This window comes from Devosia sp. CN2-171 (genome assembly GCF_049354815.1).
Classification (GTDB): domain Bacteria; phylum Pseudomonadota; class Alphaproteobacteria; order Rhizobiales; family Devosiaceae; genus Devosia_A.
In genome coordinates this window covers 2474567-2530880 of record NZ_CP186479.1, presented here as the reverse complement: position 1 = coordinate 2530880, position 56314 = coordinate 2474567, and the positions used below count along the sequence as shown (strand labels likewise).

The following is a 56314-nucleotide window of genomic DNA, read 5'->3' as shown; positions in this document are numbered from 1 at the left end:
CGCCGCCGCGGGGCAGGGCGAGAATTAAGGGATGCTGGAGATGCAGATGTTGAAGTTCGCGCGCCAGTGCCTGTCCGGCGTCGCGGCGATCGAGGAAGCTTGGCGTCTGCTGCGGGGAGGACATGGTTTCGCTCCGGGACCCATTGGCCCGCAGCTACAACGCCGAGATGCCCCGGCAGGTTTCGCGAAGGCAAAGAAGAAGGGCCGCTGGTTGCGGCCCTTCGACAGTCGGCGGTCTTATTCGACCTGGCCGATATTGGCCGGGGTCTCGCCGGGTGACAGCACGTATTTCCAGATCGCAGCGCCGATCGCAGCGCCGATCAGCGGCGCGACGATGAACAGCCAGACCTGGCCGAGCGCGCCGTTCTGCGCAAAGACCGCCGCCGCGATCGAGCGGGCGGGATTGACCGAGGTATTGGTCACCGGGATCGAGATCAGGTGGATCAGCGTCAGTGCAAGGCCGATGGCGATCGGTGCGAAGCCGGCCGGCGCGGCCTTGCTGGTCGATCCGAGGATCACGATCAGGAAGAAGGCGGTCAGCACGATTTCGGCGACGAGCGCTGCCGTGAGGCCGTAGCCGCCCGGCGACAGCGCATCATAGCCATTGGAGGCGAAGCCGCCGGCGCTGAAGCCCGCGGTGCCCGAGGCAATCACATAGAGCACCGCTGCGCCGAGCACGCCGCCCACCAGTTGCGCCACCCAGTACGGGACGAGGTCCTTGTAGGCGAAGCGCCCGGAAATCGCGAGGCCGAGCGACACCGCGGGGTTGAAGTGGCCGCCCGAGATGCCGCCCACGGCATAGGCCATGGTGAGCACGGTGAGCCCGAAGGCTATCGAGACGCCGACAAAGCCGATGCCGACATCCGGGAAGCCGGCAGCAAGTACAGCGCTGCCGCAGCCGCCGAATACAAGCCAGAAAGTGCCGAAAGCTTCGGCAGAAAGTCGTCTGAACATAACGCTAGCCCTTTGCAAAGGATGTTCCCACCCTTCGACTGTTAGGCTGCGTCGCGTCGGCCCGGAACTCACGTGCCATGGTTATGCACCGCTTGTCCGCCCGGCAAGGTGCGGCACGGACGCATGTCCTGCGAAAGCTTTGATGCCAGCAAGTATCGGACAGTAGACCTTACGTTGTTCATACTTGATCGGTTGGATCAGATTTAGTCGTCAGTACGCTCGACCTATTGAGGGCAATTTTAGTAAAAATAGGAAAATCTGATGACTATCGTTACCACCTTATCAAGTTCGCGTGTTTCCCTGCCTGTCCGCGTAACTTTTCACTTACCTTGCATTGTCAGGCAGCTGTCAGTCGTGATCTTATACTTATGTGGACGCGATTCGAGGGTACGGGGATGAGCCCCGCTACCTACTGATGCTGGGAAAACCCAGTTTCAGCTTTGGCCCAACCATCAGGTGGCAAAGTGGACAGACTTGCGGACTCAATCCCCTACCGCCCCTACCTCAATAGGGATCGGCTTATTTATCTGACGCATCCGGACCCCAAGGTGGCTAAGGGTCTGTGCGACGAATTCATTGCCCAGGGCTTCCAGGTATCAATGGTGCCCGACGCCTCCGGGCTGACGCGGCTGATGACGCTCCGCCGCCCCGATCTGGTGCTTCTGCCGCTCTGCGGCGAGGACCGCGATCTCACTCCCACGCTGGAAGCGCTGGACGCGATCCGGGCTCAGCACCTGGGCATCCACGCTTTCCTTCTCGCCCCGCCCGATGTCCGGGCCGAAATGGTTGTCATAGCCATGAAGCGCGGCGCAACCTCGGTCTTCTCCCCGCCCTACGGGCCGGTTGAACTGGCGGTTGCTGCGCAGGAGGTCTTCCGCGGCGATATCCATGTCGAGGAAAGCAAGGAAGGGGCGGCCACCGTCACGGTCAAGGGCTTCGGCACGCTCACCTATCGCGAGCGACAGATCCTGCAATACGTGGTGGATGGGCGGACCAACAAGGAAATCGCCGTCGATCTCGGGCTCTCCTACCGCACCGTGGAAGTGCATCGCCGTCACATCATGGAAAAGATCGGCGCCCGCAATACCGCCGAACTGGTCCGCCTGGCGATCGAGAGCTGAAGCGAAACAGCCCCGAGGGTTGCATGACACGGGGCCTCTGCGGTGCCCAGCGGCACCGCCTCAACACCACCGGCTCGCGCCGCGCGGCAACTGGGTTTGGCTGGCTCCGCCGGACCCCGAGCGATCCTCCGCGCCCGCGATGCCGGTGGCGCTGCTTTTCTGGCCGATCAAAATAAAGGGGTTAGCGCAGGCCGGCTTCTTCGAGGAGGCCGAGGCGCTTGGCGTCGTAATAGTAGCCGCGGGCATAATAGCGCACCGCGCCATCCGAGTTGTAGCCGGCAACGACATAGGCGCCGCGCAGATATTTGACCGCATACTTGAGGTTGGTCTCGGCATCGAGGAGGCCCGAGGCCTCGCCGCGATAGCCCATCGACCGTGCCGTATCGTGCCGGATCTGCATCAGCCCGTAATACGGCCCGTGCCGTGCCGCCGGATTGAAGCCGCTCTCGCGCTGCACCACGCGTCGGATCAGCGACACCGGCACGTCGTAGACCATGGCATATTTCGAGATCAGCCCATCGACCGGCGTCGGACCGGGGATCGCCGCCGGCGCCTCGGCGAAGGCCATCGGCACGAAAGGCTCGTCCGTCAGCTTGGGTCGATCCTCCGGGATTGGTGCGACCGCCGCGACCGCTGCCGGCGCCGGCTTGAAGGTCGGCAGGCCCGCCATCGAGCAGCCGGCAACAAGCCAGGCGAGCGCCGGAACGGCGATCGCAAGGCGTGCAGTACTCGTAAGGGTGGGGGCCCTGAACATTTCCGTCTCTTAACAGAAGCTTTCAGCGGGGGAAACCCGGCCGCGATCACGCCGTTACTGCCGCCGCGGTGCGGGTTCCTATCCCCGCCTGCGGCTGCTATTGAGCCCGCACCATGCTCAACCCCATGCCAGCCACTTTCGATTATCGCCCGCCCACCGAGCCGTGGCTGACCGTGGTCCACGCCGATGACGATATCGTCGTGCTCGACAAGCCCTCGGGCCTGCTGTCGGTCGCCGGCAAGGATCCGGCGCTCGCCGACTGCCTCGAGGCGCGGGTCAAGGGGCGCTGGCCGACCGCCGCCATGGCGCACCGGCTCGACAAGGACACTTCGGGCGTCCTCGTCATGTGCCTCAACAAGAAGGCGCTCGGCCATGTCGGCCAGGAGTTCGAGCAGCGGCGAGCCAAGAAGTCCTACGTGGCGCGTGTCTGGGGCGAGATCGCCGAGAGCGAGGGCCGGATCGACCTGCCGCTCGCCACCGACTGGGAGCACAAGCCGCGCCAGCGCGTCGACTACGAACGCGGCCGCCCCAGCGTCACCAACTGGGTGGTGGAAGGCCGCGAGGACGGTATCAGCCGGGTCCGGCTCTATCCGCTCACCGGCCGCACGCACCAGCTGCGCGTGCACATGCTGGAGCTCGGCCACCCCATCCTCGGCGACCCCTTCTACGCCACCGGCGCGGCGCTCGCGGCGGCCGATCGGCTGCAGCTCCACGCCGAGGAACTGGCCTTCAACCACCCGGCCGGCCACTGGGTCAGCTATCGCGTCCCGGCCCCGTTCTAGGCCGCCACGCGTCCCATCGTCACGAAATCGTCATTGGAGCGCCAAGATCTGGTCCGAAACGGGCCAAATCGGCTGTCTAGCGTCAACTCCGCGTTACCGGCAGCGCGGCTGCCCGGCGCGACCCGATGCATGACCCGGAGAGACCGATGAGCGAGTTCGAGGACCGGCAGGACGCCACCCCCGCTATCGACACCCCCGCCACCAGCGCTGCGGCGCCGCTCCCGGCTGGCGCTGCCAGTCCGGACACGGCACCGGACAGTGTGGACATCGCGGCCCTGGTAGAGGCCAGCATGTCCGACGAGGACGACCTCGAGGCCGTCGCGGCGGTCGAGGGCAGCGGCGACTTCTCGCGCGATGACGCGAGTGCCGCCGACGAGGAGCCGGTATCCGTCGCTGAGGCGAGTGCCCCGCGCGAACTGCCGCCCGCCTATCCCGAGGTCAGCGATGCCGTTGCCGCGCCGGGCGATGATGTTCCGCTGCTCGACGATGCGCTCGAGGACGGCATAGCGTCGGTATTCGCGGCTCTCCACGCGGCCGCCCGCGACGGCGAGATCGGCGAATCCGACGAGCCGGCTGGCCCCTTGAGCGACGATGAAGCCACCGACGGCATTACCTTCCGCCTGCTCGGCGAACTCGACCGCCTCTGGCACCGCGCCGCCTGATCCGGCCCGGGGTCGCCTCGGCCGCCCCGGCCCCAACCAGCACAAACCGCCCGTCTTGCGCTCGTCGCACCAATCGCCTATTGCCTAATCCGCTGCACCCGTAGCTCAGCTGGATAGAGCGCTGCCCTCCGAAGGCAGAGGTCATGAGTTCGAATCTCGTCGGGTGCGCCAATCATTTCAAAGACTTAGCTAGGCCGCCGATGTCCCGATCAAGCCTCCGGTCACAATCCGGTCACAGGCAGTTCGAGAAATGGCATCGTTTCGGAAGCGCAATGGCAAATGGCAGGTCCAAGTTAGAAGGACCGGCTCTGAGCCAATTTCACGTACTTTCACAAAGAAGCCCGACGCAACGGCATGGGCTATCGAGCAGGAGCACTCGATTGAGATAGCGGACCTCACGGCCCCCGATAGGAAACAGCAACATACTCTCGGTGACCTGCTAGTCCGCTATGAAAAGGAAGTCCTCCCCCTAAAGCGAGCACCTGAACCCGAGCGATATGTGGTTCATGCAATGCTGAGGCACCCCCTTTCGAGAAAACCGGTGCGGCAGATCAGATCAGAGGATTTTGCCAAATACCGGGATGAACGCTTGATGACGATCAAGCCGTCCACTCTTAGGAGGCAGTTGAACGTTCTACGTCACGCTTTGAGGACTGCTGGGAAGGAATGGGGATGGTCTGTTCCCCAACTGGCCTTGGCACAGGTGCAAATTCCTCCTGTTGCTCATTTCTATGTGGGTAGGATTACGGATGACGTTGTAGCCAAGCTGTTGGCCGCTGCGGAATGCCAGTCTAATCCTTGCATCGCCTTCTCCATCCGGTTGGCCCTTCAGACCGGAATGCGAAGAGGGGAACTGTTGGGTTTGGATTGGGGCGATGTCGATCTAGACAAAAAGCAGTTGCTCATCCGGACCAGCAAGAACGGAAGGCCAAGGATGATACCGCTTTCGCCGCTTGCCGTGGTGCTATTCAAGGGCAAGATTTCAGCGAACGCGAAGGGATCGGTGCTGCCCATTACAGTAAACGGCCTAAGATTAGGTTTTGAACGAGCTAGAGCCTTGGCCCGCGTCGAATTGCGGTTTCATGACCTTCGGCACGAGGCCATTAGCCGGTTATTCGATATCGGACTTACGATTCCGGAGGTGCAGTTGATTAGTGGCCACCGAACATTGAGCCAACTGTCGCGGTATTCTCACCCTGACATCAAGAGATTGGTCGGGAAACTTGCGGTGCAATGCGAAGAATGACACAGTAGTGATATACTCAGGAGAGCGTTTTGGTGATGGACAGGTCAAGGAGTGAGATTTGGCAAGTAGTGGACGAAAGGCTTTACGCCGATGTGACTAATGCATCGTACTTTGGCAATCCTCCTCTTTTGGCTCACTACACGTCCATTGCAACTCTTGACGCGATAGTCAGCAACAACGAACTTTGGTTTTCTAACCCATTGTTTATGAACGACATCGAAGAGGTCAGAGGGGGAATTCGGGAAGGGCTGGAGGCATACTACTATCATGAAGAAATTAATTCAGCGCTGGTCACTGAGGTAACCCAACAGCAGTTTCGGGGTCTACTTGAAGATTGCGTTAGAAATTTCGAAGTAAATCACCTCTTTGACACCTATATCTTTTGCCTCTCGGAGCACGATCCTGCAGACGAGGATGGCCTCCTTTCTATGTGGCGTGGGTACGGCGACGGCGGCAAAGGTGTAGCGCTGGTCCTGGATGGAAGCCCAATGAAGGAGGTGCCAGGAAGCCCGCTCATCGTTGACCGCGTTCACTACCTGAGCGCGTCGGAGCGAAGGGCGTGGTTCAATGCTCAGGCCAATCTCTTTGCAAATGTCGTTTTGGACAAGCAAGTGAAGGGAGAGGAGCTTCGATACGCGGTGGAGGCGCTGTTTGGGCGGCTGAGGTTGGCGTCACTCTTCTCAAAACACGCGGGTTTTCATGAGGAGAAGGAGTGGCGCATCGCGTACTTGCCTGAGCGCGACCATGGCGGACTGTTGAAGAAGTATCGCGGTTATCTGGTCACAAACCGAGGCGTGGAGCCCAAGCTGAAGCTGAAGATTGCACCCATCGTTGGCGCTGTCGACAATGCCGTCTCGCTTGAGGCATTGGTTCAAACCATACTGCTCGGACCAAGCCTGCAGGCGCCGCTTTTGCATCAATCCGTGCGACGCATGCTGGAGTTGAAGAACCGCCAGGACCTTGCGGAGCGCGTTAAAGCCTCGCGCATCCCCTTTCGCCCTGCCGGGCTGCAATTCTAGGTTGGTCTCGGAGCAACACAGCAATGCTTTCAAAAGTTGCAGCAACCTCCTTGTGGCTCCTCTCGATGGCATGCGCTAGCGGCCAGGAAGTTCTAAAAATCGGTAGTTGTCCGTCACCAGTGACAATTGAGCGATCTGGGTTGTGGCGCAATGCGGAGAGAAGCCATGAAGCCCAGGATCTTATGTTGGCTGCCCCCTCGGGCGGTGGGAAGGTCTCCGCTGTGTTTGTGGATTTCAAATCGCAGGCGTCTTTCTCAATATCAAGTCTGGCGTCGGTTGATGCCGATCAAGGCAGTATCGATCCGAAGCTATTTCATACGTTAGCAGCTGCAGCAAAGGACACGGTATCGTCCAGCATACGAAGCGGAAAAACGCAGAGCTACCTGGATCTTCTTAATGGAGAAAGTGCTGCGCCATACTCAATGGAGGATCTGGTACTTGATGCTCTGTACGAAGAGAACGATAAGACGTTCTTCTGGATTGGTGTGGCTCCGAGTGCACAGCCTGATGTTATGCCGGGCCCGCAATATATGGTCTATAGGTTTGATTTGGTAAGCGGGTGCTTAATATTTGTGCAGCTAATTTTTCCAGTCAGGCGATTTGACCTGCATGATCTACCGTTGTTTGTGTCAGATTTGAAAGTGGAATAGAACGTGAATTAACAGCCAAAAATGGCCTATTGATGCGCCCGTCACTGGCGCCTAGGCGAGTTCTTCCTAAGCACTGGCACAGGTATATCTGCAGCGCATCGATACAAATGCAATGAACTGGATCCGTCGTAGTAGATAAGTTCATCGCCTTGCGCAATGGACAGTGCTACACTTCGTTCTTTCCATATTTCGCCTTCCCCGCCACATTCGAGATCAAATATCCATCCAGGAAGGTCGACGATATTTGTAATCTTCTGAATGAAACAGATAGGTGGCTCTTCTCCATGTGGAAAACTTATCTCTCCGAATTTTCCGGTCAACGTACTTTTCTGTTCGCCATTGATTTGCCAATAGCTCATGGTGACTTCTGAAGAGAGTGTGACGTAGCGAATCTTGCTAATTGGCTCATCACATGACCGACTGCTGTCAGAAGTCCACTCCCCCTCCCATAAAGCGTTGGCCGCCATCACCGGATCGATCACAGCAAACTGGCTGAGAAGCATGACAAGAAACATGGCTGACGGTCGGCGCGCCCGTCTCCTTATTGATGCCATTTCTCGAACTGCCTGTGACCGGATTGTGACCGGAGGCTTGATCGGGACATCGGCGGCCTAGCTAAGTCTTTGAAATGATTGGCGCACCCGACGAGATTCGAACTCATGACCTCTGCCTTCGGAGGGCGAAGAGGGCGCTTTTCAAGAGGATTGCTAGGTTCGCTTACGTCTCTGATCTACCTCAATGTTCAGGATTCTAGCAGCCTATTTCCCGGCCAGCAATTCATCGACAGCGGCACCATCGTTGTGACCGGTTTGTGACCGGCGGCCCTAGGGGCAAGTGCCATGGGGTGGGGGTCGGGATCTCGTATATGGCTCCGCCGTATTTTTTGATTTTCCGCTGTAAAGTTGTGCCCAGGCTTGTAGGTGGCAGCTCTGCTTGACGGACGGCTTTCAAGGCATGCCTTAAGGCCATCGCTAGAAGGCCTCTAGAAGCCCCTGGGAGTGCCATATGAGGCGGTTTGACGAGGCGCCCAGGGAAATGGCGCCAAGGCTCACGTACCACGCTCTACGAGTCTCCAAATGAACTAGCGCTGTAAATCCTAGAGATCCCGCACCAGTTGCCTTGAGGGGCCGGAACCATTCAGCGGCGAATTAGGAGGTTCCATATATGGGAGGGTTGGTGGTGGTGATTGACTAGACGACAATATTCGTGAGCCGCTCTTGAAGCATCCAACCGCCTTTCCCACCTAATGTCTGCATCGGATAAGGATGCGCCATAATAACATCTGAGATTAGGGAATAACGTTAGAATGTTCTATGATTTTAGCAAGATACAAAAGACGATAGTTGTGGAAATTGGATTTACAAAAACTAATGGATATCCCGTTAGGAAATTTGGTCAGTTTGCCATAAAGCAAGGCCTAACGAAGGAAATGAAAAATGCTCCTCTATATATGGCACAGATGTCACATGATAGGATGGTAGAATTTCTTTTGAAGTTATCGTCCTACGTTGATCATATGTACCTTCGTGATCATATCACAGAGTGCAGAGTCTGGTATGATGGCGTATTGGTATATGACTACAACTTATCAAATGCAGCGCCTGAAAAGATCGCCGCTTGATGAGGGGGCACGTGGATGCTCGTACCATTCCGTCCGGACATTACGGGCACGGTCCGAATGGAGCCGGTGTTAGGGGCTCTGCTAGCGGACTTTGAGACGTGGTACCAGCCATTGCGTCGCCCTCAACCTCACTTCAAAGCTGCCCTTGCACATAGCCTGAAGGTCATAGCTTTGAACGTAGTTGGGGCGACGCTCGCCTCCGACAGTGCATGGGTGGCACTTCCGGGTCGCAAGGCTTGGTATCAAGAGAATCAACTGCTCCTCGGCCCTCTTATCACCCATGCTTCGGTTGAGACGGTAGTGCGGTTTCTACGCGAGGAAGGGTACGTGAGGTTCCGAAGTGGAAGGGCCTCAAAGTCCAAGGCCTTTAGACGGCCGAACCTTGTCCAGCCGAGCCGCAAGCTCAGGACCCTTGCTCAATCGTTTGGTGCTGAAGTCGCTGATATCCACTCGGACCCGAAGGCGTTTCCGCTTCGCCTCAGAGCCAAAAGGGACGAAACAGGGTCGAGACGCTACATCCCGCTGTCGATTACCGGCGAAACGCTGATCATGGAAGATCGGGTAGCAACCATAAATCGAGTGCTGTTGCACCACTGGCCCGACTTGGAGGTGACGGATCAGCAAATGGAGGAAATGCTAGGCTATATGGCCAAGCGTGACGGTTCAGAGCGAACGATCGATTTCGGTAAGAGAACCCTCTACCGGGTGTTTAACAACGGCACCCTTGAGGATGGAGGTCGCTTCTACGGAGGTTGGTGGCAAGAGATTCCGAAGGCGTATCGACCCTACATCACCATCAACGGAAAGCGAACCGTGGAGGTCGACTACTCGGCCATCCACCCTACCTTCCTCTATCACGAAGTGGGACTTCCGAAACCCGAAGATCCCTACGCAATTGGACTTGGGAGCAGGGAGGTGGTGAAGCGCACATTCAACGCTCTGATCAACGCGAAAGGCATCTCAATCAAACCGGTTGAGGGTTTTGACCCGGAAGCTGTCGGTATGACTTGGAATGAATTCCTCAGGCGGGTTAAGGACCGCTTTTTGCCCTTCAAGCCGTACTTTGGCACCGGCTATGGACTGAAGCTGCAGAGATTAGATTCTGACATCGCTGAAGCTGTGATGCTCCATTTTGCGAAACGCGACATCCCTGTCTTGCCAGTCCATGACAGCTTCATCGTGCATCACGGCTACGAAGCGGAGTTGGCGATGGTAATGGAAGATAAATTCCGGGAAGTCACCGGTGCCAGCATCAACCTGAAGCCGAGCGCTCTCAGCACTGAGCAGGTCGTCGCCATGTCGGATTTATCTGAAGCCGAACACCAGCGGCTGTTATCCCAGGGCATGTCAGAAATTGACGCCCTCCTATCGCGGGATCATGCGTTCGGACAATATGAGGCTCGGCTAAGTGACTGGTTCAGCAGAAAGACAAGCTGACGAGTACCGGGCTAGTCCTCGAAACGAGCCCGCCGCGAAGTTGCGATGTCATCAACGAACTCGTCCCATCGAAGCCTACTACCCGCAGGCGGCAACGTGGGATGGATGGTCGCGGTATCCGGGTCGTACACTAGCACCGCGATGCCTTCGAGAAGATGCGTGGATTCCGCTTCACTCTTGCGGCCCCCGGCACGAACAAGGCGATCAATCGCACGTTCGATAAGGTGCGTCGTCGGGCGCTTTACCCCGCTGGTTGGGGCCGCCGCAACAGCAGCAATCGCTACCGGTAGCGCCTCTTCCAATTCGACGATCTCCAAAGCCTGTTCAGTATCTACGTCCTCTTCCTCTTGGATCTCCTCAATCTCTGCTTCCTTCGCCGCTTTCGTCCCAGTGATTTCATAAGTCGGTATCACGAGGACGCCGCCAACTACCGCGAACGGGAATTTCAGGTGGATATTCACGGCGAACGTACGGATATCTCCGAAGCGATTCCAGATAGCACGCCCCACAGCCAGATTGATGGGCTTGAGCTCAACAGCCAGTCGCAAGCCGTCGAGCTCGTGACTCTCTGAGACGTCGGCGTTCACTGTACGCAGACCGCCTGCGACCTTCTTCTCTTGGGTTACAAGCCGGTCTTTGAGAGCGGGAAGCTTCGCGACTAGCTCATTTGCAAGGGCTCGTGATAAGCCATTTGATAGCCGGATCTGTCCAGCCTTCTTTGGACCCGCTGCGAGCGTTGATTGCGTCCGAACGTAGGCACTGACGGCGTTGATGTAGTCCTGGATCGTGGGTTGGATAGCGGCAAGCAGATCAACCTCGGGCACCCCAGTTGGTGCCACCGGCTTTGGTACCTTCTTCTTTTTGCTCACGACGCGACGGACGCAACGTTGACAACCTCAGCAGGCGCTTTCCGATGCACCTCCACGTTCGCGTCGATCCCGCCGAGCGTGGTCAGGCGCTCTTCCATCATCGAGACGTACTTTGGTTCAATGTCGACGCTGATGCTGTTCCGGCCGGTTTCAAGCGCTGCCATCGCTGTTGAACCAGTGCCGCCGAAAGTGTCGACCACGGTATCACCGGCAAAGCTGAACATTCGGATGAGGCGGCGAGGCACCTCGATCGGATAGGGGGCGGGATGCTCCTTGCGCATCTGGCCCTTCACATCGGTCCATATTGGTGAAAACCACTTCACGTAATCGTCGGTAGTGATCTTAGACAGACGTTCCATCTCAGGCGTCGGGCTGCGATAGCCGCCGGGCTTACGGAAGAATAGTATGTTCTCGATGTCGTTCTTCACGATGCCGTTTGGCAGATTTGGCTTCCCGAGGAACCGGCCCGACCGAGATGCCTCTAGCTTCATGTTGGCGATTTTCTGCCAGCGAATGGGCGTCAAGTTATCAAAGCCAAGTTTGCGAGTTCGGGATTGGAAGTCGCCGGAGAGCGGCAGCACATAGTGCCGGCCACCTTGGCGCCTCGATATGCACACATCGCCGACAATGCAGGCTACCCGTCCGCCCGGGACGAGGATGCGAAGACACTCAGCCCACACCTTGTCCATCTCCTCAAGAAAGATCTCGTAAGAGGCAATATTGCCAAGCTGCCCCGAATGATCGGGGTATTGGATCAGCGATGCGTACGGAGGCGATGTGCAAACGAAGTGCACACTCTCGGTTGCTATGAAGGACAAGTCGCGCGCGTCAGCCTCAATGATCTTATGCTTGGTGAGCCATGAGGCTCGTTCGACGCCAGTCTTGGTGATCATAGCCATTCCTTCTGGCGCCTTGTGATTCGTCACGCGAGCATAACTGAACGGGGCGCCTTCCCTGAGATTGCACGCAGAGTTAGCCACCGCTTTGGAAGCGAGACAGCGGCCAAGCTCGTTCTCTATACGTTCATGGCGCTAAAAGAGTGTCAACGACGGAACGAAGGCCTGAAGCAGTACCGACCCTGCCATTGGTCAGCAGGCTATAAACCACCACCAACCCTCCCATATATGGAACCTCCTAATTCGCCGCTGAATGGTTCCGGCCCCTCAAGGCAACTGGTGCGGGATCTCTAGGATTTACAGCGCTAGTTCATTTGGAGACTCGTAGAGCGTGGTACGTGAGCCTTGGCGCCATTTCCCTGGGCGCCTCGTCAAACCGCCTCATATGGCACTCCCAGGGGCTTCTAGAGGCCTTCTAGCGATGGCCTTAAGGCATGCCTTGAAAGCCGTCCGTCAAGCAGAGCTGCCACCTACAAGCCTGGGCACAACTTTACAGCGGAAAATCAAAAAATACGGCGGAGCCATATACGAGATCCCGACCCCCACCCCATGGCACTTGCCCCTAGGGCCGCCGGTCACAAACCGGTCACAACGATGGTGCCGCTGTCGATGAATTGCTGGCCGGGAAATAGGCTGCTAGAATCCTGAACATTGAGGTAGATCAGAGACGTAAGCGAACCTAGCAATCCTCTTGAAAAGCGCCCTCTTCGCCCTCCGAAGGCAGAGGTCATGAGTTCGAATCTCGTCGGGTGCGCCAATAACCCATTGATATCCTTAAGTGAATCTGAGGCGGCGGGCGAGCTGGAAGTTGACGCTCGGCCGTGGTAGCCACGGGATAGCCACCCGAGAGCGATCATGGGCTATCTCGGCCAGAGTCCGCTTAGCGCCAAAAGCGGCCACTGGTGCACGCCATCGAAGCATCCGCCACGATGAAGGGCCTGACTAGAATTCACAGACGTCGCGTGGGGGCAACCTCAGGCTCGCTCGACCATTGTGATAGTCATGCAGGGGTAAGCCATGCCGAGTTTGCGTCTTTCCGATCGGCCACCTCTGACGCGCCGTGGAATCTTCGAGACGGTAGCAACCTTCGCCCTGGTGGTGGCCATGCTGTATCTGGGCGCCGGGATTCTGGTGCCGTTGGTGCTGGCGATCCTGCTCGCCTTCGCCCTCAGCCCGATGGTCGACCTGTTGAGCCGAAAGTTCCATCTGCCCGATGCGGTAGCAGTGATCGCCAGCGTCCTAACCGCGTTTCTTATGCTGGGCTTGTTCGCATACGTAGCCGGAACGCAACTGATCCAAATCGGCGCTGAACTGCCAGCATATCAGACGACGATCGCTAACAAGCTGCGCGAGCTGCAGCAACAGCTCGAGGGTGGCGGGTTTCTCGATGGACTGACCGCCGCGGTGGGGTCACTTACCGAGCAACTCTCTTCAGCGTCGGACGGCGGTGGTCTTCAGGAAAGACCAGGATCGCCCGTTCCGGTGACGATCGCCAACGAGGTCGGCAATCCGCTCGGTGTTGTAAGCACTCTACTGGGCACGCTGGCCGGGCCTCTGGCGACCGCAGCGATCGTAGTCATCTTCCTGATCTTCCTGCTTCTAGGGCGAGGTGAGCTGCAAGAGCGGTTCATCCGTCTCGTTAGCCGCGGCGGCTATAGCACCACCAACTTGGCGATGAGTGACGCTAGTCAGCGTGTTGGTCGCTATCTGCAGCTGCAGCTCTTCATCAACGTCGGCTACGGAATGCTTTTCGGTCTCGGGCTGCTGATCATCGGGGTGCCGGGGGCAATCTTGTGGGGCCTGATGATCATGCTGTTCCGATACATTCCTTTCGTGGGCGGTCTGCTGGTCGCGTGCATTCCCATCCTCCTCGCTTTCGCGGTGGATTCGGGCTGGAGCATGCTGCTTGCGACAGTCGGGCTGTTTGTGGTGATCGATCTCACGACCGCCAACGTCGTAGAGCCGCGCATCTACGGCTCCAGCACAGGGGTCTCGCCGATCGCAATCCTGCTCTCTGCCATGTTCTGGGCCACCCTGTGGGGACCGGTAGGGCTCATACTGGCGACCCCCATGACGGTCTGTCTTGTGGTTATCGGCCGCTACATTCCACAGTTCCAGGTGCTCGAAACACTCCTGGGCAGTGAGCCGGTACTGGAACCACCCGAGCGGCTCTATCAGCGCATGTTGAAAGGCAGCGTTGAGGAGGCAATTGAGATTGCAGAGGAGATCGTCGAGGAAAGTGGGCTCGAGACCTTTCAAGAGAACACTTTGCTACCCGCGCTCCGACTTGCCAGCAACGAGCTGGCGGACACGCCGGAGGCGCTGGCACAGCGGCGGGTTCTAGCCACCAGCATCGACGCGGTCATCGATGAACTGGGACATGTGGAACAGCTCGATGGGAAGGCGGTAGTCCTCATTGGCGGGCGCACTGAAATCGACGAGAGTGCGGCGAGGGTGGTGGCGCAACGGTTGGCAGGGCAGCAGGTGGCATCGCGGGTGCTGCCACCGATGGCAGTCCGCCAGGAGAGCATCGGCCGCATCGACATCGACGGCGCTGAGGTGGTTTGCCTGTTCTATTTCGGTGCCGACTTCAAGGCACACACGCGTTATGTCACGCGCCGGCTCAAGTTCATCAGGCCGGGGTTAAAGGTCATCGTCAGTCAGCTCAGCGGGGATGGATCGTTAGCGTCCCCCGAAGCCCTTCGCGTGGACAGCGTCACGCATGGATTCCAGGATACCCTGGCCGAGATCGATAGCTATCTCGACGTGGTAACGGCAACCGCCAAACTGGCCGGCCATCAGCCCTTCCGTGGTGCCGGCCGCGGCGATGACGAGCTGGGGCGAGCTCTGCAGGCAGTTGCTGACGCGATGGGGGTGCCGTTGGCGACCATCAATCTGCTCGATGATGAGCGGCACCGGGATGAAGAAGGAGCCTACAAACTGACAGAGATGATCGCAGAACGTGGAACGCCACTGCTGATCCCTCCCGGTATCGAGGGCGAGGAACTTGCCGACAACCCGTACTTGCAGGGCAATGGAGTCGACTTCTACGCCGGCGTGCCCCTGACGCTGGACAATGGCCTAACGGTGGGTTCGCTGGTCATCCTTGACTATGAGGAACATCCGTTCGGCGACGAGGATCTCGGCAAATTGCAGCAGTTGGCGGCCGATCTTGTCGTGCGGTTCGGCAACGCACCAAGTACGCAAACAACGGCCTCGAAAGTAGCTTAGCCACGTTTGAAGGATGTTGTGTCGGGGATGGCAACCTAGCGCTCCTTTGGGCCAGAAACCGGCCTTTGAGCTATTTTGATCTGCTCGCGGGAGCGAAGCGGTGGGCGGGATGGCGAGGAAGTCGCCATGGACACTGCCGTTCAGGTTCGCCGGCCTTGGAACAAGGGACTAACAATCGGCCAGAAACGCCCATTGTTGCCAAGGCAGGTCTGGTCGATCCGAGTTCGCCTCGAGATGTCTGGCTCTCCACGGGACCTGGCGCTCTTCAACCTGGCTATCGACAGCAAGCTGAGGGCGTCAGACCTGGTCCGTCTCAAGACGGAGGACATCTGCTCCGGCGCTCTCGTCCGCGATCGTGGGGTTGTTGTGCAACAAAAGACCGGTCGGCCTGTGCAATTCGAAGTCACGGAGGTGACGCGGCAGTCTGTCGAACGCTTGCTGGCTAGCCAGCCATCCGATGAAGGCGGTCACCTGTTTCGGAGCCGGTCTCATCGGCGCCCACACATTTCTTCCCGACAGTACGCACGCATCGTCCATCGCTGGATCAGCAACATCGGGCTCGATGACCGCGGCTTCGGCACCCATTCGCTGCGACGAACCAAGGTCGCCCAGCTCTATCGGAAGACAGGGAACCTGAGAGCCGTCCAGTTGCTGCTCGGTCACGCGAAGATCGAGACCACGGTTCGCTACCTCGGCGTAGAGGTTGACGATGCGCTTCGGCTCGCAGAGCAGATCGAACTCTGAAAGTTGGCGCGAAACCAAGGGTCGGTTTCGCGCCAGAAGCGGTCATTTCGCGGGCATCATGCCCGTCGGCAGCATCTGCTCGACGACATGCTCAATTGTCCAGCTGGCGGACGCTAAAGCCCAATCAGTCAGTGCAACGTCACCCCGTGCTCGGCCCGCCACTGACAGTGCGAATTGACGGGCAACACAAAAGGTAGCGAGGACAGGGACGGAGTAGTCAGGGCACGCATATCCCTCAAGGAAAACCTTAAGCCGGCGAATTTGCTGCTGGCCCGTGTAGTGGGCATAGCCGAGGTCGAGCCAGCTCAATCGTTGTGACACATCACTTCCGCCGCCGCAGCTGCTACGGCTGGGAAGTCCGTGGTTGCGTCGTGGAATTGTCGTAGCAAAGCGGCGGCATCAAAGAGTGTCGCATCGTCGTAGTGCCCGAGGTCGCGGGGAACAGTCCCCGGAAGGAAGCTCAGGATTTCACGCCCTCGATCATCTACCCCGAGAAAGCGAGGGGTTGAAGTCAGCGCCGCCGCCTCTAGGTGTTGGAGTAATGCGTGGACTTGCTGCCGATCAGCGGAAATCGGGCGCCGCACGGTTTCACCCACACGAACGACTCCCGCTGTAACACGTCCACCCGTCAGTTCGATCTCTTCGGTGAGACTACGCACATCCACGAGAAAAGAAAGCATCGCAGCGACGGCTTCGGGCCAGAAGCGGGCCTTGCTCGAGGTCCGCTTTGCGCCACAAGCGGACATCGGAGTGGTCGGTCAGTTGCCTCCTGCAGGAGAGATCGCGGCCATTAGGGCGGTGACGTCCGCCACCGCCCAATGTTCGACGATCTTGCCGTCGCGAAAGCGGACGAACACCGCTTCCGTGTAGGAGATCGGGTTTCCGGTCGCCGCTTGCCCCATGAACTCCCCTTTGTGGGTTCCGGTCACGAGGAAACGGGCAGCTACCAGGTCATCGCCGGCTACGACGATCTGCTCTTCCGCGTGCAGATCGGGAAACGCCCGGTGAAACATTGAAAACGTCTGTTTCAGTCCTTCCGGGCCTGCTGGCTGACCCGGAAACGCGTCGTGAGAAATCACGTCCTGCGACACCGTTTCGTCAACTAGGGCATAGTTCCGGTCGTTGATGGCGCCCTTGTAGAACTGCACATATCGCTGCTTGTTTGTCTCGTTGATGTCCATGGCCTGCTCCTTTGCAGTCGGGCTCGGCGCGCGTGCGGCGGAGATCCTGGGTCTACGCCAGGAAAAACCGCTCCAGTTCTGGGGCGAGGATCTCCGGCGCTGCGTCATGCATCTGCCCATCGAGGCTGCGATGCTCCGCGTTGGACAGGACATCGGCGAGCGTGCGAGCGGTATTGCGGATCCAGTCGGGGCTGGCGCCGCCATCCATCACCAGCACTGTCGGGGTAACGCTGACCCACCGTTCGGCGGGCAGCGGATTGCCGGCCATGTTGCCGCCGAGGATCGCAATGTCATAGGGCAGAGTATGGGCCACGGCCTCCAGCGCCGGCCAGGCTGGCGAGGCCTTCATCTCGGCCACGACCTCGGCTGGCGCCCCGACGACGTCAGCCATCCAGTATTCGATGGCCTCGCCTCGCTGATTTGATGCGAGCAGTTGATCGATGTGCTCGGCAAAGTCCGCGGGCGGCGGCGGTCGACTGTCGTCGATGATGAAGGGCGGCTCATAGAGGGAGAGCTTCTGCACTTTGTCGGGATATTTGGCCGTGGCCTCGAGCGAGAGAACAGCGCCGGAGGATTGCCCGTGGATGAAGGCTGTGCCGCCCGCTTCGTCGATTAGAGCCTCGATATCTTCGATCTCGCGCTCGACGGCATAGGGCGGCGTGTCGCCACTGTCGCCCCTGCCGCGGCGGTCCAGGGCGAAGACGGTGAAGCGCGGGGCCAGGAGCTTGGCCATCGGGGTCCAGGCGGATCGTTCGCTCAAGGCTCCGCCGATTAAGAGGAGGGCCGGTCCCTCGCCGTACCGATCGAATGCAATGCGCGTGCCGTCTTTCGAGTTGACCGTCTGCGGCAATTGCGCCTCCTGTGCTAGAGATGGACGTCCAAGCGTAGCGGCCATGGTGGCACTTGCCAGCGCTGTGCCGACGAAGGTCCGCCGACTCAGCTGATATCCAGATCCGATATTCGAGGTGTCGACGGTTGGCTTGGTGATGAGTTTCATTCCCATTCTCCTTTCGAACCGTTGATCGATAGGAGGCGACGCTAGTCGCTGCTTGTACAAATTTGACCCGCGGGGAGCACCCAGGGGATGGTCGCGTGATCCGGGCTCTCCGCAAAAACGGCCAGACGCTTCCTGAGGTAGGCCGACGGCGAGAGGCCGGCAAAGGCCTGGAAGTCACGAGTGAAATGCGCCTGATCGAAATAATCGCTGTCATGGGCAACCGACGTCCACCGGATCCGATTGCTCAAATCGATGTTCCTCAGCGTGTGCCCGAACCGGCAGAGCCGCGCGAGTTGCTTGGGCGTGCAGCCGACCATGCGATCGAATAGCGTGATGAGATGCTTGTGCGTGATGCCGACCTCATCGCAGAGGTCGCTGATCTTTATCGTGCCGTGCCGGCCGACGATCTGTCCCGCAACATGCTCAACTAGCCGCGCTGCTCCGGAATTGTCTGCGAGCCGAGCCAGGAGCAGGTCTTCCAGCAAGGCAAACCGGCGTTCGGGCGTTGCGGCGTCATACAGCCGGTCGCGGATCTCGGCGGCGTCGCCCCAGAGCGCCTCGAGCGGCACTACGCGATTGCGCAGTTCGGACAGCGGCACACCAAGGAACGCATGGGCTCCGCCGGGCTTGAAACTCACGCCTATGAAGTCGGTGTTCTCTGGCCATTCGACGAAATGACGCTGGTTCCAGAGGCCGAGGCACCAGCTTTGGTTGCATGAGGCGGCCCCCGGACTCTCCAGGCGTTTACTCACCCGCCAAGGTTCGCCGAAGTTGAATTTCAGATCGGCAGCGGGCGTCGGAAAGATGCCGTCGCGCGAATAGGGCATGGCGCCCTGTGCTGCGTAGAGAAAGTTGACGTAGCGGGTGAGCGGCGGGGCAACCCCATGCCAGAGAAATGTCATCCGATCACCTTCGGTTTGCCGCAGCGATTTCGGTTACCGGCCTCGAGCGGCTGAAGGCGACCCCTTCGCCTCCAACACAAGCCATCCTCCCGCGTCGCCGAAGTAACGGCGCACGCCACGGATCGATCCAAACGCCAATGTCGGCTCATGTTGAAGCGATCCGGTCTGTGAAGCACGCGATACGCCACTGATGTCCGCCAAGGGCCAGCAGCGGATATTTGGCGCGCAGAAATGGGAGTGGTTATGTGCACCGGAGTGAATGATCCGATCCCGTGAGGCCCGGAACTGCCGGGTCGCGCAATTCAAGCGGGCAACGGTCATGCTCAGTTGTCGCAGACCTTTACTTGCGGTGACCTTGCGGCTGCCTCGACAGGGGCAGAGGCCCTTTGCGCCGAAGCGGCAGTGACAGCCGTACCTAGTACGCCGCACGGGGCGACAGAATGGGCAATGACAGCAGGCTCACAAACTCTTAAACCCGCGCTCACGCGCTTCGGTTGGCTACTTACCGTCCAAAGTGCGCGTCCCTCTCCGTCCGCGACAGCCGCTAATCGGCCCAAAGGACGGTCTCTGCCCACCGTCGACAGATGCCTTATTCAGTTCTGACATTGGCTCGCGGTCGCAGGTCGATGCCGGGTCTAAGCGCACTTGCCGCCGTAGTCAGGTCGCGTTCTCCAAATGACTAGGAGCGCAGCAAATCCGTTCAATCTTCGGATAGGCAGATAGACGACTATTTCGATAGAGATAGTTGAGTGCCGGCCATTTAGCGCTACCCTTTTGGCACGTTCGGTGTCGGCCGGACGGTGCAATTCAAGGAGGCAGCGTTGGTTCGCTCCATTCTCTCACTCGATCGCCGCACGGCGCTCAAGGCCCTGGCTGGAGCGCTGCTGGCCGGCATGGTCATGTCTCCGGCGCTTGCCCAGGACGCACCGATAACTGGCGGCACGCTGATCTATCTGGAGCAGCAGGCCCACACGAACCTCTATCCCCCGGCGGGCGGCTTCTACCCGAACGGTGGGGTGCTCAACCAGATCACCGACAAGCTGACCTACCAGAACCCGCAGACGCTCGAGATCGAGCCGTGGCTGGCCGAAAGCTGGGAAGTCAATGACACTGCGACCGAGTACACGTTCAAGCTCCGTCCCGGAATCACCTTCTCGGATGGCACCCCGCTCGACGCCAAGACCGTCGCGCTCAACTACGACACGTTCGGCCTCGGCAATAAGGACCTGAAGTACCCGGTCTCCGAGGTCATCAACAACTACGACCACGCCGAGGTCATCGACGACCTCACCATCAAGTTCCACTTCAAGAAGCCCTCGCCGGGCTTCCTGCAGGGCACTGCCGTGATCGGCTCGGGCATCGTGGCCGCCTCAACGCTGGCACTGCCGTATGACGAGCTCGGCGATGCCACCAAGATCATCGGTACCGGCCCGTTCGTTGTCGAAAGCGAGACGCTCGGCAAGGAACTGAACCTCAAGGTCCGCGAAGACTACAACTGGGCTCCGGTGAAGTTTGCCCACCAGGGTCGCGCCTACCTCGATGGCATCAAGTACATCATCACCCCCGAGGACAGCGTGCGCATTGGCGCCCTGCTCTCCGGCCAGGCCGACGCCATCCGCCAGATCCAGGCCTATGACGAGCCGCAGGTGATCGACGCCGGCTTCCCGATCTACGCGCCGGGCACCCGCGGCCTCAACAACGCCATCAGCTTCCGCCCGGACAATCCGCTGGTCGCTGACCTCAAGGTCCGTCAGGCCCTGCTGCTCGCGACCAACCGCAAGGAAATTGTCGAAACCCTGTTCTCGGCCAACTACCCGCTCGCGACCTCGGTCTTGTCCTCGCAGGCCGCCGGTTACGTCGATCTGAGTGACAAGCTGGTCTACGATCAGCACAAGGCCAAGGCCCTGCTCGCCGAAGCCGGCTGGACCCCGGGCGCCGACGGCATCCTCGAAAAGGACGGCAAGAAGCTCGACCTCACCGTTTACGTGTCGCTGCCCCAGCCGCAGAACGAAGGCGTGCTGCAGTTGCTCGCCCAGCAGTGGGCCCAGGTAGGCGTCAAGCTCAACGTTCTCGCCGGTGATGCCGGCAGCCGTACCCTCGACCTGCTCGATCCGCTCAAAACCCCGGTCAACGTCACCATGGTCGGCCGCGCTGATCCGGACGTGATCAAGTCGGCCTACTACCCCAAGAACCGCGACTGGCTACTGCAGAAGGGCGGTTCGTCTGACAAAACCAACTTTGTCGACGACAAGCTCAACGCCCTTCTCGAAGGCCTCGCCGCCGAGACAGATCGCGAGAAGCGCCTCGCCATCGCCGGCGACATCCAGCGCCACGTCCTCGACCAAGCCTACACGATCCCGTTCTTCGAGGAACCGCAGGCGTTCGCCACGGCGCCCTACGTCAACGGCCTCGAGTTCGAGGCAGTCGGCCGCCCCAGCTTCTACAACACATGGGTCGCTGCCCACTGACGCATCTCCGGCCCGGGCAATAGCCCGGGCCTCCCCCGCTATTTCCGCGGAGCTCAGGTCATGTCGCGCTATATTCTGGGCCGCATCGGTCAGGCCCTGCTCGTCCTCTGGATCGCCTTCACCGTCTCGTTCCTGCTGCTGCAGGCGCTGCCCGGTGATGCGATCCTGATCAAGTTTCAGAGCCCCGAGCTTGGCCTCAGCCCAGAGCAGATCGCCGACATGCGCGAAGCCTACGGCGTCGATAGCCCGCTCTGGGCCCAGTACCTGCAGGCGCTCGGTAACTTCCTCACCGGCCAGTTCGGCTACTCTGTCGTCGGCTCGATCCCGGTTGCCCATGAATTGCTGGCCAACCTGCCAGCAACCGCGCGCCTCGCCAGCTTCGGTTTCGCCCTCGCGGTGCTGCTTGCCTTCACCCTCGCCTTCCTCGCAAGCCTCGCGCCCTTCGCCTGGCTGCGGAACGCCATCCAGTCGATCCCCTCGCTCTTCGTCTCCGTCCCGGTCTTCTGGCTCGGCATCATGCTGATCCAGATTTTCTCGTTCCGCCTCAAGTGGATCTCGGTGATCAACCCGGGCGAATGGGAAGGCCTGATCCTCCCCGTCCTTACCCTTGCCGTGCCGATCTCCGCGCCGCTGGCGCAGATCCTGATGCGCAACATCGACGAGGTCTCTACCCAGCCATTCGTCGCCGTCGCCCGCGCCAAAGGTGCCACGCTGAGCTGGGTGCTTTGGAAGCACGTGGCCAAGAACGCCCTGCTCCCCACGCTCACGATCGCCGGCATCCTGTTCGGCGAATTGCTCGCCGGGGCGGTGATCACGGAGACCGTGTTCGGCCTCAACGGCATCGGCGGACTCACCGAGCGCTCGGTCCGCTTCCAGGACACCTCCGTCATTCAGGCCGTGGTCGTGTTCTCGGCCGCCGCCTTCGTCCTCGTGAACCTCGCGGTGGACCTCCTCTATCCAGTCTTCGACCCGCGCCTGCGCAAATCCATCGGAGCGAAAGCATGAGCAGCATCGGCACCGCCCAAACCCTGGTTCCATCCAAGGGCAGCCAGCTTTTTGCCAGCTTCGCCAACCGCGTGCGCAAGCTCGATCTGGGGCTGGTCCTCGCCTGGGCCGCCATCGCGGTTGTGATCCTGTTCGCGACCTTCCCGTGGCTGTTCACCACCTACAACCCGGTCCAAGGCGTGCCGGTTGAAAAGCTGAAGGCGCCCTCGGCGCTGCACATCCTCGGCACCGACGCGCTGGGCCGAGATACCTTTGCCCGCATCGTCTACGGCGCGGTCCATTCGCTGACCGGCGCGTTTGTTGCGGTTTCGGTCGGCCTGACCGTCGGCACTGCACTCGGCGTCATCGCCGGTTCCACCGGCGGCATAATCGAGGAAGCAATCATGCGCCTTGTCGACGTGCTGCTGTCGATCCCCGGCCTGCTGCTGATGCTCTCGATCATTATCCTGCTCGGCTTTGGTACTGTGAACGCCGCCATCGCGGTAGGTATCACCTCCATCGCCGCATTCGCCCGCCTCGCGCGTTCCGAAGTCGTACGGGTCCGGCGCTCGGACTATGTTGAGGCCGCATTCGGCTCGGGCGGCACCTTCTTTGCCGTGCTTTGGCGGCACGTGCTGCCCAACTCACTGGTCTCGGTGTTGGCCTTTGCCGCCCTGCAGTTCGGTGGCGCGATCCTCGCCATCTCCACTCTCGGCTTTCTCGGCTACGGCGCGCCGCCGCCGACCCCGGAATGGGGCCTGCTAATCGCCGAGGGCCGCAACTACATCTCCACCGCCTGGTGGCTCACCACCGCGCCGGGCATCATCGTGGTCATCGTGGTGCTCGCCGCCAACCGCATCAGCCGCTCGCTCGGCAACGGGCGCTAAGATGACCGACATCCCCCTTCTCTCCATCGAGAACCTCTCCGTCGCGTATCGCGAAGGTGACGAGATCACACGGGTGACCCACGAGGTAAGCTTTACCATCGCCCACGGCGAAGTGGTGGCGCTCGTCGGTGAATCCGGCTCGGGCAAGAGCACCACCGCCCAATCGGTGATCGGGCTGTTGCCCGAGAACGGCCGCATCGAGACCGGCAGCATCCGGCTCAACGGCGAAGACATCGCTCATTGGAGCGGCAAGCGCTTTGACGTCATCCGTGGCAAGCACATTAGTCTTATCCCCCAGGATCCGACGTCGTCGCTGAACCCGGTGAAGACCGTCGGCGCCCAAGTCGGCGAGATCCTCCGCATCCATGGCGAACGCGATCGCAAGGCCATCGAGACCCGTGTCATCGAATTGCTCGCACGCGTCGGCCTGACGAACCCCGAGTTGCGCGCAAAACAGTATCCGCACGAACTGTCTGGCGGCATGAAGCAGCGCGTGCTGATCGCCATCGCCATCGCGCTGAAGCCGCAACTGATCATCGCCGACGAGCCCACCAGCGCCCTCGACGTCACCGTGCAGCGCCGCATTCTCGACCTCATCGACGAATTGCGCCGCGAGAGCGGCACCGCCGTGCTGCTGGTCACGCACGACCTTGGCGTCGCGGCCGACCGGGCGGACCGTATCGTTGTGCTTCAGGGCGGCCGCATCCAGGAGACCGGCGACACCGAGCAACTCCTCGCCGCGCCGCGCAGCGCCTATGCCCAGCGCCTGCTCGCCGATGCCCCTTCGCTCGCCACCAACACCTTCCGAGCCCCACCGCCCGCCGGCGAGGACGCGATCATCGTTGACAGCCTCGTCCACGATTTCACCACCGAGGGCCGCAAGAACTTCCGCGCCGTCGACGGCGTGTCCTTCACCGTCCGCCGCGGCACCACTCACGCCATCGTCGGCGAAAGCGGCTCGGGCAAGACCACTACAGTCCGCGACGTCGTCGGCTTCGGCGAGCCCACCGCCGGCGCCATCCACATCGAAGGCACCAACATCGGCGCGCTGAAGGGTGAGGCGCTGCGCAAGTTCCGCCAGACCATCCAGCTCGTCTACCAGAACCCCTTCTCCTCGCTCGACCCGCGCCAGACCGTGTTCGGCATCGTCGAGGAACCGCTGATCAACTTCGGCGAGCGCGACGCTGCAGTCCGAGCCGAGAAGGTCAACGCCCTGCTCGAGCGTGTCAGTCTGCCCGAAGCACTACGCAAACGCCGCCCGCGGGCCCTGTCGGGCGGCCAGCGCCAGCGCGTCGCCATCGCCCGCGCGCTGATTCTCGATCCCAAGGTGCTCGTCCTCGATGAGGCGGTCTCCGCCCTCGACGTCACCGTCCAGGCCCAGATCCTGAAGCTCCTTGACGAGCTGCAGAAGGAGCGCAGCCTCACCTACCTCTTCGTCTCGCACGACCTCGCCGTGGTGCGGCAGATCTCTGATACCGTTTCCGTCCTCCACAACGGCAAGCAGGTCGAGTCCGGCCGGGTAGAGGACGTTTTCCTCCGCCCGCAGAGCGACTACACGCGCGAACTCATCGATGCCATTCCCGGAAAAAGGAGCCACGCTCTTGCCTAGTTCTCACCTTCACAAGCGCCTCGGCTTCTTCACCCGCTTGCTCGAAGACGCCTCGCCCGGCGACCGCTACCGCTTCGCCGTCGAGCAGATCGTCCATGCCGAACAGCACGGCTTCGACAGCGCCTGGGTCGCCCAACACCACTTCCACCGCGACGAAGGCGGCCTGCCCTCCCCACTGGTGCTGCTCTCGCATGTTGCGGCGCTGACCTCGCGCATTCGCCTCGGCACCGGCGTAATCACCCTGCCGCTGGAGAACCCGATCCGCGTCGCTGAAGATGCTGCGGTGCTCGATCTGCTCTCGGGTGGCCGGCTCGAACTCGGCCTCGGTGCTGGTGGCACGCCAGCCTCGTTCACCGCCTTCGGCTACGACGTCGCCGAGCGCAACGACATCTACGCCAAGCACCTCGATATCTTCCGCACCGCCCTCTCGGGCTCGCCCATCGTCGGCGACACAAAGCAGTATCCGCCCGCGCCGCACCTGCTCGAGCGCTTCTGGCAGGCGACCTTCTCGGTCTCGGGCGGCACCCGTGCCGGCAAGGCCGGTGACGGCCTGATGCTATCCCGCACCCAGCCGCGCCCGGCCGATCGGCCCCAGGCCAGTCTGCCGGACATCCAGCATCCGATCATCGACGCCTACTTCGAGCATCTGCCGCGCGAGATCGCACCGCGCATCGTCGCGTCGCGCACCCTGTTCGTCGCCGACAACCGCGAAGAAGCTCGCCGCTACGCCGCCGTCGGCCTGAAGAGGGCCGCGATTGGCCTCGCCAAGGGCGGCCATCGCTTCGACAGCGACGATCTCGACCATCTCATCGGGGCCACCGACACGCATGTCGGTACGGTCGAGGATGTGCTCGACAGCCTCAGCCGCGACACCACTCTGCCGCGCGTCACCGACATCGTCTTCCAGGTCCACTCGGCCGATCCGCCGCATGAGCTCACACTGCGCTCGATCGAGCTGATCGCCAGTGAGGTCGCCCCGCATCTGGGCTGGACCCCATCCGAAAAGCCCGCCCCACGCCTCAGCCTTGTGCGCTGAACGAAGAAGGAGCCAACCACTATGACCATGAAGATCGACGTCATCGACAAGCTCGTCGGCATCGTCCCAGGATCGAGCCTCGACCGCGTCCGCTCCAATCGCCAGCAGGCGCGCGACAACGCCCAGCTCAGCTATGAGGCCCTGTTCGAGCCCAAGTCGCCCGGCACCGTGCTGATCGAAGAGCGCTACGCCATCGCCTACTTCGTTGCCGGCCTCCATCGTGACGAAGCCATCGCTGCATTCTACCGCGAGAGCCTCGGCCACCACGATCGCCCCGGCCTCGTCGGCGCCATCAGCGCGGAAATCCGCCGCGGCGAGACCTCTGGACCCTACGGCAGCTACCCTGCCGGTCCGCTGAGCAGAGAAGACAAGGCTGGCCTCGACTATGTAGCCGATGTCGCCAATCGCGCCGTACTCGGCCGTCTCGCCTCCGCCCTGGCACATGCCCATCTGCTTGTCTTCCGCCCGCGCGATGCGAGCTCGGCCGCGCTGCAGGCCCTGCTGAACGCTGGCTGGTCGACCGACGATATCGTCACCCTCAGCCAGCTCGTCGCCTTCCTCTCCTTCCAGATTCGCGTCGTCACCGGCCTCCGCGCGCTCGCCCAGAGCGAGCAGCAGTCCGTCGCCGCCGAGTAAGGTTCAGAACCATGACCGAAACTGCCATCTCCTATTCTGATCCCAACCGCCCGGTCGCCTTCACCCAGGCCAATATCGGTTGGGCCCCCTGGCTCGAACCGCTGAAGGAAGCGGACCTGACCCCGCGTCACTGGGACGGGCTCACTGAAGCGAGCCGCGCCAAGTCGCCCTATTTCATGCTGCTGGCCCGCGATCCGGACACGCTCCGCGCCCGCACACTTACCGACAAGGACATCTTCTACAACCCCGACGCGGGCCTGCCCCGGGCCGAGCGTGAACTCGCCGCCGCGGCCACCTCGCGCTACAACGGCTGCATCTTCTGCGCCTCCGTCCATGCGCGCTTCGCCTCCACCTATTCCAAGCGCGGCGACGATGTGGACAGGCTCCTCACCGATGGCGTCGAAACCGATCTCGGTCCGCGCTGGAATGCGCTGGTCGAAGCGTCGGTGAAGCTCACCGCCACCCCGTCCGAGTTCGGCCCATCCGAAATCGCCGCGCTCCGCGAGCAAGGTCTCGACGACCTCGCCATCGCCGACCTGGTCCAGGCCGCCGCCTTCTTCAACTGGGCCAACCGTCTGATGCTGTCGATCGGCGAGCCAACGGCAGTCGCGGCCTGAGACGATGTCCGTCGCCGAAGCCATCCCTGCATGCGTCACCTCGCGGCGGCAGTCAGCGTGGTGACCACCGGTCGCGGCGAGCAGCGAACCGGTTTCACCGCGACCTCGGTGACGTCGCTGTCGAGGGAGCCTCCGGCGCTTCTGGTCTGCCTCACCGCCAGTCGTCGGTATCGTCTGTCCTGCTGGACCACGGCGCCTTCTGCCTTAACGTGCTGGCGAGCGACCAGGTGCGTATAGCTGAGCGCTTCACCGGTCGCGACGGCAGTCGCGGCGCGGCGCGCTACCGCGATGCCACATGGGAGGCGATGCCATTGGGGCACTTGGCAACTCAGACTCGCTGGCTTTGATCGATTGCAATCTTGAGGAGGTGATAGAGCGCTACTCTCACACGATCCTGATTGCTCACCCAACCCACGTTCGCATTCGCGAACGGTCGGAGCCGCTGGTCTACTGGCATGGCGCTTATCGTTTGCTTTCAAGCCTCGACGGCGTCCTCAGGCGGGCTTGAACAAGTCCGCATTGGGCCATAAGCGGTCCATTGGGACAGTCTGCTTTGCGCCAAGAGCGGACGTTCGATGTCGCGATGGAGGCACCCTAAGAGAAGGGCCGGTCGATGCCGGCCCTTCATGCATCAGAAATCCATTCCACCCGGCGCGGCCGGCAGCGGAGCTTCCTTCTTTGGCTTTTCCGCGATCATCGCTTCAGTGGTGATCAGCAGGCCCGCGACTGATGCGGCGTCCTCGATGGCGGTGCGCACGACCTTGGCCGGGTCGATGATGCCCCACCTGTAGAGGTCACCATACTCGCCGGTCTGGGCATTCCAGCCGTGGGCGTAGTCCGGTTTCTCCAGCAGCTTGCCCACGATCACCGAGCCGTCTTCGCCGGCATTGAGCGCAATCTGCTTGGCCGGCCACTGGATCGCGCGCCGGACGATATCGACGCCGGTCCGCTGATCGGCGTTGTCAGGCTTGAGCGCTTCGAGCGCCTTTGCCGCACGCAGGAGGGCAACGCCGCCGCCCGGCAGCACGCCTTCTTCCACGGCGGCGCGGGTCGCATGCATCGCATCGTCGACGCGATCCTTCTTCTCCTTGACCTCAACCTCGGTCGAGCCGCCGACGCGGATCACCGCGACGCCGCCGGCCAGCTTGGCCAGCCGCTCTTGCAGCTTCTCGCGGTCATAGTCTGACGTCGTTTCCTCGATTTGCGCCTTGATCTGGGCGACGCGGCCCTGGATGTCGGTCTTGGAGCCGGCGCCATCGACGATGGTGGTGTTCTCCTTCTCGATGGTCACCTTGCGGGCCGTACCGAGCATTTCGAGCGTCACGTTCTCGAGCTTGATGCCCAGGTCCTCGGAGATCACATTGCCCCCGGTCAGGATGGCGATATCCTCGAGCATGGCCTTGCGGCGATCACCGAAGCCCGGCGCCTTCACTGCTGCGATCTTGAGGCCGCCGCGCAGCTTGTTGACGACGAGGGTCGCGAGTGCCTCGCCCTCTACATCCTCAGCGATGATGAGTAGCGGCTTGCCGGTCTGCACGATTGCTTCCAACACCGGCAGCATCGGCTGCAGGTTCGACAGCTTCTTCTCGTGCAGCAGGATGTAGGGATCTTCGAGCTCGACCCGCATCTTCTCGGGGTTGGTTACGAAGTACGGCGAGAGATAGCCGCGGTCGAATTGCATGCCTTCGACGACATCGAGTTCGGTCTCGGCGGTCTTGGCTTCCTCGACGGTGATCACACCCTCGTTGCCCACCTTCTGCATGGCCTCGGCGATCATCTTGCCGATCGCCGTCTCGCCATTGGCCGAGATGGTGCCGACCTGCGCGATCTCTTCGTTCGAGGTGATCTTGCGGGCGTTCTTCTTTAGCTCGTCGACCACGGTCGTCACCGCGAGGTCGATGCCGCGCTTGAGGTCCATCGGATTCATGCCGGCCGCGACGGCCTTGGCGCCTTCCTTGACGATGGCCTGGGCGAGAACAGTTGCGGTGGTTGTGCCGTCACCTGCGAGGTCGTTCTGCTTGCTGGCGACTTCGCGCACCATTTGCGCGCCCATGTTCTCGAACTTGTCGGAGAGTTCGATCTCCTTGGCGACGGTCACGCCGTCTTTGGTGATGCGGGGAGCACCGAAGCTCTTTTCGATCACCACGTTGCGGCCCTTGGGGCCGAGGGTCACCTTCACCGCATCGGCGAGGGTGTCGACGCCCTTCAGCATGCGGTCGCGGGCATCGAGGGAGAACTTGACTTCTTTAGCAGCCATTTGTCGTCACTCCTTGAGACGTAACGAGATTTGACTCTGGTTGGGATTTTGGCCTCAGGCGGCCTTCTTCAGTTCGGCGACGGGCTCGACGACGCCCATGATGTCGCTTTCCTTCATGATCAACAGCTCCTCGCCGTCAATCTTGACTTCTGTGCCGCTCCACTTGCCGAACAGCACCCGGTCGCCGGGCTTGAGTTCGGTCGCGACCAGTTCGCCGCGCTCGTTGCGGGCACCCGGCCCGACGGCGACGACTTCGCCTTCCTGGGGTTTTTCCTTGGCAGTATCGGGGATGATGATGCCCCCGGCGGTCTTCTGCTCCGCGTCGATGCGCTTGACCACGACACGGTCGTGCAAAGGACGGAAATTCGTCAAAGCTTCCTCCATTGAAACGTAACGATGTGAGTGTCGCCCGAACGCGCTCGCGCCCGAGCGAAAATGAGCTAGGAGCGGGTGTTTTTCCCTTCAAGAGGTTCCAATCAGATTTTTTTGAGCACCGCTACCGCCTTGAAATCAAAGCCGTTCAGCAGCAAGCTGAGCGTCGGCAGCTCAACCCCAGGAGGTTCTTCGGATGTCTTCCAGGTCTCACGGTGTGCAGGCCAATGCTGGCTACGGGCTCACCACTGCGCAGATCGTCTATCGGATGCCCGACCACCGATCTCTGTTTCAGGATTTCATCTGGCAGCACTACGACACCTATCCGGAGTTCCCGAAGCTGGTCGGCTTCTTGGCGTTCTGGGAGGAGCAGATCGAGGGCCCGATCCACTCTGTCACAGTCGCTCACGCCCGACTGATCCGCCCGGTCGATTTGCTGGAGATGCAAGGCGCTCGTCATTGATTGGCGGTCGGGCCGGCATAGTAGGGCGGCCTACTGCGTTCTCCGACTTCAGCGCCTGGCCGCGCCTGGCAGGGCGACGCAAACCGTCAGTCCGTAGCCTGGGCGACCGACGGCAATAGTACCCTCTTGAAACTCTCTTGAAGCGTCCTACGTCAATTTCGTCGGTCGCCCATGAGGGGCCGACAGTCCGGGAGGAAGCCTTTCGGGCCACCTCCCATATCCATGTTGCTCAACGGAGAATGTGGCTATGATGACCAACATCGACTTCGCCCCCCTGTTCAGGTCGAGTATTGGCTTCGACCGGGTGTTCGACCTGCTCGAGAACTCGCTCAGGGTTCAAAACACCAGCAACTGGCCGCCCTACGACATCGTCCGCGAGGGCGAGGATGCCTATCGCATCACGATTGCCGTGGCCGGCTTCAGCCAGGATGAGTTGACCTTAACTTACGAGCCGAACCTGCTCGTGGTGAAGGGCAACAAGGCAGAGAACGGTGAGACCAAGTACCTGCATCGGGGGCTCACCAACGGCGCGTTCGAGCGTCGTTTCGAGCTGGCCGACTACGTCGAAGTGGCCGATGCCAGGCTCGAGTACGGCCTGCTCACCGTGTGGCTGAAGCGCGAACTGCCAGAGGCGATGAAACCGCACAAGATTGCGATCGCCTCGGCCGGCCAACCTGTGGCTGAGCCCAAGCAGATCGAGGATCGCAAGCAGGCGGCCTGAACCACCCACAAGCGAAGAAGCACCAGGGCCGGCGCCATCGCGCCGGCCGTCGAGGAGCTTTGTATCGAGGAGATGAACGATGAACGTACGTGATCTCATTCCCTGGGCCCGCAACACCAGCTCGGTCCCGACCAACTACCGGAACGAAACCTTGAGGAACGAGCAGAACCCGTTCCTCCAGTTGCACCGCGAGATGAACCGGCTGTTCGATGACGCCTTCCGCGGCTTCGACACGCAGCTTTCGTCGCTCGGAAATCTGACGCCCTGGAACGCGAACTGGCCAGGTATCGAGATTTCCGAAACCGATAAGGAACTGCGCGTCACCGCCGAGATTCCCGGCGTCGACGAGAAGAATGTCGAGGTGCTGCTCGAGGACGATGTGCTGATCCTTCGAGGCGAAAAGCACTCGGAGACCGAAGACAGGGAGCGCCAGTTCAGCGAGCGCTACTACGGCACCTTCGAACGTCGGCTGCCTCTGGGCGTCGAGGTCGAAGAGAACAAGGTGAGCGCCAACTTCAAGAACGGGGTGCTCACTGTGCTGCTGCCGAAGTCGACAATGGCGCAGTCGAGAACCAAGCGCATCGCCATCAACGGGTCGACCACACACTAAACGAAGGCTGGGCAGGCCACACCTGCCCAGCCAGGCTGTCCAACCTGCCTGGACCGACCAGCGTCCACCGGGAGAAAGTGACTATGAATGTCAGAATCTATTCCACGGACCTGCCGCTTCCCATGAGCGAGGTTCATCCAATCGCAATCATTCCCGATCGACCGGATACTCATTTGCCAGCCCATCCTCAGGGTCTGCCATGGCGCTACTGGGCCAGCACAGACACCCGAGACACGCTGCTGATTCCGCTTCGGGGAGGCGGCCATCGAAGACCATGGCCATTGCGTGATGTATGAGCCGCTCGACCGCCTGCTGTCGCCGTTGCCCCTGAACGGCTTCCGGCATCGAACGTGGATGATCGAGCGATCGGCACCAGGGAAGAAGCCGCAGGGGCCGAATTCCATGCTCGGTCGCCTGGACCGTGCGGCAGCGTGACCAGATGCGCGGGAAGCAATCCTCATCGACCGGCCCATATCGCATCGGCCCGGGCTGCGACGACCTCTTGACGGCCAAAACTCCCAAACCCATCTCGTTGTCGTCGGCGGTAATTGCCGCATCGCTTTGTTCAGACAATCGGAGGAAGTGATGGGACACACACCCTTTTCCAACCCCGTTTTCCTGAGACTTCATCGGACGGGGACTTTCCAGGCACGCAACGCCTGGGAGGCCTGCGAATACCTCGATCTACACTGGCCCGCTGCTCGGACGGCGCACTATCGCCAGGCAAAGGCGCTGTGCCAGTCGGCGATCGATGGAGTTATCGACGCTGAGATCGCCCGTCGAGCCGTGATCGATGCCGCCCAGCGCGCCGGTGTGCTGGCTACGAAGTGGGAAACCGACGGCGAACGCACCAATACCACCAATATCCCGGCAAACGCTGCCTGGCCCATATCGGCTCCGGCCCATGCGGCGCCGGCGGAGGCGGACGACGAAGTCACCGACAGCGATTTCGTCGGTTACTTCCGGGCCACGGACATCCTCAACGATCCGGCCCTCTCCCCGAGCCGGAAGCGGGCGCTGCTTGCTCACTGGGCCTCAGACATCAACGCTGTTGTTGGTGTCCCTGGCTTGCGCTGCGTCAGGGGCGTGACCGTCAGCATCGACAGCATTCTGGAGGCTTTGCGCGAACTCGACCTCGAGGTGGACCAGGCTGCGATGGTTGCCGGCTCCAGTGGGGCGGGCGACCGGTGGTGACAGAGACCCCGCCAGGCGGCGGGGTCCAACTAACGGTGATGACGATGATGCAGATGAATGTCCGGCCTGCATCGGGACAGGCCAACGAGCTACTCTTCGACTGGAAATTGGACGTCGAGCGGTTGGAGCGGGAGGCACGGAGCGCCGTCGAGCGCCGGCAGTCTGACCCATGGGCTCTTGTCGAGGCCGAGTGTTCCCTCGACCTGATTGATGCGGAGATAGCGGCCCTGCGCCTGAAAGGTCGCGAAAGCGCCGCGGCACACAGCCTTGCGCATCTGAGCGGCTGGCGCACCCGCATCGAACGGGCCGTTCGGATGTTGAACTCGGTTCCCGCAGACGAACGACGTTGAACTGTCAGCCGATGCAGTTGCTGAACTGCGGCGGCTCGAGGGCAACGTATGTTCGAGCACGGAGGATCTGCCCGCGTACGGTGTGCGGAAAAGTCCGCCACCCGCCATGTCCGCCTTGCGCCAGGAGCTGCTGTCAAGGCAACGAGGCAATGTCTGGGTCAACCACCGTGGCCCTTGAAAGGTCGGTCTGGAACCGGTGCGCTCTCGGCGAACGGCCAGTGACCCGCTTGAACGCATTGCTGAAGGCGCTCTCTGAGGTATAGCCGAGGGACTGCCCGATGACCGCCACCGGCGTCGTTTCCTCGCGCAGAGCACGTTCCGCCAGATGCATCCGCCACTGTCCGAGATAGGTGAGCGGCGCAGTGCCAACGACCGTGCGGAACTGTAGCGCGAAAGTGGTCCTCGACATGGCGCAGACCTTCGCGAGTTCATCGAGACGCCATGAGCGGGCGGGATCGCCATGCATATGTCGCATGGCCGGCGCAATGCGCGGGTCGCCCAGCGCCCGCAGCCAGCCCGCCGGCATCAGCTCGGGGAGCTTCAGCCGCGCCCGCAGCACTTGGATGAACAGCAGCTGTGCAATCTGCTCCGCCGCCAACTGGCCGCCCGGCTGGTGAGTGGAGCGTTCCTCGACCAGCCGGGCCAGTAGCCATCGAAATGTGGTCGCCTCCTGTGACGCCGCCCGGATGTGAATCCAGGGCGGCAGCACATCGGCCAACAACCGGCCGCTTTGCGGATCGAGCCGCACATGTCCTCCGACGTGCTCGAAGTCGCCGCCATCGCCCAGCATCGCCGTCGACCGACCAGAGCCGGAGAAGACGCTCATGGCGTCCAGTGGCTCGAGTTCGAGATCGCTGGCGAGGACGAATGCCCGCTCTGCCGTCAGCAATCCGACATCCCCTGCGTCAAATCGAGCCGCCTCCGGCCCTCCGTCGACCCGCACCCAGCAGTGGCCGCGCACGACTGCGAAGAACTTGATGCTCTTGGGTGCCGGGAAGCGGATCGCCCACGGTCCGCCTGCGGTGAAACTGCCCGTCGCCAGCATCTCGGCCTTGGTGAACTTGAGGATGTCGGAGAAGGGGTCGGCGCTCATTTCCGTACTATCGCGCAAGTAAACTGCATTCTCAAGCATTCATCGTATGGCCAGATCGATCTAGAACCCGCATCTGGTCGACAACGCGAGGAACGAACATGTCCGACGAATTGGTATTGGTTACTGGCGGCACCGGTTTCATCGCGCAACACTGCATCCTGGCACTGCTCAAAGCCGGCTACCGCGTCCGCACCACGGTTCGCAACCTCGGCCGCGAGGCCGAAGTCCGCGCCAACCTCAAGGTCGGCGGCGCCGAACCCGGCGACCGTCTCGCTTTGGTCGTTGCCGACCTTGCCGCCGACAAGGGCTGGGCCGAAGCCGTGGCCGGCAGCACCTATGTGCTGCACGGCGCGTCACCCACGCCTTCGGGCGACCAGGTGCGCGAGGAAGACTGGGTCCGCCCCGCGGTGGACGGCAACCTGCGCGTTCTGCGCGCCGCCCGCGACGCCGGGGTCAGGCGGGTAGTGCTCACCTCTGCCATCGGTGCCATCGCCGTCGGTCACCCGCCGCTCAACCGTCCTTTCGACGAGACCGACTGGAGTGACCTTTCCGGCAAGGTCAGGCCCGTCGCGCCCTACCAGAAGTCGAAGACCATCGCCGAGCGCGAGGCCTGGGCATTCATCGAGCGCGAAGGACGCGGCCTCGAACTGGCGGCCGTGAACCCGGTGGCAGTGCTCGGCCCAGCGCTCGGCCCCGACTATTCCCACTCGATCCGCATCATCACCAATCTCATGAACGGCCAGCCGGGCTGCCCAAAGATCAACTCGGGCTATGTCGACGTCAGGGATGTGGCAGACCTGCACCTGCGGGCGATGACCGATCCGCGCGCCAGCGGGCAGCGTTACATCGCCATTGCTGGCCACAGCCTGTGGATGGTCGATGTGGCGCGGATTCTGAAACGCCGCATGGGGTCTGCCGCCAGCCGGGTTTCGACAGTCGTGCTGCCTAACTGGGTGGTCAGATGGGTCGCGCGCCGGAATCCAGTGATGCGCAACATGGTTCCTTTACTTGGCATCAGCCTCGACGCGACCAGCAAGAAGGCGGAGGAAGAGCTGCGCTGGAGTCCTCGCTCGGCCGAGGAAGCGATAGTGGCGACCGCAGAAAGTCTGGCTCGCCTTGGCCTGCTGCACAAAGCCTGATCGGCGTGCAGGCATGCACTCGAGTCTGCCATGCGCTAGCAGTTGCCATCGATTAGGTTACGCGCCGTCGTCAGTACACGCGCACCGGGCTCCCGGGAGAGCGCCACGGTTGCGACACCCGTACCTGTGATCAGCGCCCGCCGTCCCTCCAATGAGAGAAACGGCGTCATACCGTGATCTCCAGCTCAGCGATCTTGGCGTCCGCGAGGACGAAGAAGTACCGCAGATCGACCGGACTGCCGGGGAAGTCGCCGATGAGGTGGCTCGTCACAAGCGTCCTGCCATTCTCGGTCGCCATGAAGAAGGGCTCCACGGTGTAGCTATACTTCTGGGTGGACCCCGCCTTCCACTTGCGGATGGCGTCGAGACCCACATGGGTCCTTCCTTCATCCTTGACGACCCCGTTTTCCGCGAAGGTCGCGGCGACGGCATCGGGGCCGCCATTCCGATCGGCGGCAAAGTAGTCCTCGATGCTCTTGGGCAGTTTGATAGACATTTGAGTTCTCCCGCTTTGTGTTCAGCCTGCCGGCTGCGTTGCCCGACCCCGATTCAGGGCCGGCACCCCGCAAACTTAAGTCTGGACGATTGCCGCGATAACTAGGACAAAGAGGGACGAGGAGTTACGAAAACCGGGACAATGACACGATCCGTCCTTGCCGATCTGGATGCCGTTCTCAGCATCGCCCGTCGCGGTTCTTTTCGCGCTGGCGCACTTGAGCTCGGCATGTCTACGACGGCGCTAAGCAATGCCGTTGCCAAGCTGGAGCAGCGACTGGGTGTTCGCCTGTTCAACCGCACAACGCGCAGCGTTTCGCTTACCGATGCCGGAAGGGCCTTTGTGGAGCGGGTGGGTCCGGCGATGACGGACATCCATGACGCCATGCTGGCCGCGCAGTCGCTGCAGGAGACGCCAACGGGCACCTTGCGCATCAACGCCTTTGCATCGGCGGCGCGGGAAGTGATGGCCCCCCTCGTCCTGTCGTTCCTGCGGCGCTACCCGCAGGTGCATATCGATCTGGTCACGGAGGGGCGGCTGGTCGACATCGTCGCCGCCGGGTTCGACATGGGCCTGAGGCCGGCGGACCTTGTTCCGAGCGACATGATCGCCGTTTCGCTTGGACTGCCGCGCCGTAACGCGGTCGTCGCTTCGCCGGATTTCCTGCGCACGCACGGGCGCCCTGTCGTTCCGACCGACTTATACCGATTTCGCTGTATTCGGGCGCGTCTACCGAACAACGCCTTGTTCCGCTGGCGCTTCGAGAAGGAAGGGACCGCCGTGCAAATCGATGTCCAGGGATCCATCACCCTCGATGAGCCGAGCCTGGTCAGGATTGCCGCGCAGAGCGGGATTGGTCTTGGATACGTGATGGAGGCGGACGTGCGCGAGGACATCTCTGAGGGCCGGCTCGTGCGCGTTCTCGCTGACTGGACTCCGCCGCTGGCGCCACTCTCGCTCTATTACCCGGGCAGGAAAAACCCATCCGCAGCCTTCAGTGCCTTTGTGCAGGCCGCGAGAGAGTTCGCCACCGCGAACGGCGGCAATTGATCTAGGTCCGCTTTGCGTCAGAAGCAGTAGCCGACTTTGTCCCGACTTTGGCATGGGTTGGGTAGCGTCACCATGCCGCCACCGTCACACCTCCTGATAGGCACTGCGAGTTCGGCCGCTTCCGGTCTAAGGGCCGTCCACGAGACCTGCGCCCGCGATGCGCAAAGCCGTCCCGAACTCGTGAATGGCCCCATCCGGCAGTTCGAGATGAAGCCCCCTGGCGTCGCGCGAAAAGGCCAAAGGGGCAGCGCTGCCGACGACCTCGACGCGGTCAACGCGGGCGTCGCCGAATTGGCCGCCGTCGGCGAGGGAGGTGATGGTCATTGTGCCCGCAGATGCGCCTAGTGTTGTGGCGAACAGATCGCCGGACTTGGTGGTGAAGCGAATGTCCCGAGGCGTGAAGGGCCTGGCGGCAGATTCGCCGAACATGCCAGAGACGACCTCGGTCGGGCCTTCGCCGAACAGGCGCCAGGGGCGGGTTCCGTGGATGGCATTGCCGAAGCGCTCCATCCAATCCCCAACTGCGGTGACGATGGCACGCTCATCCGAATCGATCGTACCGTCACCCCTGACTGGAATACTGAGCAGCAGGTTGCCGTTCTTCGCGACGACGTCGCAGAGCCGGTGGATGACGGCGTCAGCCTTCATGTAGCCCTTCCGCTCGAAGACCTGCCGGTTGTAGTGCCACTCGCCGATGCAGGTGTCTGTCTGCCAGACATGCGGCACGATCTCCGCCCGATAGCCGCGCTCGACATCCTCGACCAGTGCGCCTTGCCGCAACAAGCTGGCAACCGCCCTCGCCAACAAGCTCGCCCATCGCATGGAGCGTGCTGAGCACCGGCAAGGCCTTCGACCCCCACAAGCTCGTCCTCGAGGCCGTATAGCCGTCGATCTCGCCACCAGTTCGCGACTGAGCAAATGCATGGAACGGATCGATGGCCGCGCCCCTGGCCCTAGTGGTCCAAATGGCTGTTCTGCCGCCTGTCCGGCCAAGACGGGTGCGTATACCCATCAAGGCCACGGCCCGCCTGCCGCTCAAACAGGCAGGATACAATCAGGGGCTTCCGCTATCCACGCACGAACTCACTTGCGATCAGCAGCCGGTCCATACATTCGGGCCTATAGCGGAAGTCGATGACAAGACATGAGGGGGTGGTATCCGGTGGCTACTTGCCGGCACAAAGCGGCCTGATACAACTACCCGCCTGTCAGGGGAACGCCCCGTCAATCAGTCCCTGACGGCTCATGCGCCTGTCCTGACGAGTTTTCGACAACCGCCTTCTTTAGGCAGAGGTCCAAACGCCGAGCAATTCAAGCGACCATGACCCAGAAACACACGCAGCGCGCTTCCTCCCACCCCTGGATCGACACCGTATGGCAGACGGTTTGCCTCGGGGACGGCATCTACAAGGCGACCCCTGACGGGTCGTGGGACCTGATCCTCAGCGTTTCACCGGAGGGTGAGCCGCTGGTTTTTCTCAGTGGCCAAGCCACCGAGCCGGTGGAGGTTCCGTACCTTGCGGGCGAGCACTCGGTGGTCGTTTCCTTTGCGGCGCACGTCTATCTGGCGACCGAGAACGAGGTGCGGACAGGCGCGGCGGTCCGCTTTCTGCCGGTGAGAGGCGATCGCTTCGATCTCGACGGTGCCGACCTGCCGCTGCCCACCTTCGAGGATGCAGAGGCGCTGGTCGACCAGATGATCCGTGCCGGGCTTCTGAAATCGGACGATCTCGTCGCCAAGGCCTTCTCGGACAATCCCAAGGCTGCGTCGAAGCGCTCGGTCCAGCAGCATTTCAAGCGAACCACCGGCATCACGCAGAAGGATTTTCAGATGATCCGCCGGGCGCAGGAGGCGGTGCGGCGCTTGAAGCGCGGCGAACGGCCGGCGGGGGTAGCCGCCGATCTCGGCTATACCGATCAGCCGCACATGATCAAATCGATCAAGACCATCATGGGCCACCTGCCGTCCAACCTGGAGCTGGTCCACAAGCTTTGAGCGCCGGGCGGATGCCGCCCGGCGCTCCTTGGTAACGCTTGCCGATGCGATCAGCTCTTGAGGAGCGCCGCGAACTCGCGGAGGTCGCGGGCGAAGAACTCGGGATCCTCCCAGGCCGCGAAGTGCCCGGCCGTCTCCATGTCGTGGAACTGCACCACGTTGCCGCCTGTCTGGCGATCGGCCCATTCGCGCGGCAGGCGCACGCCACCCGGGATGGGAGCCTCGGTCGCCACCGCAACCGGCACGCCGGTGTTCGTGCCCTTGATGGTCGGCGGCTGCATCGCGTTCTCGCTGTAGATCCGGAACGATGACGCTGCCGTCTCGGTCAGCCAGTAGATCATGATGTTGGTGATCAGCTCGTCGCGACCGAACCGTGCGTCCACCTCGTCGCCGACGCCCATTCCGGCCATGAAGCTCAGGATCCACGCCGCGAGGCCCACCGGCGAGTCGTTCATCGCGAAGGCCAGGCTCTGCGGCTTGGTCGCATGTATTAGGTTGAAGGCGCCGTGGGTGAAGAACCACTGCTGGATCGCGCCGGCATAGGCCTGCTCCGGCGGGGTCAGGACCGAGAAGTCCGTGGTGTGGTCCGGATAGCCGACATCGGTCACGTGGTAGCCGAGCAGCACCTCGGGATGACGCTGGGACAGCGACATCGAAATGATGGACCCGCCATCACCGCCGGCTGCGATGAACTTCTCGTACCCCAGAGTCTTGGTCATCAGGTCGGCGAAGAGATCGGCGACCTGATCCATCGCCAGTGCCGTCCTGCCCGAAAAACCGGTGCCGGGAATGGAGGGCACGACGACATGGAAGTCCTTGGACAGGGCTTCGATCACGCCGTGGTAGCGGTAGAACGAGTCCGGCCAGCCATGCAGCAAGAGGAGCGGAACCGCGTTCGGGTTCGTCGAGGGCCGGTGGACGAAATGGAGATCGACGCCATCGAGGTTGATCTTGAAGTTGCCGAGCGCATTGATGCTCGCCTCGGCCTTTCGCCAGTCGTAGCCGTTGATCCAGTAATCGGTCAGCCGCTTGAGGTAGTCGACGTTGGTCCCGATGCTCCAGCCTGCGTCGGCCGGCTGGTCGGGCCAGCGGGTGTGCTGGAGCCGATACTTGAGGTCGGCAAGCTGGGACTCGGGAATGGCGATTTCGAAAGCTGCGGGGTTGGTCATGGCAGAAGTCTCCTGTGAAAGGGCGGATTTGCCGGAAAAGCCAGCGAACAGAGCGGAGGCGGCAAGGGCCTTGGAAAACTGACGGCGATTCATCTCTCATCTCCGTGCGTTGTTGATGGGATGAGGGTAGGGGGACGGGGCGCGAGGAGATTGTAAAAATGCGAAAATCGCGGACCGGCACCAACAGCCGCTGACGCGACTGGTCGATGTCCGTTCACCTCTGAAGGCCGGTCTTTTCGGAGATGTCTCGCAGCGTAGGCGGCGCGGATGCGGCACTGGGATAATCGCAGGCTTGACGCCCCCCTTTCGGCGAACGACCCTCGCGCGTGGGCTTGAGGGGGCGCTGTCGTGATTGGGGATTTGGTCGCGCTGGATGAACGGTTCAGGGTTCTGGTGCCTGAACTCGCATCGATCCGGATGCTGCACGATCAGGGGACCTTCACCGAAGGGCCGGTATGGTTTGCCGACCTCCAGTTGCTCCTCTGGAGCGATATCCCGAACAACCGCCTGCTGCGCTGGACACCGGACGGGCAGGGCGGAGTGTTCCGCGAGAACTCCCGCCACGCCAACGGCAACGCCCGCGACCGCGAGGGGCGCCTCGTCACGTGCGAGCATAGCGGCCGGCGCGTCACCCGCACCGAGGCCGATGGCCGGATCACGGTGATCGCCGATGCCTACGCGGGCCGGAAGCTCAACTCGCCCAACGACGTGGTGGTGAAGTCCGACGGCTCGATCTGGTTCACCGATCCGGAATACGGCCTGCGGGTCAACGTCCCGGGTGGCGCCCGCGAACAGGCGCGGGAGAACGTCTACCGCGTCGACCCGGCAACCGGCGCCGTGGCTGTGGCGGTCGATGATTTCGACAAGCCCAATGGCCTCGCCTTCTCGCCCGATGAATTGCTGCTCTATGTCGCCGATTCCGCGGTGACCGATGGACCGGGGCGGAACTCCCATATCCGGCGTTTCCGGGTCGATGGCGGCGGCAGGCTCTCGGGTGGCGAGGTCTTTGCCGCGACGGCCGGCATTCCGGATGGCATGCGGGTCGATACCGATGGCAATCTCTGGGCCAGCGCCGGCAAGAAGATCGATATCTACGCTCCCGACGGCACCCTGATCGGTCAGGTCAGCGACTTCCCGATGGATGTGACGAACCTCACCTTCGGCGGCGTGCAGGGCGACGAAATCTTCGTCACCGGCGGGCAATTCCTCTTCTCGGTCAAGGTCAACGCGCGGGGCGCCCAGCGGCCCTGAACGGTCGTCGCAAGTCCGAGATCCTGTGCACTATCTTCCAGCGGTGCAATGTGAACGCCAAACTTGGTCCCCACCCCTACGGTGCTGTCGTGCCAAAGTGCACGAGGGAGGATTCACTATGGGACTCAAGTTCGCGCAGAGGGCGATACTCGCCGGCTGCCTGGTCGCCGCGGCCTGCGTTGCGCCCGCCGCGGCGCAGGACAAGAAATACACCATCTACCTGAGCAACGGCCTGATCGGGAACGACTGGCTGCAGCAGATGCAGCGTTCGGCCGAAGTGGCCGTGACGAAGGCGCCACTGGCGGGCCGCGTCGACCTGCATATCGAGACGGTCGAGAACTCGGCCCAGGCGCAGATCAACTCGCTCAACAACATCGTTGCGGCCAAGCCCGATGCGATCCTCGTCCACGCCGCTTCGTTCGATGCGCTCAATCCGACGATCGAAGCCGCATGCGCCGCCGGCATCGTCGTCATCAGCTTCAGCGCGGTGGTGAGCGCGCCGTGCCCCTATAAGCTCAACACCAACTGGGACACGATCAACCACGACATCCCGACCTGGCTCGCCAATGTGCTCGGCGGCAAGGGCAAGATCATCGTCGACCGCGGCTTGCCAGGCTCGCCGATCTCGGAAGCTTCCAACAAGGAAATCGAGCGCGTCATGGCGCAGTTTCCGGACATCGAGATTGTGGGCTGGTACACGTCCAATTACGCGCTGGGTGACGAGCAGGCCGGTGTCGCCTCCCTGCTTGCCGCGAACCCCCAGATCGACGGCATCTTGACTGCCGGCTATGGCACCGGCGCCATCCAGGCACTGAAGGACGCCGGCCGGCCGCTCGTTCCGATCGTGGCGTTCTCCTATAATGGGACCGCGACCGCATGCGTCACCGAGACCGAGCCCGGGCTCAAGTGCTTCATCTACACACACCCGCCCTATCTCAGTGCCGAGGCGATCAAGCTCGCCGTTGACGTCCTCGATGGACATCCGCCCGCGTCCAAAACCACGCTGGGCGACTACCCGCGCCTGACCACTGATATCGTTGCGGGTGACTTCTCGCCGGGAGCCGATATCCGCAAGCTCGAGATCGGCGTGAATGTGTTCCCCGAACTGCCGCCCGGGCTGGTGTTGCCCGCGAGCCCCGACTGGGTGAACATCACCGCCGACGAAGCCGCCGGTACCGGCGGCTGACGCCAGGGACCGCTCATCCAGGGGGGAGATCGACGTCGTGGCATTGCTGGAAGCGGTTGGGGTCAGCAAGCGCTATGGCGGCATTCTTGCCCTGAACAAGATGCACTTCGCCGCAAACGCCGGCGAAGTGCGTGCCATTCTGGGCGAAAATGGCGCCGGGAAATCGACCTTCATCCAGATTCTCGCGGGTGCGGTCGCCGCTGACGAAGGCGAGCTGAAACTCTCGGGCGCCGCCTACCGCGCACGTGACCCGCGCCAGGCGCGCCGTGCGGGCATCAGTCCGGTGTTCCAGGAGCTTTCCCTGATCCCCGAACTGACCGTGGCAGAAAACATCTTCTTCGGCGACGAACAACTCTCGGCGCTCGGAACCATTTCGCAACGCGATCTCAACGAGAAGGCAGCCGCGCTCTTTGCCGCGCTCGGCCTCGCCACGATCACCCCCAACGTGCCGGTACGGACGCTCTCGATCGGGGACCGGCAGCTCATTGAGATCGTCAAGGGCCTGTCGAGCGATCCCACCATCCTCATCCTCGACGAAGCAACCTCTGCGCTTCTACCCAAGGAGGTCGACTGGCTGCTCGGCAAGGCGCGGGAGCGCGCCGCTTCGGGTAAGCTCGTCCTCTACATCTCGCATCGCATGGATGAGGTCCGGCGCGTTGCCGACCGAGTCACGGTCTTGCGCAACGGCGAAACCGTGGGGACTGAGACGACCACGGACCTGACGGACGGGGACATCGTTTCCATGATGCTCGGACGCAGGCTCGACCGGCTCTTCCCTGAGCGCAAGCCGACCGCCACCGGGCAGATCGCGCTCAAGGTCACGGATTTGAAGGTCGGTCATATCTTGCGCGGCGTGAGCTTTGACATGCGCGAAGGCGAAGTGCTGGGTGTGGCCGGTCTCCAGGGGCATGGCCAGCGCGAATTGTTCATGGCGCTGTTCGGCGCCGAGCGGGCCGAGGGCCGGATTGAGATCTGGGGGAAACCGGTGACGATCCGCAGCCCCGGCCATGCGCTGTCGCCGGAAATCGGCATGGCGCTGTTGCCCGAGGACAGGCGCGACCAGGGCATCCTGCTTGGCAAACCTGTGCGTGAGAACATCGTTCTGTCGGCGCTCAAACGCGTCGTTAGGCGCGGACTGGTCGACACACGGGCCGAGCGCAAGCTGGTCGAGGAGGCGATGGCATTGCTGCAGATCAAGGCCGACTCGATGGAGCAGCTCGCGGGCACGCTGTCGGGCGGCAACCAGCAGAAGGTCGTGCTGGCCAAACTGCTCGCGACCGAAGCCAGGATTCTGCTCTTCTTCGACCCCACGCGCGGCGTCGATGTCGGCACCAAGGCGGAGATCTTTTCACTGATGCGCAGCCTCGCGGCACGTGGCTTCGCCATCCTGTTCTTCTCAACCGACCTGGCCGAACTCGCCAATGTCGCCGACCGCACGCTCGTCATGAGCTACGGCGCGATCGCGGCGACGCTGCAAGGGGAGACGATGACCGAGGGAGCTATCCTCAGCGCCACCCTCTCGCAGGGATCCGCCGCGTGAGCGCCGCTGTCGCGCTGGTGCGCCGTCATATGTGGCTGCCGCCGCTGATCGTTCTAATCCTCCTGGGTGCGGCCATCGGCATCATGCGGCCGAGCACGTTTGCGATGGACCAGATCAACATCAAGGTCGCCGCCGCGATGACTCTGATCCTGATCTCGACGGGCCAAACCATTGTCGTGACGCGCGGCGGTATTGACCTGTCGGTCGGCGGTATCCTCAGCCTCACCACCGCGATCTGTGCGACACGCGGCGATCCCGGCGCCGTCGAGTCCATCTTCTGGATCGCCTTCGTTCTCGGGCTGGGCGCGGCGATCGGTGTGCTGAACGGGGTGATCATTACACTTGGCAAGCTCCAGCCCTTCGTCGTGACGCTCGCCACCTGGTCGATCCTCGAAGGCTGCGCACTGACCGTCTTGCCGGCCGAAAACAGCGGTGTTCCGGAGAGCTGGGTCGCTGTAGAACATGTGCTGGTCGGCGATGTCGGCGTGCCGATCATGTTGCTCGGGGTGTTGTTTGCGCTGTGGGCGTGGTTCAGCCGCACGCGCGTCTACAACACGATCCGTGCCGCTGGCTCGAACGAGCGCAGCGCCTACCTCAACCGCGTCTCGGTGCTCGCCACCAATGCTTGGGCTTATGGGCTGTCCGGCTTCTTCGCCGCGACCGCCGGCCTTTATTTCAGTACCCAGACGGGCGCCGGTAGTCCAACCGTCGGCACGCAATATGTCCTGCCGGCCATCGCCGCCGTAGTGATTGGCGGCACGAGCCTGATGGGTGGGCGCGGCTCGCTGATGGGCACGATCGTCGGAGCGTTCATTCTGACGCTGATCGGCGATGTGGTGTTCCTGCTCAAGCTCCAGAGTTACTGGCAGTGGGTGATGTCCGGCTGCATCCTGATGCTGGTCGTCATCCTCACCGCTCTCACTGAGTCACGCTCGAACCGAGGGGGAGGGTGATGAAGTTCCGGCTGGCGGCTCCGAGCCCGATCCTTCTCGCCTACGCCGCGGCGCTCCTCCTGTTTGCGCTGGTGAGTCTTTATTCCCCTGGCTTTGCCAATCCCGCGCATGTAGCGACCCTCATCACCGCCGCTGCGTTCATCGGCATTGTCGCGATCGGGCAGACGATCGTCATCGTCGGCGGCGGCATTGACCTGAGCGTTCCATGGATCATGAACAGCGCTGCCATACTGGTGACCGCGCTCGCCCATGGCCAGAACTGGCCGCTGCTCTGGATCGTGCCGCTTGTCCTGCTCTGCGGTTGCGCGGTGGGCGCGGTCAATGGCATCGGTATTGCGCTCCTGCGCGTGCCACCGATCGTCATGACCATGTCGGTCAACGTGATCACCCAGGGCCTGCTGCTCATCTGGACGCGCGGCTTTCCGCCGCCGCTCGCTCCGCCAGCGCTGACCTTCGTCGCCGCCGGCAAGCTCGGCCCTGTCCCCGTCATGCTTCTTGTGTGGGTCGCGCTGGCAGCGCTCGTCGTTGTGGTCGAACGGCGCACCGCCTTCGGACGATATCTCTATGCGATGGGCAGCAGCCGTTCGGTGGCGACGCTTTCGGGTGTCCCGGTGGTGCGTACCACCATTACCGCCTATGCGGTCAGCGGCCTCACTGCCGCGCTCGCGGGAATTCTCCTCGCCGGCTACAGCCGGCAGGCCTATCTCGGCATGGGCGACCCGTATCTGTTCACCTCGATCGCCGCGGTCGCCATCGGCGGCGTCTCGATCCTGGGCGGCACGGGCTCCTATCTGGGGACCATAGCCGGAGCGCTGGTGCTGACCATCCTCACTGGCGTGCTGCCGATCTTCCGGCTCGACGCCGGAGCGCTCAGGATCATTTACGGACTGGTCATCCTCGTCACGGTCTTCATCGCAGCGCCACCGCTGCGCGAGCTGTTCCGCCGGCGAGGCCGATGATGTGCACGATTTTCCAGCGGCGCTTAGGGAACGTCGCGCAGGATCGCCCACGATAGCTTGCCGGAACAGAAGAAGTCCGGTTCCCCGGGGAGGAAAGACCAGATGCCGAATTCGGCGCCGTTTAGCTATAGCGGAGACGCCACCCGCGAGATCTCATTCCCGCTCGGTGGGATCGGCACCGGCTCGATCGGGCTCTCCGGCGGCGGCCGGCTGATCGACTGGGAAATCCAGAACCGGCCGGCCAAGGGCATCACCAACGGCCTGAGCCACTTCGCCGTCAAGGCCGAGCAGGCCGGCAAGGTCCTCGATGCGCGCATCCTAAACGGCCCCTACCTGGGCAACCGCACGGGCGACTTCCCCGCCGACACCTCGCGAAATTTCGGCTTTGGCGCGCGCCGAGACTCGCTCGCCGGCATGCCGCATTTCGCCCGGAACAGTTTCGAGGGCCGCTTCCCGGTCGCCAAGCTCGATTTCGACAGTCCCGAGTTCCCCGGCACGGTCACGCTCAGCGCCTTCAACCCGTTCATCCCGCTCCGCGACCGCGACTCGTCCATGCCGGTGGCGATGTTCGAGATCGCCTTCACCAACCCCACCGATGCCGAGATCACCTATAGCGCGGTGGGCGTGGTCGGCCATGGCCTGCATCCGCCGACCAAGGCAGGGCGGGTCAACCGCAAGGGCACGACGGGCGTGAAAGTCTCGACCGACGAGCCCGATACGACGTCGCCGGACTATGCCGAGATTGTGCTGGCGACCGACAGTCCGGTGACCAGCCGGCAGACGCATCTCTATCGTGGCCACTGGTTCGATGCGCTGGAGGTCTATTGGAAGGATCTGCATCGGCCAGGGGTGTTCGCCGAACGGGACTATGGCAATTCCGACATGGCCGGCGGCATGGGCCGCAACCGCGATTCCAGCCTCGTCGCCGCGCATGTCGTTGTGCCGCCGGGCGAGAGCCGCACGGTGCGTTTCGCGCTGAGCTGGTACGCCCCCAATTTCAGGAAGTATTGGATCACCCCGGTCTGGCATTTCCGCCAGCCATCCGCCGCCGTGGGGCAATGGAAGAACTGGTACGCGACCGAGTGGACCGGCGCCGAAACCGTGGCGGCCGAAGTCTTGTCGCGCTGGGCCGAGTTGCGCGAGGAGACCCTTGCCTTCCGCGACGCCGTTTATGGCTCGACCATGCCGCTGCCGGTGCTCGATGCCGCGGCGGCCAATCTCTCGATCCTCAAGTCGCCGACGACGCTACGGCTCGAGGATGGCACGTTCTACGGCTGGGAAGGCTGCCATCCGACAGCCGGTTCCTGCGAAGGCAGCTGCACCCATGTGTGGAACTACCAGCAGGCGCTGCCCTTCCTCTACCCGGCGCTGGAACGCTCGATGCGCGAGGCGGACTACAAGTACAACATGAACGCGGCCGGCGGCCTGAGCTTCCGGCTCAGCCTGCCGCTGGGCACCAACTACACCACCGAACGGCCCTGCGCCGACGGGCAGTTCGGCAATATTTTGAAGCTCTATCGCGACTGGAAGCTCTCGGGCGATACCGACTGGCTCAGGAAGCTCTGGCCGGCGGCCAAGCGCAGCATCGACTATGCCTGGAGCCCGGAAAATCCGGACCGCTGGGATCCCGAACGGACCGGCGTGCTGTGGGGCCGCCAGCACCACACGCTCGACATGGAACTGTTCGGGCCGAACTCCTGGCTCACCGGCTTCTATCTGGGGGCGTTGAAGGCAGGCGCCGAGATGGCCGAGGCGATGGGCGAGCCGGAGACCGCGGCCGACTATTCGGCGATCTATGAGCGCGGCCGCTCCTGGGTCGACCAGCACCTCTTCAACGGCGAGTATTTCGTCCAGGACATCGACCTCTCGGACCGCTCGATCCTCACCCCCTTCGTCAAGGGCGAGCTGGCGGTGGGCGTGCTCGGCGATACGGTCGACCAGCTCTACTGGAGCGCCGAACACAACGAGCTCAAGTACCAGATGGGGGGCGGCTGCCTGATCGACCAGGCGCTCGGCCAGTGGCACGCGACGCTTTACGGGCTGGGCGACGTGCTCGACCGCGACAAGATGGTCTCGAGCCTCAAGGCGATCTACCGGCACAATTTCAAAGCCCGGCTGGGCGATATCTACAATCCCTGCCGGGTCTTCGACATGGATGACGAATCCGGCACGGTGATCGCCACCTGGCCGGATGACGCCAGCAAGCCAGCCGTGCCCGTGCCCTATGCACAGGAAACCATGCACGGCATGGAGTACGCCTTCGGCCAGATGCTGATGGCCTATGGCATGCTGGGGGAGGGCGTCACTGTCACCGCCGGCGTGCGCGATCGCTACGACGGTGCCAAGCGCAACCCCTGGAACGAGATCGAGTGCGGCTCCAACTATGCCCGCTCGATGGCCAGCTGGGGTGCCATGGTGGTGCTCGCCGGCTTCAGTGTTGACGCACGGCGCGGGCACATCGGCTTTGCGCCTAAGCTGCAGGCCGGCGGCGTCTTCCGCAGCTTCTGGTCGGGCGGCAATGCCTATGGCACGGTTGAGTTCGCCGGCAACAAGATGCTGCTCGGCGTGCTCGGCGGCGATCTCGACCTCCGCAGCCTTGGCCTGCCGCCGGCAAGCGGCATGGCGTCCGGCGTGCGCAGGGCGGGCCAGGCCGTGCCGCACGAGGCGGGGACGGACGAGGTGTGCTTCGCCGACCTGCGGCTGGTCGGGGGCGACACGCTCGAGCTAGACCTGCCGGGCTTCGATTTGCTGACCCTACCGGAACTTGTTACGCTTTGATCCACTGGTGAAGGAGCGCTGGTCGACAGCGACGAGGGCGTGCGTATCCCGACTGATATCAGGGAGCGGTCATGATCGGCTCCCGCCTGCTCGGCCAGCAGCCCACCTTTGGCGGCGCCGATTTTGGCATCCCGGAGATCGCGCTCTTCGGCTACTACCAGTTCCGCAGCGCCGTGCCGACCTCGGATTCCTGGGAGGTGCATGACGGCGTCGAGATCCTCTTCATGCAGTCGGGCGAGGCCTGCTGGGACCTGCCCGACGACCACTTCTCGATGGCGACCGGCAGCCAGGCGGTGATCATCCCCGCCGGCCAGCGGCACCGCATCTCCAATGGCGTCTATACGCCCTGCCGGCTGCTCTGGATGGTATTCCAGCCGATCAAGCAGGCCTGCGGGACAGCGCGGCTGTTTCTCGATTCCGAGATCGAAGCCCTGTTCGTCATGGCCAACGAGCAGCAGCGCCCGATCGACCTGCCCGAGCAACTCTACCGTACGCTGGGCGAGCTCTGCTCGCGGCTCACCGATGAACGCTTGATGATCGGCTCGGCACCGATCATGGCCGAGGTGCGCTCGCGGCTCTATTCCTCGGTGACCTCGCTGTGGGAAGCATGTTCGAGCGGCCGCAGTACCGGCGCTCAAAGCCGACTGGTGCGGCAGGCAGCGGCGCTGCTGCGCGACAGCGCCGAAAGCGATATCGGCGACAAGGACGACAGCATTGAGGACGTGGCGCGCCAGCTCGGCTACGGCAAGAGCCGGCTCTACAGCCTCTTCACCCGCGAAGTCGGTATGGCCCCCAACGACTACCGCCAGCGCGTCCGCATCAAGCGCTGCTGCGAGCGGTTGACCAAAACCTCGGAGTCAGTCACCGCCATCGGCATCGACAGCGGCTTCCACTCGTCGCAATACTTTTCGCGGGTGTTCAAGAAGTACGTCGGCGTGACCCCGTCCGACTATCGACGGTTGTTCCACGCCGGGTAGCTGAGCGGACTTTGGGATCGCTGAGGACTTGGATCAGCAACGAGGGGCCGCACGTTTTCCCAGAAATTGGGGCCAGGACCGGCGGAGCCGCGCCGGACGGCATGTTCCCGATATCGGCAAACGAGAGGCCGGTTGCTGGGCTCCGCGACTTGGTCAAAGGCTCGAGTGGCCTGAGGAAGCTGTGCTGGCTTTCTAGTCGAGGCCGCCATGCCCCGCCCCGTCCCAACCGGCAGGTCTTTCGCTCACCCGACCACACGGACGCTGCCCATTGGGATGGCACCGGGCGACGGCTACATCCCGGCTCTTGACTCCGGAATTTTGTTATGTAGCATAACTATTGTTGGGAGGGAGGAACCAATGAACGCTGAGCAGGGGTTGCACCTTCGCCCGGTTCGCATGGGCACGATGCGCGCGGAAGCAGAGACGCGCGCCGACGGCACGGTCTATGTGCGCTCGCTCGAATTGCTCGGCGCCTATCCTCGCTCGATGACGGATCGGCTGGCGCATTGGGCGGCGGTAACCCCGGATGCGGTGTTCATCGCCGACCGCGGTGAGGACGGCGGCTGGCGCACGGTTACTTATGCCGAGGCGAACCGGCTCATCCGGCCGCTGGCGCAGGCGATGCTCGACGCGAAGCTCTCGCCGGAACACCCGCTGCTGATCCTTTCGGGCAACGAGATCGAACACGCACTGCTCGGCTATGCCGCGATGCTGGTAGGCGTGCCGCACGCGCCGCTGTCACCGGCCTACTCGCTGGTGTCCAAGGACTTCGCCAAGCTCAAATATATCGTCGGGCAGCTGGAGCCGGGCATGGTCTATGCCAGCGACGGCGAAAAGTTTGGCCCCGCGCTTGCCGCCGCGATCGATCCGGCCATCCCGCTGGTCGTGCGTAAGAACCCACCGGCCGGTCGCGCGTCCCGTCTGTTCAGCGACCTCACGCAAACGGTGCCGACCACCGAAATCGACGCCGCCAACGCGACGGTCACAGCGGATACAATCGCCAAGTTCCTCTTCACCTCCGGTTCGACCGGCATGCCCAAGGCGGTGATCACCACCCAGCGCATGCTGACCTGCAACCAGGAGATGATCCGCACCGCGCTCGCCTTCCTTGCCGACGAGCCGCCGGTGCTGGTCGACTGGATGCCGTGGAACCATGTGGCCGGCGGCAGCCACAACCTGGGCATCGCCCTCTACAACGGCGGCAGCTTCTACGTTGACGACGGCATGGCGACGCCCGAGGGTATCCGGCGCACAGTGCGCAACCTCACCGATATCGCCCCGACGCTCTATTTCAACGTGCCCAAGGGCTACGAGCTGCTGGTCGAGCACCTGCTTGCCGACCAGCCGCTGCGCGACAGTTTCTTCAGCCGGGTCAAGCTGCTGCAATATGCCGGCGCCTCGCTGAGCCAGCACGTCTGGGACGGGCTCGACAGCGCGGCACGGGCCGCAACGGGTGAGCGCATCATGATCATAACCGGTTATGGTTCGACCGAGACGGCGCCGTTTGCTTTCACCACGACATGGGTGGTGGACCGCGCCGGGCTGGTCGGCCTGCCGGCCGCTGGCCTCGAGATCAAGCTGGTGCCGGATGGCGAGAAGCTGGAGCTGCGGCTCAAGGGTCCCAATGTCACGCCAGGCTACTGGAAGGCACCAGACAAGACGGCCGAGTGCTTCGACGAGGAAGGCTACTACAAGATCGGGGACGCGCTGAAGTTCGCAGAACCGGGCAACATCGCCCGCGGTTTCGTGTTCGATGGCCGGGTGAGCGAGGACTTCAAGCTCGCGACCGGCACCTGGGTCAACATGGCCGGCGTGAGGGCGGGGGCGATCGCGGCGGCGACGGGGCTGATGCGCGACATCGTGCTGACGGGGCTCGACCGCAACCACATCGGCGCATTGATCTTTCCGGACCTCACTGCCTGCCGGGCGCTCGCCGATCTCGGGCCGGACGTGAGCGGCGAGGAGGTCGTCGCGCATCCGGCGGTGCGGGCAGCGTTCCAGCAGCGGTTCGACGCGCTGGCGGCGAACGCTACCGGCAGCGCCAGCCATATCGCCCGTGCGGTCATCGTCGGAACGCCGCCCTCGAGCGACGCGGGCGAGATCACCGACAAGGGCTCGATCAACCAGCGTGCCGTAATGGCGGCGCGGGCGCAGCTGGTGGCGGATCTCTATGCCGATCCAGCACCTTCCCATGTGATGAGTTTCGAGCGAAAGGCCCGCTGAGTGACCAAGCAAAATGCCCTGAGCGCCACCTTTACCGATGCCTGGCTGATCGAAGGCGCACGCACTCCGTTCGTCGACTATCGCGGGGCGCTGGCCGACATCTCGCCGATCGATCTGGGCATCAAGGCAGCCCGCGCGGCGATCGCCAAAGCAGGGGTCTCGGCCGCCGATATCGGTACCACGATTGCCGGCTCGATGGCGCAGGCCTCGTTCGACGCCTATGTCACGCCGCGTCATATCGGGCTCTATGCGGGGGTGCCGGTCGAGCGCCCCGCGCATCTGGTGCAGCGCATCTGCGGCACCGGGCTCGAAGTTCTGTCGCAGGCCGCCGACGCGGTGTCGCTCGGCCGGGTCGAACTGGCGCTGGGCGTCGGTACGGAATCGATGAGCCGCAACCCGATTGCCGCCTACTCGCACCGCAACGGCTTCGCCATGGGGCGCGTCGAGTTCAAGGATTTCCTGTGGGAGGCGCTCTACGATCCAGCCGCCTGCGTCAGCATGGGGGATACGGCCGAGAACCTCGCCAAGCAGTACGGGATTGGGCGCGAGGAGGTGGATCGTTTCGCGGCCCGCAGTTTCGAGCGCGCGATCGCAGCACGCGACGCCGGCTTCTTCGATGACGAGATCGTGCCGGTGGTCGGTGAGACCTTTACCGTCGATGCTCTTGAGCCGCGTGGCATCAAGTTGGGCAAGGGCGTTGAGAGCGTCGACAAGGACAGCCACGTACGGCTGTCGCCCTACGAGGTGCTGGCCAGGCTGCGGCCGGCCTTTGGCGGCGTGCAGACCGGCGGCAATTCCTCGGCCATCGTCGATGGCGCCGCAGCGGTCGTCGTGGGGGCATCGGCAGCGCTCGCCGACCGGAAGCCAATGGCGCGCATCCTTGCCAGCGCTTCGGTAGGGGTACCGCCGCACATCATGGGCATCGGCCCGGCTCCGGCCATCCGCGCCGTGCTCGAGGCCGCCGGGCTGACGCTCGACCGGATCGACCGGATCGAGATCAACGAGGCGTTCGGCGCCCAGGTCCTCGCCTGCGTGCGTGAACTTGGGCTCGACGAGGACAAGCTCAACGTCAATGGCGGCGCTATCGCGCTCGGGCATCCTCTGGGCGCGACCGGTGTGCGGCTGGCACTGACGCTGGCGCGCGAGCTCAAGCGCTCGGGACTGCGCTACGGCATCGCCTCGGCCTGCATCGGCGGCGGTCAGGGCATCGCTGTGCTGCTCGAGAACCCGGAGGCCTTAGGTGCGGATTGACGGGACTGTCGCGCTGGTAACAGGGGGCGGATCGGGGCTGGGCGCGGCAACGGCCCGGGCGCTCGCAGGCCGCGGCGCCCGCGTCGCGATCCTCGACGTCAACGTCGGGCACGGCGAGGCCGTGGCGAGCGAGATCGGGGGCCATTTCGCCCGCTGCGACGTGGCCGACCCCGCGAGCGCGGCCGAGGCGCTGGCATCGAGCCGCGCCGCCCTGGGCACGCCGGGCATCCTCGTCAACTGCGCCGGCATCGGCACGGCGGCGCGCGTCGTAGGCCGAGATGGGCCGATGCCGCTCGACGCTTTTGAGCGGGTCGTGCGCGCCAACCTCATCGGCACGTTCAACATGATCCGCCTCGTGGCGGCTGAAATGAGTGTTGCCGCACCCGGGCCCAATGGGGGCAGGGGCGTGATCATTGCCACTGCTTCGGTCGCGGCGTTCGAGGGGCAGATCGGGCAGGCGGCCTATGCGGCCTCGAAAGGCGGCATCGCGGCGCTGACGCTGCCGGTGGCGCGTGAACTCGCCCGCTTCGGCATCCGCGTGCTGACCATCGCGCCGGGGCTGTTCAAGACTCCCCTTCTTGCCGAACTGCCCGAGGAGACGCAGGCGGCACTCGCCTCTGCCATCCCCTATCCCTCACGGCTCGGCGAGCCCGCGGAGTTCGCCCAACTGGTGATCGCGATGATCGAGAACGACTACCTCAACGGCGAGATCGTCCGCCTCGACGGCGCGCTCCGCATGCAGTCCAAGTAGGTGCTGACGATGCTCACCAATACCCGTGAGGTGGAGATCGAGTTCGGCGACTGCGATCCGGCCGGCATTGTCTACTATCCCAATTACTTCCGCATGTTCGATGCCGCGACGGCGCATCTGTTCGAGGCGGCGCTCGGGATGAAGAAGATCGTCTGGATCAAGCGCTTCGGCATCCTGGGCATTCCGATGGTGGATACCGGCGCCAGGTTCATGAAGCCCTCGCGCTTCGGCGACGTGGTCACCATCACCTCGACCGTCACCGGCTTCAAGCGCTCGAGCTTCGAGGTTGTGCACCAGCTGTTCAACGACGGCGCGCTCGCCATCGAGGGGCGCGAAACGCGGGTCTGGGTCGGCACCGATCCGGACGATCCGCAGAAGCTGAAATCGCTGCCAGTGCCGGAAGAGGTGATCGCCGCCTTTTCGAGGGCTCAGCCTTGAGTGGGCACCAGCCGATCGAGCAGGGCGACAAGCTGGTCGCGCGCCTGCTGTCCGCCCAGCTGCTCCACCATCTCGGCCTCGAACTGTGCCTGGACGGCGTTGGCCTTGGCGATGAACGCCTCGCCGCTCTCGGTCAGGAACAGCGCATTGGCGCGGCGATCGCCGGCTCGCTGCCGCCGCTCGGTCAGGCCGCGTGCTTCGAGGGCGTTGATGAGCGTGACGAAATTGGCGCGCTTGATGCCCAGCGCTTCGCCGACCTGGGTCTGCTTGCTGCCCGGGTTGGCGCCGATCAGCGCCAGCACCGAGTACTCGGCGGGTGTGAGCCCGAACTCGGCGAACCGCGCCATGAACTGTTGGAACACGCCGACCTGGGCCCGCCGCAGGCGATAGCCGATGATGCCGCTGACCGAGCCGGTATCGAAGCTGCGTGGGGGCTTGGTTTCGTTCATGGGGCTTCTCGTTCTGGCCGGCCGTCTGCTGGCGCCCGGCATTGTTATGCAATAGAGCAAATTCCACCATTGGCGGAAGGGATCAAATGAGCATCACTCATGCGGAACTGACGGTACGGCAAGATGGGCCCGTCGCCTACCTCGCCTTCGACCGTCCTGCCAAGCGCAACGCGGTGAACGACGCCGTGATCGAAGCCCTCGACGCGTTCTTTTCCGACACCCCGGCCGGCGTCAAAGTCGTCGTGCTGTCCGGCAATGGCGGGCACTTCTCGGCTGGCCTCGATCTGAGCGAACAGGTCCAGCGCGAACCGCTGGAGGTGATGCGCCATTCGCGCAATTGGCACGGCGTCATGCACCGCATCCAGTTCGGCGGCGTGCCGGTGGTCGCCGCGCTTAGCGGCGCCGTGATGGGCGGTGGGCTCGAGATCGCGGCGGCCTGCCATGTGCGGGTCGCGGAGGAGGGGACGATGTTCCGTATGCCCGAGGGGCAGCGGGGCATTTTCGTGGGCGGCGGCGGGAGCGTCAGGATCGGCGCCATCATCGGGGCGGATCGGTTGACCGAGATGATGCTGACCGGGCGCACCTATACGGCAGAGGAGGGTGTGAGGCTCGGCCTCGCGCACCATCTCGCACCGGCCGGCGAGGCATTGGCCAAGGCGAGCGAACTGGCACGGCAGGTTGCGCAGAACTCGGCGACCGTGAACTACCTGATCATCCAGTCGCTGGCCCGGATCGGCAAGATGTCGGCCGAAGACGGGCTTTATGCCGAGAGCCTCGCCGCGGCTTTGAGCCAGACGGGCGCCGACGCCGAGGAGGGGCTTCGCGCCTTCCTCGAAAAGCGCAAACCGAACTTCGCCTGAGGGAGCCAGCACAGCCCGCGGTTATATGCCGAACGGGATATTTCATTTTACCGCAGGGGACCAAGACCGCACGATCCAGCCAGGGAGAGGAGCCCTTCGTATGGATAGTACACTTGTTGGCAGGCTGGTTTACGGTCTGGCCCGCGCCGTCGCCATTGCCGGCGGCGTGATGCTCTCGATCGTCGTCGTCATCGTCGTTGTCAGCGTCATCGGCCGGGCGCTGATCCCCTTCGGGTTGAGCGCCGTGCCGGGCGATTTCGAGATCGTGCAGTTCGGCGTGCTGTTCGCCATATTCGCCGCCCTGCCGCTGACGCAATACCTGCGCGGTCATGCCGATGTGTCGATACTGGTGGACCATCTCCCGCTGCGCGCGGTCGTCGTCATCGAGTTCATCATGGATGCGCTGATGCTCTGCGCGACCGTGTTCATCGTGTGGCGTTTCGGGGCCGGCATGCTCGACAAGTACGGCAACCGGGAGGTGACGT

At 62.7% G+C, this 56314-nt stretch carries 56 protein-coding genes and 1 tRNA gene (2 of these 57 cut by a window edge); 40 read left to right on the top strand and 17 right to left on the bottom strand.

Going from position 1 to position 56314, the window contains the following annotated elements; translation table 11 throughout:
• Nucleotides 1-124: the start of a phosphoribosyltransferase gene (locus ACOYW5_RS12485; RefSeq protein ID WP_423065216.1), read on the bottom strand. Its footprint begins 569 nt before the window's first position; 124 of the gene's 693 nt are visible here — the first part of the coding sequence; the start codon lies at nucleotides 122-124; the stop codon falls past the left edge of the window.
• Between the two features lie 113 nt (nucleotides 125-237).
• Nucleotides 238-954 carry an aquaporin Z gene (aqpZ, locus tag ACOYW5_RS12480; protein WP_423065215.1) on the bottom strand — a complete coding sequence of 239 codons (717 nt, stop codon included), beginning with the start codon at nucleotides 952-954 and terminating at the stop codon, nucleotides 238-240.
• A 548-nt stretch (nucleotides 955-1502) separates the two neighbouring features.
• Between aqpZ and ACOYW5_RS12475 the strand changes: the two genes are divergently transcribed.
• Nucleotides 1503-2075, top strand: coding sequence for a response regulator transcription factor (locus tag ACOYW5_RS12475; protein WP_423065214.1), 573 nt, complete (start codon nucleotides 1503-1505; stop codon nucleotides 2073-2075).
• 181 nt (nucleotides 2076-2256) lie between these two features.
• On the opposite strand, the gene ACOYW5_RS12470 is transcribed toward ACOYW5_RS12475, so the two are convergent.
• Nucleotides 2257-2829 (bottom strand): transglycosylase SLT domain-containing protein, encoded by a 573-nt coding sequence (locus ACOYW5_RS12470; RefSeq protein WP_423065213.1) that lies wholly within the window; start codon nucleotides 2827-2829, stop codon nucleotides 2257-2259.
• A gap of 125 nt (nucleotides 2830-2954) precedes the next feature.
• Here ACOYW5_RS12470 and ACOYW5_RS12465 point away from each other — a divergent pair, with 125 nt between their 5' ends.
• The 6 genes from ACOYW5_RS12465 to ACOYW5_RS12440 all read left to right on the top strand — a co-directional run bounded on the left by ACOYW5_RS12465 (nucleotide 2955) and on the right by ACOYW5_RS12440 (nucleotide 7188).
• Entirely contained in the window at nucleotides 2955-3611 is a 657-nt protein-coding gene (locus tag ACOYW5_RS12465; RefSeq protein WP_423065212.1) for a pseudouridine synthase, read from the top strand.
• 146 nt (nucleotides 3612-3757) lie between these two features.
• Nucleotides 3758-4273, top strand: a complete 516-nt coding sequence (locus ACOYW5_RS12460) for a hypothetical protein (protein ID WP_423065211.1) — start codon at nucleotides 3758-3760, stop codon at nucleotides 4271-4273.
• 94 nt (nucleotides 4274-4367) lie between these two features.
• Nucleotides 4368-4444: transfer RNA gene (locus tag ACOYW5_RS12455), tRNA-Arg, on the top strand.
• Between the two features lie 370 nt (nucleotides 4445-4814).
• Nucleotides 4815-5519: a site-specific integrase gene (locus tag ACOYW5_RS12450; RefSeq protein ID WP_423065210.1), complete on the top strand. Its 705-nt coding sequence runs from the start codon at nucleotides 4815-4817 to the stop codon at nucleotides 5517-5519.
• Between the two features lie 68 nt (nucleotides 5520-5587).
• On the top strand, nucleotides 5588-6538 hold the full coding sequence (locus tag ACOYW5_RS12445) for a DUF2971 domain-containing protein (RefSeq protein WP_423065209.1): 951 nt from the start codon (nucleotides 5588-5590) through the stop codon (nucleotides 6536-6538).
• A 23-nt stretch (nucleotides 6539-6561) separates the two neighbouring features.
• On the top strand, nucleotides 6562-7188 hold the full coding sequence (locus tag ACOYW5_RS12440; RefSeq protein WP_423065208.1) for a hypothetical protein: 627 nt from the start codon (nucleotides 6562-6564) through the stop codon (nucleotides 7186-7188).
• A 41-nt stretch (nucleotides 7189-7229) separates the two neighbouring features.
• On the opposite strand, the gene ACOYW5_RS12435 is transcribed toward ACOYW5_RS12440, so the two are convergent.
• On the bottom strand, nucleotides 7230-7703 hold the full coding sequence (locus ACOYW5_RS12435; RefSeq protein ID WP_423065207.1) for a hypothetical protein: 474 nt from the start codon (nucleotides 7701-7703) through the stop codon (nucleotides 7230-7232).
• A gap of 1121 nt (nucleotides 7704-8824) precedes the next feature.
• On the opposite strand from ACOYW5_RS12435, the gene ACOYW5_RS12430 reads away from it, so the two are divergent.
• On the top strand, nucleotides 8825-10246 hold the full coding sequence (locus ACOYW5_RS12430; protein ID WP_423065206.1) for a hypothetical protein: 1422 nt from the start codon (nucleotides 8825-8827) through the stop codon (nucleotides 10244-10246).
• Nucleotides 10247-10257: 11 nt separating this feature from the next.
• Here ACOYW5_RS12430 and ACOYW5_RS12425 read toward each other — a convergent pair whose 3' ends face one another.
• Nucleotides 10258-11115: a hypothetical protein gene (locus ACOYW5_RS12425; RefSeq protein ID WP_423065205.1), complete on the bottom strand. Its 858-nt coding sequence runs from the start codon at nucleotides 11113-11115 to the stop codon at nucleotides 10258-10260.
• The gene (locus tag ACOYW5_RS12420) at nucleotides 11112-12008 is read right to left on the bottom strand and encodes a DNA-methyltransferase (RefSeq protein WP_423065204.1); all 897 of its coding nucleotides are present in this window, start codon (nucleotides 12006-12008) and stop codon (nucleotides 11112-11114) included. The genes ACOYW5_RS12425 and ACOYW5_RS12420 overlap by 4 nt, the downstream gene beginning before the upstream one ends.
• Before the next feature lie 1020 nt (nucleotides 12009-13028).
• Here ACOYW5_RS12420 and ACOYW5_RS12415 point away from each other — a divergent pair.
• Both ACOYW5_RS12415 and ACOYW5_RS12410 read left to right on the top strand, forming a co-directional pair.
• Complete coding sequence (locus ACOYW5_RS12415) at nucleotides 13029-15242, top strand: AI-2E family transporter (RefSeq protein WP_423065203.1); 2214 nt, start codon at nucleotides 13029-13031, stop codon at nucleotides 15240-15242.
• A gap of 126 nt (nucleotides 15243-15368) precedes the next feature.
• Nucleotides 15369-15986 (top strand): tyrosine-type recombinase/integrase, encoded by a 618-nt coding sequence (locus ACOYW5_RS12410; RefSeq protein ID WP_423065202.1) that lies wholly within the window; start codon nucleotides 15369-15371, stop codon nucleotides 15984-15986.
• 305 nt (nucleotides 15987-16291) lie between these two features.
• Here ACOYW5_RS12410 and ACOYW5_RS12405 read toward each other — a convergent pair whose 3' ends face one another.
• The 4 genes from ACOYW5_RS12405 to ACOYW5_RS12390 form a co-directional block, all read right to left on the bottom strand.
• Nucleotides 16292-16666 (bottom strand): hypothetical protein, encoded by a 375-nt coding sequence (locus tag ACOYW5_RS12405; RefSeq protein ID WP_423065201.1) that lies wholly within the window; start codon nucleotides 16664-16666, stop codon nucleotides 16292-16294.
• 78 nt (nucleotides 16667-16744) lie between these two features.
• Complete coding sequence (locus ACOYW5_RS12400) at nucleotides 16745-17167, bottom strand: ester cyclase (protein WP_423065200.1); 423 nt, start codon at nucleotides 17165-17167, stop codon at nucleotides 16745-16747.
• Between the two features lie 52 nt (nucleotides 17168-17219).
• Entirely contained in the window at nucleotides 17220-18164 is a 945-nt protein-coding gene (locus tag ACOYW5_RS12395) for an alpha/beta fold hydrolase (RefSeq protein WP_423065199.1), read from the bottom strand.
• A 41-nt stretch (nucleotides 18165-18205) separates the two neighbouring features.
• A complete protein-coding gene (locus ACOYW5_RS12390) occupies nucleotides 18206-19066 on the bottom strand; it encodes a helix-turn-helix domain-containing protein (protein ID WP_423065198.1) in 861 nt (286 codons plus the stop codon).
• Nucleotides 19067-19959: 893 nt separating this feature from the next.
• On the opposite strand from ACOYW5_RS12390, the gene ACOYW5_RS12385 reads away from it, so the two are divergent.
• From ACOYW5_RS12385 to ACOYW5_RS12345, 9 genes are read left to right on the top strand one after another with little or no spacing between them, the layout of a single operon-like run.
• Entirely contained in the window at nucleotides 19960-21534 is a 1575-nt protein-coding gene (locus ACOYW5_RS12385; protein WP_423069460.1) for a TIGR04028 family ABC transporter substrate-binding protein, read from the top strand.
• A 60-nt stretch (nucleotides 21535-21594) separates the two neighbouring features.
• Nucleotides 21595-22539 (top strand): ABC transporter permease, encoded by a 945-nt coding sequence (locus ACOYW5_RS12380; protein ID WP_423065197.1) that lies wholly within the window; start codon nucleotides 21595-21597, stop codon nucleotides 22537-22539.
• Nucleotides 22536-23405, top strand: a complete 870-nt coding sequence (locus ACOYW5_RS12375) for an ABC transporter permease (protein WP_423065196.1) — start codon at nucleotides 22536-22538, stop codon at nucleotides 23403-23405. Before ACOYW5_RS12380 ends, ACOYW5_RS12375 begins: the two co-directional genes overlap by 4 nt.
• A 1-nt stretch (nucleotide 23406) precedes the next feature.
• Entirely contained in the window at nucleotides 23407-25014 is a 1608-nt protein-coding gene (locus tag ACOYW5_RS12370; protein ID WP_423065195.1) for a dipeptide ABC transporter ATP-binding protein, read from the top strand.
• Nucleotides 25007-26050, top strand: coding sequence for a putative FMN-dependent luciferase-like monooxygenase (locus ACOYW5_RS12365; RefSeq protein WP_423065194.1), 1044 nt, complete (start codon nucleotides 25007-25009; stop codon nucleotides 26048-26050). The genes ACOYW5_RS12370 and ACOYW5_RS12365 overlap by 8 nt, the downstream gene beginning before the upstream one ends.
• Before the next feature lie 21 nt (nucleotides 26051-26071).
• Nucleotides 26072-26686, top strand: coding sequence for a CMD domain protein (locus ACOYW5_RS12360; RefSeq protein ID WP_423065193.1), 615 nt, complete (start codon nucleotides 26072-26074; stop codon nucleotides 26684-26686).
• 11 nt (nucleotides 26687-26697) lie between these two features.
• A complete protein-coding gene (locus tag ACOYW5_RS12355; protein WP_423065192.1) occupies nucleotides 26698-27303 on the top strand; it encodes an alkylhydroperoxidase domain protein in 606 nt (201 codons plus the stop codon).
• A 30-nt stretch (nucleotides 27304-27333) separates the two neighbouring features.
• Nucleotides 27334-27540, top strand: coding sequence for a flavin reductase (locus ACOYW5_RS12350; RefSeq protein WP_423065191.1), 207 nt, complete (start codon nucleotides 27334-27336; stop codon nucleotides 27538-27540).
• A gap of 58 nt (nucleotides 27541-27598) precedes the next feature.
• Nucleotides 27599-27811 (top strand): flavin reductase family protein, encoded by a 213-nt coding sequence (locus tag ACOYW5_RS12345; protein WP_423065190.1) that lies wholly within the window; start codon nucleotides 27599-27601, stop codon nucleotides 27809-27811.
• Nucleotides 27812-27934: 123 nt separating this feature from the next.
• Here the strand turns inward: ACOYW5_RS12345 and groL are convergent, their stop codons facing one another.
• Both groL and groES read right to left on the bottom strand, forming a co-directional pair.
• On the bottom strand, nucleotides 27935-29560 hold the full coding sequence (gene groL, locus ACOYW5_RS12340; RefSeq protein WP_423065189.1) for a chaperonin GroEL: 1626 nt from the start codon (nucleotides 29558-29560) through the stop codon (nucleotides 27935-27937).
• Between the two features lie 54 nt (nucleotides 29561-29614).
• Nucleotides 29615-29932, bottom strand: coding sequence for a co-chaperone GroES (groES, locus tag ACOYW5_RS12335; protein ID WP_423065188.1), 318 nt, complete (start codon nucleotides 29930-29932; stop codon nucleotides 29615-29617).
• A gap of 196 nt (nucleotides 29933-30128) precedes the next feature.
• Here groES and ACOYW5_RS12330 point away from each other — a divergent pair, with 196 nt between their 5' ends.
• The 5 genes from ACOYW5_RS12330 (at nucleotide 30129) to ACOYW5_RS12310 (ending at nucleotide 33270) form a co-directional block, all read left to right on the top strand.
• Nucleotides 30129-30395 carry a protein usg gene (locus ACOYW5_RS12330; RefSeq protein ID WP_423065187.1) on the top strand — a complete coding sequence of 89 codons (267 nt, stop codon included), beginning with the start codon at nucleotides 30129-30131 and terminating at the stop codon, nucleotides 30393-30395.
• A 247-nt stretch (nucleotides 30396-30642) separates the two neighbouring features.
• Nucleotides 30643-31116: an Hsp20 family protein gene (locus tag ACOYW5_RS12325; protein ID WP_423065186.1), complete on the top strand. Its 474-nt coding sequence runs from the start codon at nucleotides 30643-30645 to the stop codon at nucleotides 31114-31116.
• A gap of 79 nt (nucleotides 31117-31195) precedes the next feature.
• Complete coding sequence (locus tag ACOYW5_RS12320; protein WP_423065185.1) at nucleotides 31196-31726, top strand: Hsp20/alpha crystallin family protein; 531 nt, start codon at nucleotides 31196-31198, stop codon at nucleotides 31724-31726.
• A gap of 585 nt (nucleotides 31727-32311) precedes the next feature.
• Nucleotides 32312-32920 (top strand): DUF982 domain-containing protein, encoded by a 609-nt coding sequence (locus ACOYW5_RS12315; RefSeq protein ID WP_423065184.1) that lies wholly within the window; start codon nucleotides 32312-32314, stop codon nucleotides 32918-32920.
• A 38-nt stretch (nucleotides 32921-32958) separates the two neighbouring features.
• Nucleotides 32959-33270: a hypothetical protein gene (locus ACOYW5_RS12310; RefSeq protein WP_423065183.1), complete on the top strand. Its 312-nt coding sequence runs from the start codon at nucleotides 32959-32961 to the stop codon at nucleotides 33268-33270.
• 133 nt (nucleotides 33271-33403) lie between these two features.
• Here ACOYW5_RS12310 and ACOYW5_RS12305 read toward each other — a convergent pair whose 3' ends face one another.
• The gene (locus ACOYW5_RS12305) at nucleotides 33404-34363 is read right to left on the bottom strand and encodes an AraC family transcriptional regulator (RefSeq protein ID WP_423065182.1); all 960 of its coding nucleotides are present in this window, start codon (nucleotides 34361-34363) and stop codon (nucleotides 33404-33406) included.
• Nucleotides 34364-34461: 98 nt separating this feature from the next.
• Between ACOYW5_RS12305 and ACOYW5_RS12300 the strand changes: the two genes are divergently transcribed.
• Entirely contained in the window at nucleotides 34462-35502 is a 1041-nt protein-coding gene (locus ACOYW5_RS12300) for an SDR family oxidoreductase (protein WP_423065181.1), read from the top strand.
• A gap of 166 nt (nucleotides 35503-35668) precedes the next feature.
• Here ACOYW5_RS12300 and ACOYW5_RS12295 read toward each other — a convergent pair whose 3' ends face one another.
• On the bottom strand, nucleotides 35669-35998 hold the full coding sequence (locus ACOYW5_RS12295) for a nuclear transport factor 2 family protein (RefSeq protein ID WP_423065180.1): 330 nt from the start codon (nucleotides 35996-35998) through the stop codon (nucleotides 35669-35671).
• A 141-nt stretch (nucleotides 35999-36139) separates the two neighbouring features.
• Between ACOYW5_RS12295 and ACOYW5_RS12290 the strand changes: the two genes are divergently transcribed.
• Nucleotides 36140-37048, top strand: a complete 909-nt coding sequence (locus ACOYW5_RS12290) for a LysR family transcriptional regulator (RefSeq protein WP_423065179.1) — start codon at nucleotides 36140-36142, stop codon at nucleotides 37046-37048.
• 126 nt (nucleotides 37049-37174) lie between these two features.
• Here ACOYW5_RS12290 and ACOYW5_RS12285 read toward each other — a convergent pair whose 3' ends face one another.
• A complete protein-coding gene (locus ACOYW5_RS12285; protein ID WP_423065178.1) occupies nucleotides 37175-37870 on the bottom strand; it encodes an alpha-L-fucosidase in 696 nt (231 codons plus the stop codon).
• Nucleotides 37871-38369: 499 nt separating this feature from the next.
• On the opposite strand from ACOYW5_RS12285, the gene ACOYW5_RS12280 reads away from it, so the two are divergent.
• A complete protein-coding gene (locus tag ACOYW5_RS12280; protein ID WP_423065177.1) occupies nucleotides 38370-39044 on the top strand; it encodes a helix-turn-helix domain-containing protein in 675 nt (224 codons plus the stop codon).
• A gap of 50 nt (nucleotides 39045-39094) precedes the next feature.
• Here the strand turns inward: ACOYW5_RS12280 and ACOYW5_RS12275 are convergent, their stop codons facing one another.
• Complete coding sequence (locus ACOYW5_RS12275) at nucleotides 39095-40213, bottom strand: epoxide hydrolase family protein (protein ID WP_423065176.1); 1119 nt, start codon at nucleotides 40211-40213, stop codon at nucleotides 39095-39097.
• 417 nt (nucleotides 40214-40630) lie between these two features.
• Between ACOYW5_RS12275 and ACOYW5_RS12270 the strand changes: the two genes are divergently transcribed.
• The 11 genes from ACOYW5_RS12270 to ACOYW5_RS12220 all read left to right on the top strand — a co-directional run bounded on the left by ACOYW5_RS12270 (nucleotide 40631) and on the right by ACOYW5_RS12220 (nucleotide 54520).
• Nucleotides 40631-41464, top strand: coding sequence for an SMP-30/gluconolactonase/LRE family protein (locus ACOYW5_RS12270; protein WP_423065175.1), 834 nt, complete (start codon nucleotides 40631-40633; stop codon nucleotides 41462-41464).
• Between the two features lie 118 nt (nucleotides 41465-41582).
• Nucleotides 41583-42650, top strand: coding sequence for a substrate-binding domain-containing protein (locus tag ACOYW5_RS12265; protein ID WP_423065174.1), 1068 nt, complete (start codon nucleotides 41583-41585; stop codon nucleotides 42648-42650).
• Between the two features lie 37 nt (nucleotides 42651-42687).
• Complete coding sequence (locus ACOYW5_RS12260; RefSeq protein ID WP_423065173.1) at nucleotides 42688-44190, top strand: sugar ABC transporter ATP-binding protein; 1503 nt, start codon at nucleotides 42688-42690, stop codon at nucleotides 44188-44190.
• On the top strand, nucleotides 44187-45143 hold the full coding sequence (locus ACOYW5_RS12255) for an ABC transporter permease (protein ID WP_423065172.1): 957 nt from the start codon (nucleotides 44187-44189) through the stop codon (nucleotides 45141-45143). The genes ACOYW5_RS12260 and ACOYW5_RS12255 overlap by 4 nt, the downstream gene beginning before the upstream one ends.
• Nucleotides 45143-46102, top strand: coding sequence for an ABC transporter permease (locus ACOYW5_RS12250; protein WP_423065171.1), 960 nt, complete (start codon nucleotides 45143-45145; stop codon nucleotides 46100-46102). Before ACOYW5_RS12255 ends, ACOYW5_RS12250 begins: the two co-directional genes overlap by 1 nt.
• Before the next feature lie 102 nt (nucleotides 46103-46204).
• Nucleotides 46205-48880, top strand: coding sequence for a GH116 family glycosyl-hydrolase (locus tag ACOYW5_RS12245; protein ID WP_423065170.1), 2676 nt, complete (start codon nucleotides 46205-46207; stop codon nucleotides 48878-48880).
• A gap of 71 nt (nucleotides 48881-48951) precedes the next feature.
• Entirely contained in the window at nucleotides 48952-49857 is a 906-nt protein-coding gene (locus tag ACOYW5_RS12240; protein ID WP_423065169.1) for a helix-turn-helix domain-containing protein, read from the top strand.
• A 357-nt stretch (nucleotides 49858-50214) separates the two neighbouring features.
• Nucleotides 50215-52080, top strand: coding sequence for a feruloyl-CoA synthase (locus tag ACOYW5_RS12235; protein ID WP_423065168.1), 1866 nt, complete (start codon nucleotides 50215-50217; stop codon nucleotides 52078-52080).
• Nucleotides 52081-53331: a thiolase family protein gene (locus ACOYW5_RS12230; RefSeq protein WP_423065167.1), complete on the top strand. Its 1251-nt coding sequence runs from the start codon at nucleotides 52081-52083 to the stop codon at nucleotides 53329-53331.
• Nucleotides 53321-54082, top strand: coding sequence for an SDR family NAD(P)-dependent oxidoreductase (locus tag ACOYW5_RS12225; RefSeq protein ID WP_423065166.1), 762 nt, complete (start codon nucleotides 53321-53323; stop codon nucleotides 54080-54082). Before ACOYW5_RS12230 ends, ACOYW5_RS12225 begins: the two co-directional genes overlap by 11 nt.
• 9 nt (nucleotides 54083-54091) lie before the next feature.
• Nucleotides 54092-54520, top strand: coding sequence for an acyl-CoA thioesterase (locus tag ACOYW5_RS12220; protein WP_423065165.1), 429 nt, complete (start codon nucleotides 54092-54094; stop codon nucleotides 54518-54520).
• Here ACOYW5_RS12220 and ACOYW5_RS12215 read toward each other — a convergent pair.
• Entirely contained in the window at nucleotides 54511-54969 is a 459-nt protein-coding gene (locus ACOYW5_RS12215; protein WP_423065164.1) for a MarR family winged helix-turn-helix transcriptional regulator, read from the bottom strand. The genes ACOYW5_RS12220 and ACOYW5_RS12215 overlap by 10 nt on opposite strands.
• A gap of 86 nt (nucleotides 54970-55055) precedes the next feature.
• Between ACOYW5_RS12215 and ACOYW5_RS12210 the strand changes: the two genes are divergently transcribed.
• Together ACOYW5_RS12210 and ACOYW5_RS12205 are read left to right on the top strand one after the other, a co-directional pair.
• Nucleotides 55056-55829, top strand: a complete 774-nt coding sequence (locus tag ACOYW5_RS12210; protein ID WP_423065163.1) for a crotonase/enoyl-CoA hydratase family protein — start codon at nucleotides 55056-55058, stop codon at nucleotides 55827-55829.
• Nucleotides 55830-55929: 100 nt separating this feature from the next.
• Nucleotides 55930-56314, top strand: partial view of a TRAP transporter small permease gene (locus ACOYW5_RS12205; RefSeq protein WP_423065162.1) — the 5' portion only. The gene runs 149 nt beyond the window's last position; the window shows 385 of its 534 coding nt (coding positions 1-385); it begins with the start codon at nucleotides 55930-55932; the stop codon falls past the right edge of the window.

Bases quoted from the DNA above. Each gene is read 5' to 3' on its own strand.
- ACOYW5_RS12440 (WP_423065208.1), top strand. From the start codon at position 6,562: ATGCTTTCAAAAGTTGCAGCAACCTCCTTGTGGCTCCTCTCGATGGCA.
- ACOYW5_RS12395 (WP_423065199.1), bottom strand. From the start codon at position 18,164: ATGAAACTCATCACCAAGCCAACCGTCGACACCTCGAATATCGGATCT.
- ACOYW5_RS12435 (WP_423065207.1), bottom strand. From the start codon at position 7,703: ATGTTTCTTGTCATGCTTCTCAGCCAGTTTGCTGTGATCGATCCGGTG.
- ACOYW5_RS12220 (WP_423065165.1), top strand. From the start codon at position 54,092: ATGCTCACCAATACCCGTGAGGTGGAGATCGAGTTCGGCGACTGCGAT.
- ACOYW5_RS12430 (WP_423065206.1), top strand. From the start codon at position 8,825: ATGCTCGTACCATTCCGTCCGGACATTACGGGCACGGTCCGAATGGAG.
- ACOYW5_RS12370 (WP_423065195.1), top strand. From the start codon at position 23,407: ATGACCGACATCCCCCTTCTCTCCATCGAGAACCTCTCCGTCGCGTAT.
- ACOYW5_RS12290 (WP_423065179.1), top strand. From the start codon at position 36,140: ATGACACGATCCGTCCTTGCCGATCTGGATGCCGTTCTCAGCATCGCC.
- ACOYW5_RS12325 (WP_423065186.1), top strand. From the start codon at position 30,643: ATGATGACCAACATCGACTTCGCCCCCCTGTTCAGGTCGAGTATTGGC.
- ACOYW5_RS12380 (WP_423065197.1), top strand. From the start codon at position 21,595: ATGTCGCGCTATATTCTGGGCCGCATCGGTCAGGCCCTGCTCGTCCTC.
- ACOYW5_RS12390 (WP_423065198.1), bottom strand. From the start codon at position 19,066: ATGACATTTCTCTGGCATGGGGTTGCCCCGCCGCTCACCCGCTACGTC.
- groL (WP_423065189.1), bottom strand. From the start codon at position 29,560: ATGGCTGCTAAAGAAGTCAAGTTCTCCCTCGATGCCCGCGACCGCATG.
- ACOYW5_RS12350 (WP_423065191.1), top strand. From the start codon at position 27,334: ATGCGTCACCTCGCGGCGGCAGTCAGCGTGGTGACCACCGGTCGCGGC.
- ACOYW5_RS12420 (WP_423065204.1), bottom strand. From the start codon at position 12,008: ATGATCACCAAGACTGGCGTCGAACGAGCCTCATGGCTCACCAAGCAT.
- ACOYW5_RS12400 (WP_423065200.1), bottom strand. From the start codon at position 17,167: ATGGACATCAACGAGACAAACAAGCAGCGATATGTGCAGTTCTACAAG.
- ACOYW5_RS12250 (WP_423065171.1), top strand. From the start codon at position 45,143: ATGAAGTTCCGGCTGGCGGCTCCGAGCCCGATCCTTCTCGCCTACGCC.
- ACOYW5_RS12330 (WP_423065187.1), top strand. From the start codon at position 30,129: ATGTCTTCCAGGTCTCACGGTGTGCAGGCCAATGCTGGCTACGGGCTC.
- ACOYW5_RS12300 (WP_423065181.1), top strand. From the start codon at position 34,462: ATGTCCGACGAATTGGTATTGGTTACTGGCGGCACCGGTTTCATCGCG.
- ACOYW5_RS12215 (WP_423065164.1), bottom strand. From the start codon at position 54,969: ATGAACGAAACCAAGCCCCCACGCAGCTTCGATACCGGCTCGGTCAGC.
- ACOYW5_RS12245 (WP_423065170.1), top strand. From the start codon at position 46,205: ATGCCGAATTCGGCGCCGTTTAGCTATAGCGGAGACGCCACCCGCGAG.
- ACOYW5_RS12345 (WP_423065190.1), top strand. From the start codon at position 27,599: ATGGGAGGCGATGCCATTGGGGCACTTGGCAACTCAGACTCGCTGGCT.
- aqpZ (WP_423065215.1), bottom strand. From the start codon at position 954: ATGTTCAGACGACTTTCTGCCGAAGCTTTCGGCACTTTCTGGCTTGTA.
- ACOYW5_RS12460 (WP_423065211.1), top strand. From the start codon at position 3,758: ATGAGCGAGTTCGAGGACCGGCAGGACGCCACCCCCGCTATCGACACC.
- ACOYW5_RS12210 (WP_423065163.1), top strand. From the start codon at position 55,056: ATGAGCATCACTCATGCGGAACTGACGGTACGGCAAGATGGGCCCGTC.
- ACOYW5_RS12265 (WP_423065174.1), top strand. From the start codon at position 41,583: ATGGGACTCAAGTTCGCGCAGAGGGCGATACTCGCCGGCTGCCTGGTC.
- ACOYW5_RS12315 (WP_423065184.1), top strand. From the start codon at position 32,312: ATGGGACACACACCCTTTTCCAACCCCGTTTTCCTGAGACTTCATCGG.
- ACOYW5_RS12280 (WP_423065177.1), top strand. From the start codon at position 38,370: ATGACCCAGAAACACACGCAGCGCGCTTCCTCCCACCCCTGGATCGAC.
- ACOYW5_RS12270 (WP_423065175.1), top strand. From the start codon at position 40,631: ATGCTGCACGATCAGGGGACCTTCACCGAAGGGCCGGTATGGTTTGCC.
- ACOYW5_RS12240 (WP_423065169.1), top strand. From the start codon at position 48,952: ATGATCGGCTCCCGCCTGCTCGGCCAGCAGCCCACCTTTGGCGGCGCC.
- ACOYW5_RS12285 (WP_423065178.1), bottom strand. From the start codon at position 37,870: ATGCGATGGGCGAGCTTGTTGGCGAGGGCGGTTGCCAGCTTGTTGCGG.
- ACOYW5_RS12355 (WP_423065192.1), top strand. From the start codon at position 26,698: ATGACCGAAACTGCCATCTCCTATTCTGATCCCAACCGCCCGGTCGCC.
- ACOYW5_RS12275 (WP_423065176.1), bottom strand. From the start codon at position 40,213: ATGACCAACCCCGCAGCTTTCGAAATCGCCATTCCCGAGTCCCAGCTT.
- ACOYW5_RS12410 (WP_423065202.1), top strand. From the start codon at position 15,369: ATGGACACTGCCGTTCAGGTTCGCCGGCCTTGGAACAAGGGACTAACA.
- ACOYW5_RS12295 (WP_423065180.1), bottom strand. From the start codon at position 35,998: ATGTCTATCAAACTGCCCAAGAGCATCGAGGACTACTTTGCCGCCGAT.
- ACOYW5_RS12310 (WP_423065183.1), top strand. From the start codon at position 32,959: ATGACGATGATGCAGATGAATGTCCGGCCTGCATCGGGACAGGCCAAC.
- ACOYW5_RS12405 (WP_423065201.1), bottom strand. From the start codon at position 16,666: ATGCTTTCTTTTCTCGTGGATGTGCGTAGTCTCACCGAAGAGATCGAA.
- ACOYW5_RS12320 (WP_423065185.1), top strand. From the start codon at position 31,196: ATGAACGTACGTGATCTCATTCCCTGGGCCCGCAACACCAGCTCGGTC.
- ACOYW5_RS12385 (WP_423069460.1), top strand. From the start codon at position 19,960: ATGGTCATGTCTCCGGCGCTTGCCCAGGACGCACCGATAACTGGCGGC.
- ACOYW5_RS12360 (WP_423065193.1), top strand. From the start codon at position 26,072: ATGACCATGAAGATCGACGTCATCGACAAGCTCGTCGGCATCGTCCCA.
- ACOYW5_RS12375 (WP_423065196.1), top strand. From the start codon at position 22,536: ATGAGCAGCATCGGCACCGCCCAAACCCTGGTTCCATCCAAGGGCAGC.
- ACOYW5_RS12465 (WP_423065212.1), top strand. From the start codon at position 2,955: ATGCCAGCCACTTTCGATTATCGCCCGCCCACCGAGCCGTGGCTGACC.
- ACOYW5_RS12235 (WP_423065168.1), top strand. From the start codon at position 50,215: ATGAACGCTGAGCAGGGGTTGCACCTTCGCCCGGTTCGCATGGGCACG.
- ACOYW5_RS12305 (WP_423065182.1), bottom strand. From the start codon at position 34,363: ATGAGCGCCGACCCCTTCTCCGACATCCTCAAGTTCACCAAGGCCGAG.
- ACOYW5_RS12470 (WP_423065213.1), bottom strand. From the start codon at position 2,829: ATGTTCAGGGCCCCCACCCTTACGAGTACTGCACGCCTTGCGATCGCC.
- ACOYW5_RS12415 (WP_423065203.1), top strand. From the start codon at position 13,029: ATGCCGAGTTTGCGTCTTTCCGATCGGCCACCTCTGACGCGCCGTGGA.